Here is a 57,289-nt window from a genome sequence, read left to right on the forward strand (position 1 = left end):
GGGCGTCGCCCACCTGCTAGACGAGAACGACATACCTACCGGTTCCCTCCCGAAGCAACCACGCGCTCTCGACAGATGAATGTGAGAGGGGTCACCCTGTCATTCATCCACGCGGGGAGGCATGGATGGGCAGGAGCCGCAGAACAATTCCGGAGGAGCTTCTGCTGCTCGCCTTGGACCCGGCCACGGGTACCACGGCGCAGCCGCAGTCGCTCGACCTCGGCCTGGCCGGGGCCCAGCTAGTAGAGCTGGCTCTGGCAGGACGGATAGCCCCAGACGGGGATCGTATCGCCGTGGTGATGCCACGGCCGACAGGAGATCCGACTTTGGACTCCGCGCTCGAACTGCTGCGGCGACGCGGCAGTCCGGTCCGCGCCGTCCACTGGATCGGCGGGCCCAGGCTGGGGCTCCGCCAGACGTATCTCACGCATCTGGAGCGGTGCGGCATGGTCCATGCCGTCGCGGGCCAGATGTGCGGGGTGCTGCCGACGACGCGCTACCAAGCGACGGAGACGGCCATAAGCCGGGAAATCAGGGCCCGGCTGGACAGCGCGATCCGCACCGGCGTACCGCCGGACCCGCGGACCGCGGCGCTCGCCGCGCTGGCCCACGCGGTCGGCCTCGGCAAGCACCTCTACCCCGGCAACGAGGGGCGTTCGTCGCGCTCCCGGCTCCGGGACCTCATCAGGCACGACCCGATGGGCGGGCTCGTGGCGCACGCCGTCATGGATGTGCAGAACGGGGTCGCCGCCCAGCCGCGGCGCGCGCCGGCCACGAACGGCGCGGGCGGCGGCGCACCCGGCGCCTCCGGACGCCAGCCGGCCGCCCGAGCCACGGCGGAACCCGCCGGAGTCGGCCTCCAGACGGCGCACCGCGGGGCCATGGCCCGCGTCGGGGCCCGCTGACGTCCGACGGGGCCGCACCAGCCGTACCGGCACCCCCAGGCGGTACTGGCGGCCTCAGCAGTACGCGCAGCACCCAGCAGCACCAGTAGGGCTCAGCAGCACCCGTAGCACCGAGCAGGGCTCAGCAGCACCCAGCAGTACCGGCAGACCGACAGCACCGAGCAGTATCCGTTCCACCGACCGCACCGCAGTCCCCGTGACCCGGTTCGGGAGCCGCATCCAGTGCGCGGGGTGGTGGGCCGGCCGCCCCGGACGACGGCCGACCCGCCACCCCGCGCGCGTATGCGCGGGCGTGTACGCGCGGGTACCGCACCCGCACTCCGTGTGGCCATTTTCCAGCGCGGCGGCGGCGAGTGGTGGCAGGCTGCCGAGCAGGAGATGACAGCAGCAGGAGACATCAGCAGTACGGAGCCGGAGGTGCGTCCCCGTGGCGTCCAGTGTCAATCCCACCGTCCGCCGACGCCGGTTGGGCCAGGAGCTGCGCAGGCTCCGCGAGGAGAAGGGCATGACGGCGGAGGAGGTCGCCGACCGCCTGCTGGTCTCCCAGTCGAAGATCAGCCGCCTGGAGAACGGGCGCCGCAGCATCAGCCAGCGCGATGTGCGCGACCTGTGCGGGGTCTACGAGGTCCAGGATCAGCACCTGGTCGAGTCGCTGATGCAAATGGCCAAGGAGTCCCGGCAACAGGGCTGGTGGCACGCGTTCGGCACCCTCTCCCCCACCTACAGCGTCTACATCGGGCTGGAGGCGGACGCGGTCTCGGTGCGCAACTACGAGTCGCTCATCGTGCCCGGCCTGCTCCAGACCCCGCAGTACGCGGAGTCGGTGATCCGCGGCATGTGGCCCGAGGCGTCGATGGACGACGTGGAGAACCGGGTCGGCGTGCGGCTGCGCCGCCAGGACCGGCTGCACGCCCCGGAGCGGCCGCTGCGCTTCTGGGCCGTTCTCGACGAGTCGGCCCTGCGGCGGGTCGTCGGCGACCGGCAGACGATGCGCGAGCAGTTGGAGCGGCTGATCGAGCTGAGCCACATGCCGCATGTGACGCTCCAGATCCTCCCGTACTCCGTCGGCTCGCACCCCGGCATGACGGGCACGTTCTCCGTCCTCGAATTCGACGATCCCTCGGACTCGACCACCGTCTATATCGAGGGCGTGACCAGCGATCTCTATCTGGAGAAGCATTCGGACGTGCAGAAGTACGGGGTGATGTACGAGCACCTGCGGGCGCAGGCGCTGAACGCGGACGAGACCAGGAAGTTCATCCAGGACGTGATCAAGGAGTACGCACTCTGAGAGGGCCCGCGAGGAGCCCCTCAAGCGGCCCCGCAAGCGGCCTCGCGAAGGGCTCGGCGGGCGAAGGGGCCGTAAGGTACACCCTTGTCTCGGAGACATGGAAGACCCAGCTGACATATGCCATCCGGTCGGGTGAACTCCTCTGCACTCCTGCGATGTTGCGGCGTAGCGTCATCTGCACGTCGAGAAGCGACAGCTTCTCATCGAACTGCAATTTCGCGGAGTGAACATGAAGCAGTCGCACAGCGCCCAGCCCATGTGGCGGAAGTCCTCCTACTCCGGCGTGAACGGAAACTGCGTGGAGGTGGCGACCCCCCTGCCCCGGTCCATCGACGTCCGCGACTCGAAGGACCCGCAGGGCCCCGTCCTCACCTTCACCTCCGAGGCGTGGTCCGCCTTCCTCGGCACCGTGGGCGAAGGAACGTACACCTTCTGATCGCCGCTTCCGCCTTCCAGCAGCACCGCGGCACAACGATTCCGCGATAACGCATAACAGCGATCCGCAGAGCAGTAACCCGCGTTACCGCAATACGCATAACTACGCATAACACCGATCCGCAACACCGCATAGAGCCCTCTCGACTGGTCCGCCGTCCCGGCCGAGGGGGCTCGGCCATGCGCGCGGCCGGATGCGCGTACGTACGCACGGCCGCGTTCACGTAGGTACGGGCTACCGGATGTACGGGCTATCGGAGCTGGTCCACGTACCGGTCCGTGCCGGGAACGGTCGGTATGAAGGGCGCGACCAGTTCCACCCGCGCCCCGAGCCCGGCCGCCGCCGTCTCCGCGCCCAGCGAGTCGAAGTGCCCGGCCCAGCAGTCGCGCGGGTCGCGCTCCAGGAACCACAGCACGGTCAGCCGGGTGTCGACGCCCTCGACCTGCTTCACGTACGACATCCGGTCGCCGGGCAGCGGAGTCGGCCGGAAGACGGTCGCCATCGCGGCCGGGGAACCGGCGAGCCGCTTCGGCAGCTGGTCGTCGACCAGCCGGCGCAGGAGCCCGGCCCGCTGCCCGGCCTCGGCCGTGTCGATGACTTCCAGGACGAGCCCGGCGTAGGGGTGGTCGAGCGCGTGGAAGTCCCGCGGCCCGTCCGCGCCGTCCCGGTAGACGGTCGCCTCGTGGTCCTGGAAGGCGGTGAAGACGTGCGTACGGTCCTGGTGCACGCGGCCGTCGCGGTTCAGCCGCTTGTTGATGCCGACGGTCCACCGCATGTGGTCGTCGTAGCGGCCCTCGGTGATCCAGTAGGTGGAGAGGTAGCAGCCGGCGGTGACGGGGCGGGCGACGGCCGATTCGCGCGGGTAGCGCAGGAGCTGGAGATCGCGGGTGGCGACCCAGCGGCGGCCCGCGTAGATCCAGGGCATGGCCATCGCCCCGGCGATGTAGTGGTCGTCCTCGTACCAGCGGTTGTAGGCGTGTTCGTGGCCCGGATGGGGCTCGACCATGGTGATCAGCGCGTGCCCGGGGCGTACGCCGTACGGGCCGGTGGAGGCGAGCCGCCCGTAGAGCTCGCCGTGCGTGCCGTCTGCGCGCGTCTCGTCTGCGCTGGTGTCGTGTGCGCTGGTGTCGTCTGCCATGACACAGCTATAACTGATACTCCGTCAGATGAGGATGGGCGCCGCAGGAATCGGAACGGACGCCCTCTGCCATTCCCGCCCCGCAGCCTCTAACCTGACTACCCGTCACATCACGCGTCGCGCACTGTCGCGATCCGGCGAGTCGGGAGGCACAGCCATGCCACTGAGCGGGAAGTCCGTGCTGATCTGCGGCGTCGGCGCCGGACTCGGACACCAGGTGGCGGCGGCCTGCCTGCGCGACGGCGCGACCGTCACGCTCGGCGCGCGCACGGAGTCCCAACTGGCCAAATGCGCCGACGAGCTGGACCCGGGCAGCCTGCGCAGCGCGTGGCGGGCGACGGACGTCGCGGACGAGGAGCAGTGCGCGGCGCTCGCGGCGCTCGCCGTGGAACGATTCGGCACGATCGACGCCGTCGTCCATGTCGCGGCCCTGGACAGCCACTTCGGCGGGCTGGAGGACGCCGACTTCGACGCCTGGCGGCGCGTGCTCGATGTGAACCTGCTCGGCGCGCTGCGCATGACCCGCGCCTGCCTGCCCGCGCTGAAGGAGCGCGGCGGCTCGGTCGTGCTGATCGGCACCCAGTCCTCGGTCGCGGCCCCCACCGAGGTGCGGCAGGCCGCCTACGCCGCCTCGAAGGGCGCGCTCGTCTCGGCCATGTACTCGCTCGCGCGCGAGCTTGGGCCGCACCGGATACGGGTGAACACCGTGCAGCCCGGCTGGATGTGGGGCCCGCCGGTACGGGCGTACGTACAGCACACGGCGCGCACGGAAGGCGTACCGGAGTCCGAGGTGCTGCGCCGGCTGGCAGGCCGCATGGCGCTGCCGGAGCTGGCGACGGACGGGGACGTGGCGGAGGCCGCCGCGTTCCTGGCCTCCGACCGGGCGCGAGCGATCACCGGCCAGTCGCTGCTGGTCAACGCAGGCGAACTGATGCGCTGACGACTGCGCGCCGACAACTACGCGCCGAGGACTTCACGCTCACGACTGCGCTCTACTGATCGGCAGCCCCTTCCCGCGTGCCGCGCCCCGTGCGGGACGGCGGCGACGGCGGTAACGCCGCTGTGCGGCCGGCCGGTTGACGGATACCCACTGACGAAGTGCCCGCCCATCGTGTGGCCGGGGTCACGTTCGGGACAACGCCCCAGAGGGTCAAGAAGAGGCAAAATCGTTCTGCTTTCTGATTGCCGTTCATATCCCTGACCGTGAACACCCTTGACCGGCCGCCGGGACAAGCGGTTCAATCCCGGAAGTCCCCGCTCCCGCAGCGGGACACCGCCTGTACGGACGTACTGACGAAGCGCGCTCCCGTTCACAAGGCGGACCCCTGGAGGGGGCATGAACAGTTTCGACTGGGCCGTACTCATCGGCTACTTCGGCGTGATGGTCGCGATCGGCGTCTGGTCCCACAAGCGCGTGGGCGACGTGGGCGACTTCTTCACCGCCGGCGGCAAGATGCCCTGGTGGCTGTCCGGCATCTCGCACCACATGTCCGGCTACAGCGCCGTGATGTTCACCGGCTACGCGGGCATCTCCTATACGTACGGCATCACGTCCTTCGTCACCTGGTCGCTCCCGATCGCCGTCGGCATCGCCATCGGAGCCAACCTCTTCGCGCCCCGCCTCAACCGGCTGCGCTCCCGGCTGCACGTCGCCTCGCCGCTCGAATACCTCAAGAACCGCTACAACCTGCCGACGCAGCAGGCGCTGGCCTGGTCGGGCGTGCTGCTGAAGATCGTGGACGTGGGCGCCAAGTGGGCCGCCATCGCGACCCTGCTGTCCGTCTTCACCGGGGCCTCCCTCAATCAGGGAATTCTCATCACCGGCGTCATCACGGCCGTCTACTGCACGGTCGGCGGCCTGTGGGCGGACGCGCTCACCGAACTGGGGCAGTTCATCATCCAGTTGCTGGCCGGGGTGGCGATGCTCGTCACCGTGCTGTCGAAGATCGGCGGGGTCAGCGGGCTGTGGAACGTATGGGACAAGCTCCCCGCGGGCCACACGCACCCGACCGCCGGCCCGTACACGGTGACGTTCCTGCTCGCGTACCTCTTCATCAAGACCTTCGAGTACAACGGCGGCATGTGGAACCAGGCGCAGCGCTACATGGCCACCTCCAGCGCCCACGCGGCCAGGCGCTCCGCGTGGCTGTCGGCGGCGCTGTGGCTCGTGTGGCCGGTGGTCCTCTTCTTCCCGATGTGGGTGGCGCCGCTCCTGGTCCACGCCAAGAAGCCGGACGCCTCGGACTCCTACGCGCTGCTCACCGAACAGCTGCTGCCGCACGGCCTGCTGGGCCTGGTCGTCGTCGGCTTCTTCTCGCACACGATGGCCATGTGCTCCTCCGACGCCAACGCCATCGCCGCCGTCTTCACCCGCGACATCGCGCCCGTACTCTCCCGCAAGGCGCGCCAGTGGTCCTCGCGGGCCGGGCTGATCGCGGCGCGCGTGACGACGGTGTCCTTCCTGGCCCTGTCCATGGCCATCGCCACCCAGGTCAACTCGCCCGCCTTCAAGGACATCATCACCATCGTCATCAAGTGGGTCGCCGGGCTCATGGGCCCCATCGCCATCCCCTTCATGCTGGGCCTCCTGCGCCCGTTCCGTAAGTCCGGCCCCACGGCAGCCCTGGTGAGCTGGGCCGTCGGCCTCTTCGGCTTCTGGCTCACGAACTACGGCATCGCCGGGCTCTCGCTCCAGGTCCAGATCGTGACGCCGGTGGCGACGTCGCTGGTCCTCTTCATCCTCGTCGGCTTCATCAGGCCGGAGGCCACGCCCGAGCGCGACGCCGTCATCGCGAAGATCAACACCGATGACGACGGGGCCGGGGCCGGGGCCGCCGTGGCGGCGGCCGGTACGCCCGAAGAGGGACACGTGGACCGTACGGTGACGAGTGCTTCGGAGTAGGGCGGGGCGTGTGGGCGTACGGGCGCGTACGGACGTGTGAGGGTACGGGCGCGGGGACATACGGGCGTGAACGCTTCGGAGTGGGGCGGCGCCCGTCAGCCCGTCAGCCCGTCAGCTTCCGCGAAATGATGTCCCGCAGGCGGGCGAGGTCCCGCTCGCCGATGCCGGGGGGCCTCAGGACCGCGTTCCAGCCGTCGACGAAGTCGGCCTTGTAGGTGTGTCCATGGCCGTCGGGCACCGCTGTGGCGAACGGGAGGTCGGCGGTGACCTGCCAGAACGTCACGAACGGGACCCAGAACATGGATCTGAGCACGTCGTGGCCGGGAGCTTCGCCGATCCAGTCCGGCTCGTCGTACAGGAGACGCGGGCCCCACCAGACGATGGGGTCGGAGGCGTGCAGGAGGTACAGCACTCGCGTGCCGCGCCACGGTGCGTGCGACGGCGGGATGTTCACCGCGGGGGCGGTGGCGAACCGTACGGTGCGCCCGTTCTTGTGGACGGGCTGGACCTCGGGGCTGCCGGGCTCGCGGTGATCGCTGAACCGCCGGAACAGGGTGTTGAAGTTGGGAGGGCCCGCGAAGAGCGCGCCCGCCGTGCGGTTGCGCAGGTCGTATTCGCCGCTGAAGGCGGCTTCCCCGCCGAACGACCCCAGGCTCTCACCGGCCACGTACAACCGTGGGCGCTCGCCTGCGGGCAGCTTCGACCAGGCGTCGAAGACGGCGTCGAAGAGTTCGCGGCCCGCTTCTCCGGCCTTGGACCGGTCGACGAGATACGACATCCACGAAGGCAGGTAGGAGTACTGGAGCGAGACGGTCGCCGCGGCGCCGCCGGTGAGGTGCTCGAAGGTGTCCACCGCGGCGGGATCGACCCAGCCGCTGCCGGTCGTGGTCACGACGAGGAGGTTGCGGCGCTTGAATCCGCCGGCGCGGCGCAGATCGGCGACCGCGCGAGCGGCCCGGGACTCCGTGTCGTCCGCCGTCTGGAGCCCCGCGTACGCGCGGACGGGCTCCGCGGCCCGGCGCCCGGTGAACCGGCTGATCTCGGCGGCCGAGGGCCCGCCGGCCACGAAGGTCCGCCCCTCCCTGCCCAGCGAGTCCCACGGCACGGACGAGCCCGGGCTGCCCGAGCGCAGGGCGGTCGTAGGCCGGCGCACTCCTTCCGCCGTCTGCGTGTCGCGCAGCGAGAACGCCTGGTTCGCCGCTGCCACCAGGCCGTCGACGAGCACACCGCTGAAGACCAGATAGGCCGCGGCCACCACGAGTACCCCGCCGACCGCCTTCGCCGCCTGCTCACCGGTCCAGCGGCGGAGCAGGCGGACCAGCCGGCGGTACAGCCGCCGGACCCCCCGGGCGGCCGGCAGGATGACGCAGAAGAGCGCGAACGCGATCAGGGGCGAGAGGACCGTCTGGAGGAGGCTGTAGTCCGTCACGCCCACCAGCCGACGGATCTGGTGCTGCCAGTACTGCCCGAACCCGAACGCGGTGCCGAACAGGACGAGCCCGGCGACGAGGAAGAGCCGCCAGGCCCGCCGCCGCGCGGTACGCCGTCCGCGATCGGCGAAGGCTCGCCAGACCCATGCCGCGGTGACGCCGAGCCCGTAACCGATCGCCGCGAGGATCCCGGAGATCACCCCCTGAAGGATTCCGCCGCGCGGGAGAAGCGACGGGGTGAAGGACAGGCATGCGAAAAGCAGCGCCCCCCAGGCGCCGGGCAGGGTGACGCGGACCGCTGCCGGCGCACCGCCGCCGTCGGCTCGCGTGGCACCGCTACGGGAGTCAGGTGACGTAGCGTCAGGTGGTCCCGGCGGCTGGTGGTTCATGGCCCCTCCGGCCGGATCATTCGCGATTCACCCGAATTGTCACCTGCTGGTCCCGCCGCTCCCGGCTCGCCACTCCAGCCCGCGACGCGCCCTTCGGCGGAGTGCGGCACCGCGAAGCCGTCGGCGGCCGGCCGTACAGCCGCCCGCCCCCGGGCGCAGCTCAGCGGCACGCGGCGTCGGACCACGGCGGCGGCCGTTACGCGGCGGCGGTCGTCACGCAACGGCGGTGGCCGCTACGCGACGGTGGTGGCCGCTACGCAACGGTGGTCGTCACACGGCGGTGGTCGCTACGCACCGGCGGTCGTCACGTACCGGTGGTCGCGTGTCGGCCGGAGCCGTGACGCGAGTGCGCCAGGGACCGCAGCGTGAAGGCGTGGATCACTTCGATGAGGCCGACCGCGATCAGCCAGATGCCGGTGAACACCGCCAGGGTGACGATCGAGGTCATGGGCCAGGAGATGACGATGATGCCGCCGAGCGCGGCCAGCAGCCCCAGGAACACGCCCCAGCCGCTATGGATCTCGATGGAGGTCACCACGGTGGCGATGCCGTACATCAGCAACCCGATTCCGATCCACAGACTCAGCAGCAGCACCGACGTGTGCAGCGCGTTCCGGAAGCAGAGCAGGCCCAGCGTGATCGACAGCGCGCCGACGAGGATGAGCAGGACGCGCATGCCGCCGCTGACGAACGTGCCGAACGCGGCCACGATCTCCATCACGCCGCTGATCAGCAGGTAGATGCCGAACAACACGCCCAGCACCAGCAGCGTCCGGCCCGGCCACACCAACGTGATCACGCCGATCGCGATCGCGGCGAGCCCCAGCAGCAACAGCGCCTGCCACGCGGCCTTGCCCAGCCGCTCCAGGGGATTGCTCACGCCACCCCCGCGGGGGTGACCCGTATCACTCATTTCGGACATATGTGTTGTATGCCCGATCGTGTGCGGATGCCGTCGCCCCCGGTCCGCTACTACCCGAATGGCCGAACGGCCCCGGCGTGGCAGCGGTGCCATTGGTGCGCTCCCACGCGTCAAAAGCCGGTGCCTCAGGGGCCGACCGTCTACGAGCACGGTCCGGCACATGCTCCGCCGCCATCCGCACGGCCTCAAGCAGGGAAATCAGCCGTGGCGCGGGGTTCGGGCAACCGATAATGCCGGGATGCCCCTGCCCCTGCCCCCGCCCCGCCCCAGAATCCGTGTCGCCGCGTACGTGATCCGGCACCGCGCCGTCCCCGAACTCCTGGTCTTCGACCACATCGGCATACCGGAGGCGGGCACCCAGGTGCCCGCCGGAGGGGTCGGCCCCGGCGAGGCGGCGGAGGCAGCCGTCCTCCGCGAAGTCGCCGAGGAGACCGGGCTGCTGACCACCGCCGTCGTCCGGCAGCTCGCCGTCGAGGACAAGCCGCACCCCGAAACGGGAGCGCCGCGCCGGACCTCCTTCTTCCACCTGCGGGCCCCGGCGGACACCGCCGACGCGTGGACCCACCGGGTCGGCGGCGACGGAGGCGACGCCGGCCTCGCCTTCGCCTGCCGGTTCCTCCCGCTCCCGCTCGTACGGCCGCTGGCCGACGAGCAGGACGCGTGGCTGGGGCGCGCCGATCCGCGCTGGACCACTACCGGAACCGGCAGCGGCCGGTAGTCGGCAGCCGGCAGCCGGAAGACATTCGTTTTACGAGCGCGGGTACCGCTCCAGCCACGCCTGCGTCGAACCCGCCGGGCCGTGCAGCGCGGCCCCCTGCGTCATCTCCATCGCGAAGTCGTCCGCCAGTTCCAGCACCGTGGCCCGGCCCTCCAGTTCCGCGAGCCAGCCCGGCGGCAGCGCCGTCTCGCCGTGCATCGCGCCCAGGAGATTGCCGCAGATGGAGCCCGTGGAGTCGGAGTCGCCGCCGTGGTTGACGGCGAGCAGCAGCCCATGGCGTACGTCCTCGGCGACCAGCGCGCAGTAGAGGCCCATCGACAGCGCCTCCTCGGCCGTCCACCCCTCGCCCAGCGCCTCGACGCGCTCCGGCGAGGGCAGCCCCTGCCGTACGGCCCCGAGCGCCTGCTGGAGCGCGTCCGTCGTCTCCTCGTGGCCGGGGCGCGCGGCGAGCAGCGCCAGCGCGCGCTGCACCGAGCCGTCCAGCGACTCGCCGCGCGCCAGGCCGTGCATGATGACGGCGAAAGCGCCCGCCGCCAGATAGCCGGTGGGGTGACCGTGCGTCTGCGCGCCGCATTCGACGGCGAGCTGGAAGACCAGCTCCTGCTCCCAGCCGACCAGCAGCCCGAACGGGGCGGACCGCATCACGGCCCCGCACCCCTTGGAGTCCGGATTCTTCGGCTTCTCCACCGTCCCCATCGTCTCGTCGCCGAGCCCCGACAGGCAGGCGCGGCCGGGGGCGCGCTGCGCGTACAGCCACTCCTCGCGGGCGAGCCACCCGGCGTCCGGCTTGCGCTCGTCGGGCCCCCAGTCGCGCTGGGTGGCCGCCCACCGCAGGTAGGCACGGTGCACATCGGTCGGCGGGTGCCAGGCGCCCGTGTCGCGCCGCACCTGCGCCCGGATCAGCCCGTCCACCGTGAACAGCGTCATCTGAGTGTCGTCGGTGACGGCCCCGCGCCGCCCGTACGCCGGTACGTAGTCGGTGACGCCCTCCGCTCCGTGCCGCGCGCGGATGTCGGCCAGGGAGTCGAACTCGATGCCCGCGCCGAGCGCGTCCCCGATGGCGCCGCCGAGCAGCGCGCCGCGCACCCGGCTGCGGAAGTCCTGCTGCTCGACGCGGCCCCATATGGCAGTAGCTGCGTTCGCGCTCACGCCTTCGCCTCCTTGCGTCGGCTCGTTCTGCCGGATCGTTCTCTCGGCTGGTTCTGGCGGCTGGTTCTGGCGGCTGTCCCCGTCCCGGCCGTCGCGCATATCGGCCGTGGTCAGCCGTACGACGTACGCCCGGCACTTGTCAGGTACCGGACCGACTCAGCACTTTAATCGACCGCCACCGGTCACTTCCGGCCGATCCGCGGTACGGGCGACAGCGCATCCGGACGATCAGCGGGCCGCCGGGTGGGCATGCTCTGGGTATGTCCGACTCGTTCGAGAGTGACCGCACCACCATGGCCGTCATCGCCTGCGCCCTCGCGGACGACAGCGACGGCGCGGTGGAGCTCCTCAAGCCGCTGGACGCCCGCGACGTCTCCCGGATCGCGGTCCGACTCGCGGCGATGGCCGCCGACGCCCTCATCTCGGCCACCCAGGAGAACGGCGGCGACCGCGCGGAGGCCCTGGCGCGCTGGCAGCAGTGCATCCTCCAGCACGAGATGGAGCACGAAGGGGGATGACCGGACCGCCGGGCCGCCACGCCGCCGGGCCGCGCTACTGGTCGCGGGCCCGGCGTTCGCGCAGGGCATCGCGGATGCCGGACGCGCGCTGACGCACGTAGGCGTCGGCCCGTGCCAGGGCGTCCTGATCGAAGGCGTCCGGGTCAACGACCGCTCGGTCGAGGAGGAGCGAGTCGGGGAGGGTGTCCACCAAGTGCTGCGCCATCTTGATCGAGGCTGCTTTGGGGGGCTTGGCGGGCTTGGCGGGTTGAGCGAGCTTCGCGGTTTTGTGGGGAGCCGCTGCCGTGCCCGGTGCCGCCATACCACTCAAGGCAGCCGCGCCGCCCGGGGCCGTCCCGTACCGCACCGGGCCGGGAGTGCCCTCCACTCCCCCGTAGCAGCCGTCGCACACGCCGCCTCTGAGCGCGGCCGCGCGGCCGGGGGCCCGGCAGACGACACACTCAAGGACCAACGGCGTGCGCTTGGGGGACCACCGTGCGGGTGGCATCTTCATCTCGATCCGCTTCTCGACGAACCGCTTGGGCGCGCCCACTTCGGGAGGCAGCCCCGAGATCATCTGGGTCGTGAAGTACGGGCCGGACAGATCGCGTTTGAGCCATTCCTCCACCAGCGGCTGGAGCGCCCGGCATTCGGCGGCGGAGAGCGCCAGCCGGCGGTCCGCCTCGCCGAGCCGCGCCAGCAGCCGGTACGCGCGCTCCGCCCGTGGCACGGGCTCCGTGGCCACCTCGGCGACGGGCTCGTTCTCCGCCTCGGGCACGAACGCGGGCCGGGCCTCCGGCTCCTGCCACTCGTCCATGTCCTGCCCGCGCTGAAAGGCGGCCCACCACGCGTCGCTGCGCGGCACCCGTGAGAAATACGTGCGGGTGACGTGCTTTCCGCCGTCCAGGCACTCCGTGAACCGCCTCAGATGCCCCTCCAGCGCCAGTCGCCGCAGCACCGTGCCGAGGGCGCACTGCCCGTATTCGAGCTGCGCGGCCAGCGCCTTGATGGAGATGCAGGTGCCGTCGGGCAGCCGGTCGATATACGAGGCGATGGCCGCCTCCCGCCTGGGCAGATGCGCGAAATCGGCTGCCTTGCGGGGGCCTTGGCCGGAAATGGTGCGCTTGCCGTAACCGACTGCCGCCATCCGGGGGCGGAGGTCTGTCTCGGAGTCGTGGGCGCTAAAGTCTGCTGGAGCCATCAGGATCGCGTTCTCGATCTCTCGTGGTTAGACCCCCGTCGTGCGCGCCAACGCCTTCGGGGGTCGCTTCTTGAGTGCTTGAGCGGCACCGTACACGCTCCCAGCCCTCCGTGGCGACTCGATCACCAAAAGTCATCTCCCCTGGTCCGCTGCCCTCTCAGGGTTGGTGAGGAGGGTTATGTTTCCCCGACCGTTCCATTGGGATCGCTCGGATCCCGGGTACCGGATCCTGTGCCTTGAGCTCCGGTCGCGAGCAGGGGCGACGGCGGCGCGGAGACTCGTCACCTGTTCCGGGGCGGCGTCCCCGGAACAGGTGACGGGGGTCAGGGGGCCGTCGGGCGGACCGTGTTCATGATCTTGGCGATCTGGTCCTTGGTCAGGGCGTCGGGAACGCCCTGGTCCGCGTAGATCACCCAGCCGTGCATGGTGCCGTCCGGCATCTTCTGGGCGATGCTGTGGACGATGGCGGTGGCCGGTACGCACTTGCTGGCACGGTTGGCGATGGTCACCTCGGCGGTGGCGGTGTAGCCGTCGATGCCGTTGTGCTTCCACGGCTTGGCGGGGCCGACCTTCACCTTCGGCTTGTTGGCGGGGCCGCCGTACGCGGCGAAGCCCCAGTTCCCGGCCCAGTTGCGGGCGTTCTCGGGGAGCGCTCCCGCCTTGCCGCCGCCGGTGGTGCCGACGGTGGCGAGCTGGCCCTTGCCCGCCTCGCCGAACGCCTTGGGGTTCGCGGTCGAGGCGCAGCCGCCCTCGCGGTAGTTGGACGTGCCGGTCATCACGACGATCGGCTTGCCCTGGTCGTCGTTGTAGGCGAGGGCCTGATCCGGCGAGAAGGTCTGCCACTTCTCGGCCTTGCCGGGCACGTCGTAACGGAAGTGGTGCTCGTCGCGGGCCTGCGTCTGCCAGCCCGTCACCATCGGCTTGTCGGCGGCCGACCCGGCGGGGTCGCCCGACGGCGCGCCCGACGGGCCCTTCCCGCCGCCGGCCGGGGCCTGGGAGGCAGAGGCGGAGGCGGACGACTTCGGCTTGTCCTTGGCCTCGTCCGACTTCTTGTCGTCGCCGTCGCCGCTGGTCAGCAGGTACACCCCGCCGCCGATGACCGCCAGCGCCACCACCGCGCCGACCGCCGCGAGCAGCCCCTTCTTGCCATTACGGCCGGGCGGCTGCGATCCGGGACCCGGAACACCGGGACCGGCGGGACCCGGAACACCGGGGCCGGCCATGCCGGGGCCGGGCGCCTGGCCCGGCGGACCGTACGCCGGAGCCCCCGGCCCCCACACCGGCGGCGGACCGAAACCCTGCGGCTGCTGCGGCTGCTGCGAGGGCTGGGGCTGCTGCACCTGCTGAGTCGGCTGCTGCTGCGGGGGCTGGGGCGGCTGCGCGGGGTGTTGCGGAGGTGGCGGTGGTTGCTGAGGGGCCTGCTGCGGTCGCTGAGGCTGATCGGGCTGTTGGGGATTTTGCGGCCAAGACATCCGCACACCTTATGCACCCGTCGGTTTCCAGCCAGTTTGTGCTCGGCAACGGAACCGTAACCGCCGCTAGTCCCCCAGCACCGGCAGCAGCTCCGGGAGGTGCCCGTCCGAGGCGAGCGCCGCCGTCTGGCGCTCCTCCGGCACCTCGCCGTACGTCGTCGTACGGACCCGGGACGGCCGGCCCGCCGCGTCCGCGATGGCGACGAGGTCCTGGATCGAGCGGTACGAGCCGTAGGAGGAACCGGCCATTCTGGAGATGGTCTCCTCCATCAGCGTGCCGCCGAGGTCGTTCGCGCCGGAGCGGAGCATCTCGGCCGCGCCCTCCGTGCCGAGCTTGACCCAGCTGGTCTGGATGTTGGTGATGTGCGGGTGCAGCAGGACGCGGGCCATGGCCGTGACCGCTCGGTTGTCGCGAGTGGTGGGACCGGGGCGGGCGATGCCCGCGAGGTAGACGGGGGCGTTGGTGTGGATGAAGGGCAGGGTGACGAACTCGGTGAAACCGCCCGTCTCCTGCTGGATCCGCGCCAGCGTCCGGAAGTGCCCCAGCCAGTGGCGCGGCTGGTCCACGTGCCCGTACATCATCGTGGAGGACGAGCGGATGCCCAGCTCGTGCGCCGTCTTGACGACCTCGATCCAGGTGGCGGCGGGCAGCTTGCCCTTGGTCAGGACCCAGCGGACCTCGTCGTCGAGGATCTCGGCGGCGGTGCCGGGGATCGTGTCGAGCCCGGCCTCCTTGGCGGCGGTCAGCCACTCGCGGATCGACAGGCCCGTACGGGACGCGCCGTTGACGATCTCCATCGGGGAGAAGGCGTGCACGTGCATGCCCGGCACGCGCTCCTTCACGGCGCGCGCGATGTCGAAGTAGGCGGTGCCCGGCAGGTCCGGGTGGATGCCGCCCTGCATGCAGACCTCGGTCGCGCCGACCTCCCACGCCTGTTCGGCGCGGTCGGCGACCTGCGAGAGGGAGAGGGTGTACGCGTCGGCGTCGGTGCGGCGCTGGGCGAAGGCGCAGAACCGGCAGCCGGTGTAGCAGACGTTGGTGAAGTTGATGTTGCGGGTGACGATGTACGTGACCTCGTCGCCGACGGTCGCGCGCCGCAGGTCGTCGGCGACGCGGCAGAGCGCGTCCAGCGCCGGGCCGTCGGCGTGCAGCAGCGCCAGCGCCTCGTCGTCGGTGAGCCGGGTCGGGTCGTCGGCGGCGACCGAGAGCGCGGAGCGGACGTCGGCGTCGATGCGGGAGGGGATCATGCCGGGGGCCGCCGCCTCGCGCAGCGCCTCCCAGTCGCCGTACACGTCGTCGAAGTCGTCGCGCCGGTCGGCGGTGCGGCCCTCGGTGTCGATGGTGTGGTGCAGGTCCGTACGGCCGGAGGCGCCCAGCGAGAAGCCTTCGTCGGGCTCCTGCCAGGGGTGGCCCTCCACCACCGCGTCCGGGCGGGCGAGGCCGGTCTCGGGGTCGGCCAGCGCCCGTACGTGCGGGAGCAGCCGCGGGTCCAGCCAGGGCTCGCCGCGCTGGATGAACTCGGGGTAGACCGCGAGCCGTTCGCGCAGTTCGAAGCCGACGGCGGCGGAACGCTCGGCCAGCTCGTCGATCTGGGGCCAGGGGCGCTCGGGGTTGACGTGGTCGGGGGTGAGCGGCGAGACGCCGCCCCAGTCGTCGATGCCGGCCTCGATGAGCTGGGCGTATTCGGAGTCCACCAGATTCGGCGGGGCCTGGAGGCAGGCGGCGGGGCCCATGATGTGCCGGGCGACCGCGACGGTGGCGACCAGGTCCGCCAGCTCGGCGTCCGGCATGCCGCGCATCGCGGTGTCCGGCTTGGCGCGGAAGTTCTGGATGATGAGTTCCTGGATGCCGTGGTAGGCGCGGGCCGTCTTGCGCAGCGCGAAGAGGGATTCGGCGCGCTCCTCGTACGTCTCGCCGATGCCGATCAGGAGGCCGCTGGTGAACGGCACGTTGGAGCGGCCGGCGTCCTCCAGGACGCGCAGCCGGACGGCGGGCTCCTTGTCGGGCGAGCCGTAATGCGGGCCGCCGGGCTCGGACCACAGGCGGGTGGCGGTCGTCTCCAGCATCATGCCCATGGAGGGGGCGACGGGCTTGAGCCGCTGGAGGTCGGTCCAGGACATGACGCCGGGGTTGAGGTGCGGGAGGAGCCCGGTCTCCTCCAGGATGCGGATCGCCATGGCGCGTACGTACGCGATGGTGTCGTCGTACCCCTCGGCCTCCAGCCACTCCCGCGCCTCGGGCCAGCGATCCTCGGGCTTGTCGCCGAGGGTGATGAGCGCTTCCTTGCAGCCCAGTTCGGCCCCGCGGCGGGCGATGTCGAGGACCTCGTCGGGGGACATGAACATCCCGTGTCCGGCGCGGCGCAGCTTGCCGGGGACGGTGACGAAGGTGCAGTAGTGGCATTTGTCGCGGCAGAGCCGGGTGAGCGGGATGAAGACGCTGCGCGAGTACGTGATGACGCCGGGGCGGCCCGCGGCCTGGAGGCCGGCGTCGCGCACCCGGCCCGCCGAGGCGGTGAGGTCCTTGAGGTCGTCGCCGCGCGCTTGCAGCAGCACGGCGGCCTCGGAGACGTCCAAGGCCACCCCGTCGCGGGCCCGTTTGAGCGCGCGACGCATGGCGTTGGCGGTCGGTGCGGCCTGGTCGGGTACCTGCGCGCTCGAAGTCATCTTTTGAGGATACGAGCGGGCACTGACAGTGAGACGGCGACGGGCGCGCTGTTTGTGTGGAGCTGATCACGTCAGGCGGAGGTGCCCTCCAGGTGTACCGGAGGGCACGATTCCGTACGGACGCGGAGCAGACGCGGGCGCGGAGCAGACGCGGGCGCGGACCGGCCGAGCCCGCGGCACGCCCGCGCCACGCGCGTCGCGGATACAGCGTCACAAATACTGCGCGTACTCGTCCAACGTCCGCAGCACCTCGGCCTCCCCCGCCGCGGGCAGCTCCAGCACGACCTCGGACACCCCCAGATCCCGGTAGCGCGCGAGCTTGCCCTCCGACGGCAGCACCCCGCACGGGACGACCTCCGGCCCCTCCCCCTCGCGCCCCGCGTCCTGCCACGCCTGCCGCAGCACCGGCAGCGACTGCGCCAGACCGCCGCCGCCGATGGGCATCCAGCCGTCCGCGTACTCCGCGATATGCGCGAAGAGCTTCGGCCCGGCCATGCCGCCGATCAGCGTGCGCGGCCCGGTCAGCGGCCCGGCTCCGGCGCGCTCGCGCGGCGGCGTCACCGGCTTGGGGTACGCGAGGCTGGCCCGTACGGACGCGAACTCGCCCTCGTAGGACTCCGGTTCCTCGGCCCACAGCGCCCGCATCAGCGCCATCCGGTCCCGCACCAGCTCCCGGCGGGTGGACCACTGCACCCCGTGGTCGGCGGCCTCCTCCACGTTCCAGCCGTACCCGATGCCGAGCGTGAAACGTCCGCCGGAGAGGAAGTCGAGGGTGGCCGCCCGCTTGGCCAGGTCGACGGGGTCGTGCTGGGCGACCAGCGTGATCCCGGAGCCCACGGCGAGGCGCTCGGTGACCGCGGCGGCCTGGCCGAGCGCGACGAACTGGTCGAGGGAGCGCCCGTATTCGCGCGAAAGCGGCTCCCCCATGGGGGCCGGGGTGTCGCGGCTGACGGGTATATGGGTGTGCTCGGGGAGATACAGGCCGGAGAATCCGCGCTGCTCCAGCTCGCGCGCGAGCCGTACCGGACTGATCGTCTCGTCGGTCAGGAAAATCGTGGTGGCGATCCGCACTGAAACACCTCCGTCACAGGGGGAACGGCGGCCATGGGACGGCAGCCGTGAAAGGGGGCGGCCCTGGGCGCCGCGTTCACGGTATGCCCAAGGGGCGCCGCAAGGAACGTAGGGAAGACCGGTCCCGGACGCGCCGCCGCCACGCCGTCCTCCACCTGGCCGACACGGTCGGCACAGTCGACACATCTGGCGCGGCCCACCCGGCCGAGACGGGGAGACGGCGAGACGGCGAGACGGCCGAGGCCGCACCGCAACACCACACAGCCGACACGGCGACACGGCGAGACGGCGAGACGGCCGATGCCGGAGATATGCCCCCGGCCCACCCGAGCCACGCGGCCCCCGCCGGACGGCAACTCGCCGTCCCGGAGCCGTTCCCCCGCGCGCCACCCGGGCGTACAACGGTGTCCTCGCGACACTTCCGACCCAGCCCGGCCCGGATCGGCGAGGCCGGGCTGGCACCGTCCGACGCAGGGGGTCCGTATGCAACGGCGCGACGTTCTCAAGATGGCGGCTATCGCGGGCGCTACCGGCGCAATTACGCTCGATCCCGTGAAGTTCGCCCAAGCCGCCGACCGCGCCCCCGGCGCCGACGAGGTCCGCCGCGTGTCCGGTCATCTGCCGACCGGCGCCCCTGATTTCGTCTACCTGCCCGTGGAAGTGCCGTCCGGCGTCCGCGAGCTCGCCGTGTCCTATACGTACGACAAACCCGCCGTGCCGCCCGGCAGCCAGGGCAACGCCTGCGACATCGGGATCTTCGACGAGCGCGGCACGGGGCTCGGCGGGCGCGGCTTCCGCGGCTGGTCGGGCGGTGCGCGCACGGAGTTCGCGATCAGCGCGGCGGAGGCGACGCCGGGCTACCTCCCCGGCCCGGTGCGGGCGGGGACCTGGCACGTGGCCCTCGGCCCGTACACCGTCGCGCCGCAGGGCATGGAGTACAGCGTGACGATCACGCTCCGGTACGGGCCGGCAGGCGACACCCCGGAACAGGTTTATCCGCCGCAGCGCGCTAAAGGGCGCGGCCGTACGTGGTACCGGGGCGACAACCACCTGCACAGCGTCTACTCGGACGGCAAGCGCACCCCCGCCGAGATCGCCGCGGCGGCCCGCGCGGCGGGGCTGGACTGGATCACGACGACCGAGCACAACACCACGTCCGCGCACGGCGCGTGGCAGGGCCTGTGGGGCGACGACCTGCTGATCCTCACCGGCGAGGAGATCACCACGCGCAACGGCCACGTGGTGGCGCTGGGCACCGACCCCGGCGTCTTCATCGACTGGCGCTACCGCGCCCGCGACCACGCGTTCGGCCGCTTCGCCCGGAGGATCCGGCAGGCGGGCGGCCTGGTCGTGCCCGCGCATCCGCACGCGACCTGCATCGGCTGCGGCTGGAAGTTCGGCTTCGACGACGCCGACGCGGTGGAGGTCTGGAACGGCCCGTACACCCCGGACGACGAGGTCTCCATCGCCGAGTGGGACAACACCCTGGTGGCGTCGGTGCGGCACCGCCGGCCGTGGCTGCCGGCCATGGGCAACAGCGACGCCCACCGCGAACCCGACGCCGTCGGCCTCCCGCAGACGGTGGTCCTCGCCGACGACCTCTCCCGTGCGGCCATCCAGGAGGGCATCAGGGCGGGCCGCAGCTGGATCGGCGAGTCGTCGAAAGTGGACCTGAAGTTCACGGCGTCGGGCGGCCGGGGCGCGTACGCGGGCATCGGCGGGCGCCTGGAGGTCGACCACGACGCCGAGATCACGGTGCGCCTGGAGGTGACGGGCGCGCCCGGCTGCACCGCGGCCTTCGTCACGGACCAGGGACAGCTCTTCGCGGCCCCGCTGCCCGGCTCCGGGTCGGGCACGGTGGAGTGGGCGACCACGGCCTCGTACGCGGCGTACGTACGGGCGGAGGTGCGCCACGCGCCGGCGGACGGCGGCGCGTCCGGGCTGCCGGGCGCGATGGCGGCCATGACGAACCCGATCTTCCTCGGCCGGGAGGAGTGAGCGCCGAGGAGGGGGCGCCGCTCGGGGCGGGACAACCGGCATCGGATGAGGGTCTCGGGCTCGTAGTCCTCACGTCCAAACCGGAGCCTCTGCCCAACGTGCCCGTAGCGCCCGCGCGACCCGCCGGGCCGCTGCGCGGGCGCGGCCTGCTGCCCCCGGTGCTGGTCGGCCTGCTCGTACTGGCCGTCTGTCTGTGGGGCATCGGCCGACGGCCGCTGGACCACGACGAGTATGCGACGTGGTGGGCGGCGACGCTCCCGCACGCCGACCTGTCGCGGCTGCTGCACCACACCGACGCCCTGCTGGCCCCGTACTACGTCTTCATGCACGGCTGGACCGCCCTGGCCGGCGACTCCGCCACCGCGCTGCGGCTCCCCTCGGCCCTCGCCATGGGGGCGGTGAGCGGCCTGACCGCGCTGCTGGGACGGCGGCTGTTCGACGACGCCCGTACGGGGGTGGCCGCGGGCGTCCTGACGGCGCTGGCGCCGAATGCGGCGCAGTACGGGCAGGAGGCGCGCCCGTACGCGTTCGCGGCGCTGTTCGCGGTGGCCGCGACGCTGGCGCTGCTCCGCGCGCTGGACCGGCCGGGGGCCGTCCGGTGGCTGCTGTACGGGGTCGCCCTGGCGCTGGCCGTCCTCTCCCACCCGCTGGCGGCCGCGGTGCTCCCGGCGCACCTGGCGTGGGCGCGGGCGGGCCGCCGGACAGCGGCGTGGGCGGTGTCGGCGTGCTGCGGGCTGCTGCCCGTACTGCCGCTGGCGGCGCTGGGCGTGCGGGGCGGCCAGACCGGACAGGTCGGCTGGAACCTCACGGGCTGGCGGTCCGTGGTGACGATGCCGTACCTGCTCTTCGGCTCCCCGGCGGTGGCGGCGTTCGGCCTGCTCTGCGCGCTGGCAGCTCTGGTGGCCGCCCGCGACCGCGTCGGCCCGCTCGCGCTGTGGGCGCTGCTGCCACTGCCCGTCACGGCCGCGACCACGGGCGAACTCCACCTCTTCCAGGAGCGCTACCTCCTCTTCACCCTCCCGGCCTGGGCGCTGCTGGCGGCGTGCGGCGCGGTGCGGGTGCTCGGCCCGTACGTCACCCGACGCCGCGCGGCGGCCGTGACGGCGGCGGCGCTGGTGCCGGTACTGGCGGCGTGTTCGGCACTCGACCACACCCGCCACGTCACCCGCCGCCACCCCGGCGAACCGGACTTCCGCCGCGCCGCCGCCATGGTCGAGGACCGGGCCCGGCCGGGCGACGGCCTGGCCTACAGCGGCAACGGCACGGAACCGCGAGCCCTCGCCTACGAACTCCGCCGCCTTCCCGCCCGCACCCGCCCCACGGACGTCTTCACGGGCCACTCCGCCCGCCGCCTGGGCCGCTACGCCCCCGACGACTGCCAGGACCCGGAACCCTGCGCCCACGGCTTCCGCCGCATCTGGGTCGTCTCCACGGACCGCAGCGGCGACGGCACCGACAGCATGCCCTCCCGAACCGAAGACCTCCTATGGGACCGCTACCGCCCGGCACGGGTGGAATGGTTCGCGAACGTACGGGTGGTGCTGCTGGTACGGGCGTCCAGGCGGGCGTAGGGGGCGGCTGACGATCTGGACGGGGTGGGGGTGCGGCGGGTCCGGGAGCAGATCAGGCGTTGACGGCTGACCGAATGGGCAGGCCGGCGAGTTCTTGAGCCTTGCGCGCCAGCAGGTAGGCGGCATGTCCGTGGCGTTCAGTGGTGTGCACGAGTTGGAAACCCTGCACGTCCCGGTAGTAGCGGACCAACCCCACATGGCCGCAGCCGCGCCGTACCCATTCCTTGCCCGTGCGGGCCGCGTATCCGAGCGCCCACCAGGCGATCAGCGCGCCGGGGCGTTCGGCCCGGCGGGCAGGGTCGGTGAAAGTGGTGGCGAGGAACAAGGCGGGCTCGGCCCGTTCCGCGTCGGTCCAGCCCCACTGGGGGGTCTCCTCGTACAGGCTGGTGCAGCCGACCAGATGTCCGTCAGGGTCGGTCATGGCCCAGACCGGAGTGTGGTCGTCAGCGGCTCGGGCAGCGATCTGGTCGGCGCGATCCGGCAGTTCCTCACCGCCCTCCATACCGCGCCGCACCATCCAGACGGCACGGTCTCGAATCAGGGCGGCATAGGCGGGAACGTCGGCTTGGGTAGCCGGTCGCATGACGTACACGGTGTCTCTCCAGGGCGGGTCACGAGTGGGCGTTGCGAACTGCGAGGTCGGCGGCGATGACGTCGGCGAGCCGGTCGTCCATCTCCAGGATGGTGCCGCCGCGGATGCGGCGTACGGCTGCGGCGAAGGTATCGGGATCGATCAGTTCCGCGTCGATAAGCGGCGAGCCGTCCCTGAGGATGCGGTCGGCGTGTGCCGGGATGTGTTCGCGCAGAGCCTTGTGCATGACGTGAGTGAAGTTCTCGGGCTGCCGGGGGTGCACCACGTCGTCGGAGAAGCCGAGGTGGGCGAGGCGTCTACGGTGCAGAGCCTTGTTCGAACGCCACGCGCGGGGCAGCCACTCGCCGAAGCGGATCGTCGCGGGATCCGCGAAGGGGTGAACGGGCCACATCCCCGACTTCAGCAGCAGCGGCGCGGCGGAGGCCAGGGCCAGCAGCGTCATTTCGTTGACGACCGTCGGCGGAGCCGTATCGGCTTCGGCGTCATGGAGAACTTCGCGAGCGACCCGACCGAGCCAGGGCGTTGTCCGGTGGGCGGGGCCGACGGGCAGATGCGGCGCCTCGCTCGGGGTGAGCGCCAGCATCTCGTCACCTCCGATGCCGGTGATCACTGTCCGGACGCCATGTGCTTCAAGCGCGTTCACCAGGGCAGTGGTCGCCTCGTGGTACGGCTCCTCGTACGGATTGACGAAATCGCCCAGTGCCCGGCGGCCAGCGGGGTGCAGAGGACCGAGGGCATCTGCACAGGTGGTCACGTCCGCACGGAAGTCGGCACGCTGAATCAGTTCCCCTCGGCGTCGGCGTTGCTGTACGCCGCCGAGTCCGGGCAACAGCATGGCGGAGGACACGATGCGGCCGGGGTGGCGGAGGGAGACATGAGTGCCGGTGACAGCGGAGTCCATACCGCCGGACACATGCGCGGTAGTGGCATCCGGGTCGAAGACATGCCGGCCCAGAACACCGTCCAGCAGTTCCTCGTAAGCGGCCAGGACATCGGCGTCATCGCACAGCGTTCGGGCGGTGGAATGGCACGCGGCATCGGGCATCCGGAAGGAGAGGGAGCCGCCCTCGAAGACGGCGGTCGCCCGCTCGGTGAGCCGGTACAAACCGGTGAAACTGGTGCGGTGGGTGTAGCGGAACCACAGGGCCAGCAGGCGGGTCACTTCCACCACATCGAATGCCACAGTCGGCAGGCTGCGGGCGCAGTCGGCCATGTCCCACGAACCGCAGAGGGAACTGTGGTTGATCGTGAGATAGACGGGGGCAACGCCGTGGGTCCCGGCGCTGAGGGTCACCCGTCCGGTCCTGGCGGTCTCCACGACGATGAAGTCGAGCGGCCATCGGCGAGCTTCTTCCAGGAGGCGTTCATATTCGCCCGTCGGCAGTTCGGCCACCGGGCGGCGGCCGAGCCCCTCGCGGCCCGGCAGGAGTTCCCGGACCGTGACGAATGCGTCCCCCGAGGCCTTGTCTGCCACTGTGAGAGCGTCCAGAGCGGGGTGTGCGACCGGTTCGATCCATGACCGGCCGGACTCCAAGCGGGCTCCGTTCCACGCCCACGTTCCAGCCAGACTCGTCGGGTCGATGTACAGCTTCAGCAAGGCAACTCCCGGGGTAGCGGGTCAGCCCGGTCCGGGACGCGGGCGGCGTCCCCGACCGGGCTGCTGTGGTTCAGACGCGGATGGAGTCGTACTCATGGTTGGTGTCGCTGGACCCCGGGTCCTTCTTGTAGGCGAATCGCTCCGCCAGTTCGGGCACGTGGTACTGCGGTTCATCCGTGAAGATGCGATTACCTACATGGGTCGCCAGTGCGGACTGCTGTTCCAGCTGTGCCATTGATCTCTCCCGCTCCATTGGGTTCCGTATGACGGCAGTGCTTCCCATGGCCCGGAGGGAGCGAAGCAGCAGGACGCATCTCTTCGTCTCCTCCTCATCGATGGCGATGGGGTCCGGTCCGTGTCGATCCGGTCGTCCCCGACCGCTCCTCGTGCGACGGGGCCGGGCTTGAGGACCAGTGAAGGGCTGTGCGCGAGCAGGAGCCACGGCAGAACTGCCGCACTTCTGCGGCACCTTCGCGGGATCCGCTACCGTGAGCTGCCGTCATGCCACAACTGGGAGGGCTGGCCATGGGAGCCAGACGGGACCGGCTAGCACACCGCAGGAAGGTCTGCGGTTACAGCCAGGAACAGCTGGCTGACGTGCTCAATGTCGATCGCACCTCTATCGGCCGGTGGGAACGCGGTGAGGCGAGCCCACGGCCGTTCCTGTGGCCCAAGCTGGCGCGCCTGCTCAGGGTGACGCCTCAAGAGCTGGACAGGCTGTTGCAGCCGGATTCAACCGAACCCGCAGCGGGAGCCGAGACAAAGAGCGGTGGCCTTGACGACGTGATCCGACGCGGCTTTCTCCAACTGTTGACCGTAACGGCGGCAGCCAACGTATTCCCCGCCCACGCAGATGCCACTGACCACAGTCACGGGTACCGGCCGATGAACGAGCACCTGTGGAAGGTGTATTCACTGGCCTCCTCGAAACGGTTCGTGTACCCCCTCGTATGCGACCAGACCGCCGAGCTGGCCACCGCCATACGCGGCGCGAGCACGGAAACGGCGCGCAAACAGCTGAGCCAAGAAGCCGGAGACTTGTTCCAGCTCGCCGGAGAAATCCTTTTCGACGGCAGCCGCTACACCGAAGCGGCCCACTGCTACACCCTCGCGGCAAGCGCCGCGAAAGAGGCGGGAAACCCGGACCTCTGGGCCTGCGCACTGACGCGACACGCGTATATCGGCCTGTACGGCGACCAGAAATACAGGGAGACGATACCCCTGCTGGAGCTGGCCCGCGCTGTCGCCGAACGCGGTGACACCGCCTTGTCCACACGGCACTGGGTAGCAGCCGTACAGGCCGAGGCCTACGCCGGAATAGGGGAATTGGACGCCTGCAATCGTGCTCTGGACCAGGCCGAGAAAGTGCACAGCCTCAGCGGAGCTGTGCACAACGGCGGATGGCTGCGCTTCGACGGGTCCCGCCTCGCCGAGGAACGCGGCACATGCTTGGTGCGGCTGGGTCGGTTCGACCTGGCGGAGGGGGCCTTGAACGAGGCATTGAGGACGACGCCGTCCAGGAGACGCCGGGGAAGCGTACTCACTGACCTCGCCTTCCTGGGAGCCCAGCGACGCGACGTGGACCAGATCATCAGCTACGCCGGAGACGCCCTTGATCTCGCCCGGCAAAGCGCATCAGGCTATGCCGCGCGTCGGCTGCACAGCCTGCAGCCGAGGCTTGTCCCGTTCCTGTCCGACCGACGGGTGAGTGATCTCAACGACCGTATTGCGGCGCTGGCTTATGCCGACTGACTCACCGACTCACCGACTCACTGAGAGGAAAGCATCTTGAGCAACGACAATGGGCGCGTATTCCGGGAGGCTTGGATCGCAGGGGTCGCCAAGCACTACCCCGGCGATCCCAAGCCCGGTTATGTCGCGCCCTGGGACGACACTCCGGACTGGGAGCGAGCGGCGGCTGCGGCCGTGTACGAGCAGGTTCGTCAGTTCATCGAGATCAGCGGCGGCACGACGCGGAAACTCACCCGGGAGCAGCGCGGTCGTTTCATCGCGACGTGCTGGATCGCGCAAATCCACCGGCACTTTGAGGACCCCAAGCCCGGATACGTCGCGGATTACGCGGACCTGCCCGAGTGGCAGCGCGAAACGGACGCCGACATCTTCGACGCCATCGAGGACCAGGCGGGGCGCCCGTAGCCCACTCGGCCGGTCGGGGCGCCCGCAACGCTGTCACACCCTCGTGTCCACCGTCTCCGTGTCGCGTCCCGAGCGCAGGACGGTCCCCGGTACGGCGCCCGTCACCACGTCGTCGCGTATGGTCTCCACGCCGTTGACGCGGACGCTCACGACGCCCAGAGCGCGCGAGTCCAGTCGGGGGCTGTCCCCCGGCAGGTCGTGGACGAGGGTGGCCGGGCCGGCGTCGATGCGGTCGGGGTCGAAGAGGACGAGGTCGGCGTGGTAGCCCTCTTCGATGCGGCCGCGGGAGCGGAGGCCGAAGAGGCGGGCCGGTTCGTCGGTGAGCATCTGTACGGCGCGCTCCAGGGACACGAGTTTGCGGCCGCGCAGGCAGTCGCCGATGAAACGGGTGGTGTAGGGGGCGCCGCACATGCGGTCCAGGTGGGCGCCGGCGTCCGAGCCGCCGAGCATGACGTCCTCGTGCTCCCAGGTGCTGCGGCGCAGCTCCCAGCTGTCGGGGTCGTTGTCGGTGGGCATCGGCCACAGGACGGTGCGCAGGTCGTCGGCGGCGCAGATCTCCACCAGGCACTCGAAGGGTTCCTGCGAGCGTTCGGCGGCGATGTCGCGCACCACGCGCCCGCTCAGCCCCTCGTTGGCCGCCGAGTAGGTGTCGCCGATCACGTACCGGCCGAAGTTCGCCAGCCGCCGGAAGACGCCCGCCTCCTTGCTGTCGGCGCGGCGCAGCATCTCGGCCCGTACGTCCGGGTCGCGGAGTTTCGCGATGCGCTCGGGCACCGGGAGGCCGAGGACGTCGCCCCAGCCGGGGATGAGGTTGAGGGCGCAGAAGGTGCCCAGGGACATGTTCATCGGGGTCAGGATCGGCATCGTCAGCGCGACGATCCGGCCGCCCGCCCGGCGGGCCCGCTCGCTCGGCACGAGCTGGCGCGGCACTCGTTCGGGGACAGCGGCGTCGATCGTCAGCACGTTCCAGTTGAGGGGGCGGCCCGCCGCGGCCGTCATGTCCACGAGGAGATCGATCTCGTCGTCCGCGAACTGGTCCAGGCACCCCGCCACGATCGCCTCGATCTGCGTCCCCTCGTGCTCGCCGACCGCCCGGGAGAGCGCCAGGAGCTCGGCGGGGAGGGCATGCCGGGAGGCGACCGGTTTGCCGTCGCCGTCGGAGTGGGTCGACGACTGCGTCGTCGACAGGCCCCACGCGCCCGCGTCCATCGCCTCGTGGAAGAGTTCGAGCATCCGCGCGAGCTGCTTCTCGTCCGGCTGCCCGCCCACGGCGTCCGGCCCCATGACGTACCGGCGCAGCGCGCAGTGCCCGACCATGAACCCCGCGTTGACGGCGATCCGCCCGTCCAGTGCGTCCAGATACTCCCCGAAGCCGGACCACGTCCAGGGCGCGCCCTCCTCCAGCGCCGCCAGGGACATGCCCTCGACCCTGCTCATCATGCGCCGCGTGTAGTCGGCGTCACCGGGCCGGGCCGGGTTGAGCGGGGCGAGGGTGAAGCCGCAGTTGCCGCCGGCGACGGTCGTCACGCCGTGGTTGAGGGACGGGGTGGCGTAGGGGTCCCAGAAGAGCTGGGCGTCGTAGTGGGTGTGCGGGTCGACGAATCCGGGCGCCAGGACCAGGCCCGCCGCGTCCTCGCTCGTACGGGCCTCCTCGGCGACGGTCCCCGGCTCGGCGACGACCGCGATCCGGCCGTCACGGATGCCGAGGTCCGCCACGCGTGCGGGGGCGCCCGTCCCGTCCACGACGGTCGCTGAGCGGATGAGGTGGTCGAGCATGCGTCAGGTCCCTTTCTCGGCTTCTCGGCTTCTCGGCTTCTCGGCTCGTGACTCTCGGATCTCGGCCCTTGGCCTTGGATCGCGGCTCTGGACTCTGGGCCCGTGGCTCTCGGCTCGTGGCCTTGAATCACGGCTCTTGGATCGCGGTACTCGGCTCTCGAACGACGGCAGGGCTGCCGGGACGGCGGTCCGGGAGACGCCGTCCCGGCGTCCATGGGCAGTGGTTCTGGCAGATCGGGAAATCGGCGGCTCAGGCCCCCGACGACTGGCGGAACCGCGTCGTCCGGTGCACCGGGTCCGTATCGATCTTCGGGATCACGTGTTCGCCTATCAGGCGGATCGTGTTCATCGTGTCCTCGTACGGGACCCCGATCGGCAGCCCGAACGACAGCTGGTCCGCCCCCGCCTGCTCCCACCGCTTGCACTGCCGGAACACCTCGTCCGGGTCCCCGCAGATCATCAGCTCCTCGGCGATCAGCAGCTCGATGATCTCGGTGCTGTACTCCGGGAGCAGCTCCGGCCACTCCGGAATCCCCTCGGGGCGGGGGAACGTGTCGTGGTAGCGGAACAGCAGCGACTGGAGGTAGTTCAGCCCGCCGTTGACGGCGATCTCGACGGCCTTCTCATGGGTCTCGGCGCAGATCGCCGTGGAGGTGACCATCACGTTGTCGTTGACGAAATCGCCGATGGCCTCGGCTTCCTTGATGGCCGTCTTGTAGGAGTCGACGACCCACTCCATGTCCGCGACCTTCTGCACGCTGAACCCCAGGACGCCCAGCCCCTTCTTGGCCGCCATGGCGTACGAGGAGGGGGACCCGGCCGCGTACCACATGGCGGGGTGCGACTTCCCGTACGGCTTCGGCAGGATCTTGCGCGGCGGCAGCTGCCAGAACTTCCCCTGGAACCCCTGGTATTCGTCCTGGAGCCACATCTTGGGGAATTCGGCGATCGTCTCTTCCCAGATCTCCTTGGTGTAGTTCATATCGGTGACGCCCGGTATGAAGCCGAGTATCTCGTGGCTGCCGGCCCCGCGCCCGCTGCCGAACTCGAAGCGCCCGCCCGAGAGATGGTCGAGCATGGCCACCTTCTCGGCGACCTTGGCCGGGTGGTTGACCTGGGGCAGCGGGTTGAAGATGCCCGAGCCCAGGTGGATGCGGTCCGTCGCGTGCGCGAGGTATCCCAGATAGACGTCATTGGCGGAGAGGTGCGAGTACTCCTCCAGGAAGTGGTGCTCGGAGGCCCAGGCGTACTTGAACCCGGACTTGTCCGCCTGGATGACGTACTCGGTCTCCTCCATCAGCGCGTGGTGCTCGGCCTCGGGATCGGCCTGCGCCCGGCGGGCCGGCACATATCCCTGCACAAAGAGCCCGAATTCCAAGGTTCTCTCCTCCAGGGGCGCGCGGGTCGCCCCGCTACTCTTCTGACGCTCCGTCAGGTTTCGGATTACGGTCGACTGTGGCACCGGGCAGGATAGCCGTCAATACCTGACGGGCCATCAGATACCTGTCGGCCAGGCGCCTGTGGACGGCTCAGAACACCGACACGCCCGCCAGCCAGCCGCCGTCGATCACGAACGGCTGCCCGGTGATGTACGAGGAGTCCTCCGACGTGAGGAACAGCGCCAGCCTCGCCACCTCCTCCGGCCGCCCGATCCGCCCCATCGGCACCACCTTGCGGTACAGCTCCGCCACGGCCGCCGCCATCGCCTCCGAATCCGCCGCCCCCGGATCGAGCTGCGCCGGATTGGTCATGGGGGTGTCCACGGCCCCCGGGCAGACGGCGTTGACCCGGATACCCTTGTCCGCCAGCTCCATGGCGGCCACGCGGGTCATCCCGACGATCGCGGCCTTCGTCGCCGCGTACGAGGTCAGCAGCGCCATGCCCGTCACCGCCGTGTACGAGGCCGTGTTGACGATCGTCCCGCCGCCCGCGGCCTCCAGTTCGCGCGCCACCGACCGCATCCCCAGAAATGCACCTATCTGGTTGACCTGCACCACCTGGAGGTACTCCTCCAGCGGTGTGTTCACCAGCTCGTTGAAGCGCAGGATGCCCGCGTTGTTGACGAGCCCGTCCAGCTTCCCGAACGCCGCCTTCGTCTCGGCGACGGCCGACGCCCACTCCGCCTCGTCGCGCACGTCCAGGTGGACGTACCGGGCCGCCTCCTCGCCGAGATCCTTGGCCACGGCCTCGCCCGCCTCGTCGAGTACGTCCGCGAGCACCACCTTCGCGCCCTCGGCGGCGAACAGCCGTGCCTCCTGTTCCCCTTGCCCGCGCGCGGCGCCCGTGATGAGCACCACGCGCCCGTCCAACTTGCCCATATCCGCCTCCATGGCGTTGCGGTGGCCCAGCCGTCCACCGCGGAGGCCGGGCGGAATCCATCTCCTCCGACAGCCCCTACGACAACCCGCCTGGCCGCCATTCCGGCGGCCCTTCCGGCGGTCCTTCCGGCAGGCAGTCTCACCGGCAGACGCCGGCAGACACCGGCAGTCGGGGGCGCGGTCGCATCACCGGGGCGCGCCCCCGGCGGCGTGATGGAAGAGCATTGAGCAGTGAAGGAGCCTCAAAAACTCAAGCGGCGTCCAGCCCCGGCGCCACCTCCGCCGCGAACGCCTCCATCTGATCGAGGAGTTCGGCTCGGTTCCGGCACCGGAAGCGCACCTGGATCTGGTGCACGCCCATGGCCCCGTACGCGCGCAGCGACTCGGCGACGGCCTCGCCCTTGCCGCGCAGCGTCCGCCGGCCGACGTCCCAGGAGGGGTCGCCCACGTACAGCGCCTCGGTGATCGCGCCGATCGCCGCCGGTTCGGCGACCCCGGCCGCCTCCCGCAGCTCCCGCAGCGTGGCGATCTTCGCCGGGAGCTGGTCGCGCCGGTCGCCCTGCGGGAGCCAGCCGTCGCCCCGTACGGCCGCGCGCCGCACCGCGGCGGGCGAGGAGCCGCCCACCCAGATCGGCGGCCGGGGCTCCCTGACAGGGCGCGGCGCCTGCCCCAGCCCGCTGAACGCGAACCGCTCCCCGCCGAACTCCGGGAACTCCTCCAGCCCGAGCGCCGCCTTCAGCGCGTCGACGGTCTCGTCGAGTACGGCCCCCCGCGCGCCGAACTCCACGCCCAGCGCCTCGAACTCCTCCTGTACGTGCCCGGCGCCCACCCCGAGCACCAGCCGCCCTCCGGAAAGCCGGTCCAAGGTCGCGTACTGCTTGGCGGTGATCAGCGGGTGGCGCAGCCCGGCCACCGCGACGTGGCTCAGCAGCAGGACGCGCTCGGTGGCCGCCGCGAGGTAGGAGAGGGTGGCCACCGGGTCGTACCAGACGGTGCCCATCGCGTCGGCGAGCCGCCGGGGGATCGCGACGTGGTCGCACGAGGCGATGTACGCGAACCCGAGCCGGTCCGCCGCGCGCGCGACCGCCACCAGGTCCTCGGGGCCGGCGTCGGCCTCCCAGGGCTCCGCGAAGACCGAACTCTGCGACTGGACGGGGAGCTGCATCCCGTACGCGAGCCGCCCCTCCGGAAGAACCCACAGCCCGTTACCCACTCCGCCTCCTCAAAACACTTCTTCACGTGTTCAGTTGGACTGCCTCTTCTACTGCGCCGCCTTCAGCCGCGCCGCCTTCAGTTAGCTGCGCTGCCGTCGTCAGGCCCGCCGCCGTCTTCAGGCGCGCCGCTTTCAGCCGCGCTCCAGAACCGCCGACCCCTACCGCCGGGCCTCCGCCCACCGCCCGTCGGGGGCCAGCCCGAGCAGTTCGATGGCGTTGCCGCGTACGATCCGCTCGACCACGTCCGGCGCGAGGTGCCCCATCTGCTCCTCGCCGACCTCGCGGGAGCGGGGCCAGGTCGAGTCGGAGTGCGGGTAGTCGGTCTCGTACAGGACGTTCCCGACGCCGATCGCGTCCAGGTTCTTCAGGCCGAAGGCGTCGTCGAAGAAGCAGCCGTGGACGTGGTCGGCGAAGAGTTCCGACGGCGGCCTGAGCACCTTGTCGGCGACGCCGCCCCAGCCGCGGTTCTCCTCCCACACCACGTCGGCGCGCTCCAGGATGTACGGGATCCAGCCGACTTGGCCCTCCGCGTACATGATCTTGAGGTTCGGGAAGCGGTCGAACTTTCCCGACATCAGCCAGTCGACCATCGAGAAGCAGCAGTTGGCAAAGGTGATCGTCGAGCCGACCGCCGGGGGCGCGTCCGCGGAGGTCGACGGCATCCGGCTGGAGGAGCCGATGTGCATCGCGACGACTGTCCCGGTCTCGTCACAGGCCCGCAGGAATGGGTCCCACTCGTCCGTGTGAATGGAGGGCAGCCCAAGATGTGGCGGGATTTCGCTGAAGCACACGGCGCGCACGCCGCGCGCGGCGTTGCGCCGCACCTCCGCCGCCGCCAACTCGGCGTCCCACAGCGGGACCAGCGTCAGCGGGATCAGCCGTCCGTCGGCCGCCGGGCCGCACCAGTCCTCGACCATCCAGTCGTTGTACGCGCGCACGCCCAGCAGCCCGAGTTCCCGGTCCTTCGCCTCGGTGAAGGTCTGACCGCAGAACCGCGGGAAGGTGGGGAAACAGAGCGCCGACTGGACGTGGTTGACGTCCATGTCGGCCAGCCGCTCGGGGACGGAGTACGAGCCGGGACGCATCTGTTCGTAGGTGATGCCTTCGAGTTTGATGTCGTCCCTGTCATATCCGACGGCGGTATCCAGCCGAGTCAGCGGACGGTGCAGATCCTCGTACACCCACCAGTCGGCGATGGGCCCGTCGTCCCCGGGGGCGCCCATGATGGGGGCGAACTTGCCGCCGACGAAGGTCATTTCCTTGAGCGGAGCCCGAACGATTCGGGGCCCTATGTCGTGGTATTTCCTCGGGAGTCGGTCCCGCCAGACGCTGGGGGGCTCAACCGTATGGTCATCCACCGAGATTATCTTCGGGAAGCTCTCCATGGCTGTCACGGTAGCGCTGATCTGACGATCCGTCAGCTATCGGGATGCGGCCAACTCTGGCAGGCATTGTGCAGACGCCCGGTCACCCCCTGCCGCGAAGGGCAAGGACAAGGCAAACTGACCGGTGCGACCAAGCGGCACAGGCAGGGGGTCACCATGGCCGGCGACACAGGGCACCGGCAGCCGCTGCGCTTCACCGTGCTCGGGCCCGTACGGGCCTGGCGCGGCGCAGAGCAGCTCAACACCGGATCACCGCAGCAGCGCGCGCTGCTCGCCGCCCTACTGCTGCGCGGCGGACGCACCGCCACCGCGGCCGAACTCGTCGACGCCCTATGGGGCGACGAACCCCCGCACGCGGCGCTCGCCGCCCTGCGCACGTACGCCTCCCGGCTGCGCAAGGTCTTCGGGCCCGACGCCGACGCGCTCATCAGCGAATCCGGCGGCTACGCCATGCGGGTCGGCGTGGGCGGCCTCGACATCGACCGCGCCGAGCAGCTCGCGGCCGAGGCGGACAAGGCCCGCCAGTCCGGCGACCGCAAGAGCGCCCGTACGCTCATCAACGACGCCCTCGCCGTCTGGGGCGGCGAGCCGCTCGCCGGCGTCCCCGGCCCGTACGCGGACACCCAGCGCACCCGGCTGGAGGAGTGGCGGCTCTCCCTCGTCGAGACGCGCCTCGACCTCGACCTCGAAGCGGGCCGGCACGCCGACACCGTCTCCGAACTCACCGCCCTGACCGCCGCCCACCCGCTGCGCGAGCGGCTGCGCGAGCTGCTGATGCTCGCCCTGTACCGCAGCGGCCGGCAGGCCGAGGCGCTCGCCGTGTACGCGGACACCCGCCGGCTGCTCGCCGACGAGCTCGGCGTGGACCCCTGCGCCGACCTCGCCGAGCTCCAGCAGCGCATCCTCCAGGCCGACGCCGACCTCGCCGCGCCCGTCAACCGCGACGAGGACCTGCCCGCGACCGGCGGCCACGCCTTCGTCCGCCCCGCCCAGCTGCCCGCCACGGTCTCCGACTTCACCGGCCGGGCCGCCTTCGTGGGTGAGCTGAGCGACCAGCTCGCCACGGCCGAGGGCCGGATCATGGCCGTGTCGGCCGTCGCGGGCATCGGCGGCGTCGGCAAGACGACGCTCGCCGTGCACGTCGCCCACGCCGCCCGCCACCACTTCCCCGACGGCCAGCTCTACGTCGACCTCCAGGGCGCCGGCCCCTCCGCCTGCGACCCGGAAGGGATCCTCGGCTCCTTCCTGCGGGCCCTGGGCATCCCCGACACCGCCATCCCCAAGGGGGTCGAGGAGCGCTCCGCGCTCTACCGCTCGACGCTGGACGGCCGCCGCGTGCTCGCCCTGCTCGACAACGCCCGCGACGCGGCGCAGGTCCGCCCGCTGCTGCCCGGCATGGAGGGCTGCGCGGCCCTCGTCACCAGCCGCTCCCGGATGGTGGACCTGGCCGGCGCCCACCTCGTGGACCTCGACGTGATGAGCCCGGAGGAGGCGCTCGTCCTCTTCACCCGGATCGTGGGCGAGGAGCGGGTCGGCGCGGAGCGGGACGCGGCCATGGACGTCGTCGCCGCGTGCGGCTTCCTCCCCCTCGCCATCCGCATCGCGGCCTCCCGGCTCGCCGCGCGCCGCACCTGGACCGTCTCCGTACTGGCCCGCAAGCTCGCCGACGAGCGCCGCCGACTGGACGAGCTGCGCGCCGGCGACCTCGCCGTCAAGGCCACGTTCGAGCTCGGCTACGGCCAGCTGGAGCGCTCCCAGGCGCGCGCCTTCCGCCTCCTGGGGCTGGCGGACGGGCCGGACATCTCGCTGGCGGCGGCCGCGGCCGTGCTCGACCTGGACACCGAGACCACCGAGGAGCTCCTGGAGTCCCTCGTCGACACCTCGCTCCTGGAGTCCGCCGCGCCGGGCCGCTACCGCTACCACGACCTGGTGCGGCTCTACGCGCGTGCATGCGCGGAGCGGGACGAGCAGCCGCCGTCGGAGCGGGTGGCCGCGATGTCGCGGCTGCTGGACTTCTACCTCGCCACCGCGGCCGGGGTGTACGCGATCGAGCGCCCCGGCGACCGGCTCGTCGACCACCTGGCCCCCGCCGAGCGCCGGGGCCTGGCCTTCCCGCACCGCGACGCCGCCCTGGACTGGCTGTTCACCGAGGCCAACTGCCTGCTGGCGTGCGCGCAGCAGTCCGCCGCGGGCGGCATGCTGGGGCGCGGCGCGGACCTCCTGATGGCCGCCGTCGACCTCGCCGAGTCCGGCGCCAACTCGCGCCAGTACGAGATGGCCGCCTCGGCGATCAGCGAGGCCGCGCACGCGGCGCGGGACGCGCGCGCCGAGGGCCGCGCGCGTACGTTCCTGGCCCACGTCCGCAGCCTCGTCGGCAAGTTCGCCGAATCCGACGAGGAGGCCCAGCGCGCGATGCTGCTCGGGCTCTCCGTCGAGGACCCGGTGCCCACCTGCCGGGTGCCCAACCAGCGCGGCATCATCGCGCTCTACCAGCAGCGGTACGAGGACGCGGAGGCATACCTCCAGCAGGCGATCGAGGCGTTCCGCGCCGACGGCAACCGGCCCGGCGAGGCCAGCGCGCTGTGCAACCTCTCGCGCGTACGGCTGGCGATGAACCGCACCGGCAGCGCGATCGAGCTGGCGCAGCACGGCATCGACATCTACAACAGCCTCGGCCTCACGCTCCGGCTCGCCAACGCCAAGTACGCGCTGGGGCTGGCGCTGACCCGCGCCGGCCACTTCGCGGACGCCTTCAGCCAGTTGACGGCGGCCCTCGCCATCTTCCACGAGAGCCGGCAGCCGCTGTGGGAGGGCATGGCGCACTACCGGCTGGCGGAGGCACACCTCGCCGCGCGCCGCCCGGCGCAGGCCGCGGGCCACGCGGAGCAGGCGCTCGGGCTGCGGGGTATCGGCGGCGACTGGCGCCGTGCCATCGTGCTGACGGTGCTGGGGAGGGCGCTGTCGGGGATCGGCCAGACCGACCGGGCCCGCGCGTGCTGGCAGGAGGCGCTCTCGATCCACGAACATCTGAAGACGGTGGAGGCGGACGAGGTGCGGGAGCTGCTGTCGCCTGTGGCGGCGGCCTGAGGGGTCCGGCGGTGTCGTCGTGCGGTGGGGCGTCGTGCGGCGGGTCGTCGTCCGGTGCGCGTCCTGTGGGCGGGCCCGCGTGTCGTGCTGTGCGTCGTTCCGTACGTCGTGCCCGTACGTCGTGCCGTACGTCGTGCCGTACGTCGTGCCGTACGTCGTGCCGTACGTCGTCCGGTGCTGAGGGGGCTGAGGGGCTGAGGTCCTCCGGCGGCCCCGTTCCGCCCGCGGACTCGTTCCGCCGGTGCCCTCGTTCCACCGGCGCGTAGTTCACCAAACGCATCGTTCATCATTCGTTTATCGCCGACCGGCACTCTCTCTTATGTCGATCCGTCGCGTCGGGGGGCAGGCGGGTCGAGATCAGGGCCTCGCCCTTGGGCGAGTGCTCCTGAGACACCCGCCCGGCGGCCCACGGGGGAGATCGCCGGGCGGGTTCCTTCAACCCCACCGCCCATAGTTCAAGGGAGTTGATTCAGATGAGCGACCAGAAGCCACCCACCGGCCCGGTCACTCCGCAGGACGAGCACGCGGGCAGCACACGCCCGATCATCGCGGTCAAGGACGAGCACGCGGGGGCGCCCCGTCCGATCATCACGCCGCAGGACGAACACGCGGGCAGCACACGCCCGTTCCTGGCCAACCGGGACGAGCACGCGGGGGCGCCTCGTCCGATCACCGCTCCGCAGGACGAGCACGCGGGCAGTACGCGCCCGGTCGTCGCGGTCAAGGACGAGCACGCGGGGGCGCCTCGTCCGATCATCACGCCGCAGGACGAGCACGCGGGCTCTGCGGACCCGAAGTAACCCAAGTAACTGAAGCAACCGAAGTAACCGAAGTAACCGAGCTAACCGAAGTAACTGAAGTAACTGAAGTATCCGAAGCCATGGCGGATTCGGGGGAATGACGTAGGGACCGGCCTCGACGGCACGGAGGGGGAGTCGTCGAGGCTGGTCTTTACGCATATCGGGGGCACATAGGTTCGATCGCGCCAAAGTTCCACAAGGTTCGGGCCACTTGGCCTGAGACGGCCGATCGTTGTTAATAGATTCATTCGGCGAATGGCACTCCCGCCAGTTGGAGGAGTTGGAATGACCCGCACGAAGAAGGCCCTCGCATCTGTTCTCTTCGCCGCCACGGCCGCGCTCAGCCTGGTCACGGCACTGGACGAGCACGCGACCCGGCCGGCGCCCACGGACACGCACGCCTCGCTCGCGATACCGGCGGACGAGCACGCCACCGGCACCGACGCCTAGCGGGTCACGCCTCACCGGGAATCAATCCCGGCCCGGCCTCGGACGGCCGCCCGCAGCGTCGCTCGCGGGCGGCCGTCCGAGACGGTGGCCGTCGGGCCGTCGTCCGAGACGGTGGCCGTCGGGCCGTCGTCCGAGACGGTGGCCGTCGGGCCGGTGGTCGCCGGGCCGGTGCCACGGCCGGCAGACGGGGCTACTGCCGCGCTCCCGTGCGGAGCAGCGTCTTGAGGATCTTGCCGCTCGCGTTGCGCGGCAGCTCCGGTACGAACTCCACCTCCCGCGGCACCTTGTAGTTCGCCATCTCCCGGCGTGACCAGGCGATCAGATCGTCGGCGGTCAGCGTCGCGCCCGCGCGCCGCACCGCGAACGCCTTGCCCGCCTCGCCGAGCCGCGCGTCCGGTATGCCGACGACCGCGGCGTCGGCGACGTCCGGGTGGCGGGTGAGGATCTGCTCTATCTCGGCGGGATAGGCGTTGAAGCCGCCGACGATGAACATGTCCTTGATCCGGTCCGTGATGCGCAGATTGCCGTCGGCGTCCAGCACGCCGACGTCGCCGGTGTGCAGCCAGCCGTCGCCGTCGACCGCCTCGGCGGACGCCCGCGGGTCCTCGAAGTACCCGGACATCACCTGATAGCCGCGGACGAGTATCTCGCCCGGCTCGCCCGGCGGCAGCACCTCCCCCGAGGCGCCGACGACCACGACCTCGGTGTCGGGGATGGCGCGGCCCGACGTGCCCGAGATGACCTCCGCCGGATCGCCGCGGCGGCACATCGTGACCATGCCCGTGGCCTCGCTCATGCCGTACGCGGTCAGCACCGTCCCGATCCGCAGCTCCCCGCGCAGCCGCTCCACGAGCCGCAGCGGCACGACGGCCGCGCCCGTGACGACCAGCCGCAGCGGCGCCAGGTCGTGCTGCCCGCGGTTCGGGTGGTCGAGGAGCGACTGGTGCAGCGTGGGCGGGCCGGGCAGCACCGTGACCCGCTCGGCCGCGATGTTGGCCAGCACGGTGTCCACGTTGAAGACCGGCTGCGGAATCATCGTCGCGCCCCGCATCAAGCAGGCGATGATGCCCGCCTTGTAGCCGAAGGTGTGGAAGAAGGGGTTCACGATCAGATAGCGGTCCCCTTCCTCCAGCCCGGCCAGCTCGCCCCAGACGCCGAAGGCGCGCAGGGTCTGGGCGTGGGTGATGACGGCTCCCTTGGGCGTTCCGGTGGTGCCCGAGGTGAAGATGATGTCGGAGGGATCGGAAGGCCGGATTCCGGCCACCCGTGCCCGTACGGTCTGGGGGTCCACCGTCTCCCCCGCCGCCAGGAACTCCTTCCAGGTGCGGAAGTCCGAGGGCGCGTCCTCGGCCAGGACGACGACCTCGCGCAGATGCGGAAGCCCGGCGAGCGGGCCGCCGCCCGTCGCCCGATCCCCGGAGCCCCGGCCGGCCCCGTCCGCCTCCCCCGCGCTCCGTATCGCCTCGCGCTCCCCGCCCCATATCGGTTCGCGTCCCGGCTCGCGTTGCGTTTCGCGTTCCCCGCTCCGTCCCGGCTCTCGTCCCGGCTCGCGTTGCGTTTCGCGTTCCGCGGCGGGCGCAGGGTCGCCGCCTGCCGCCCGTCGCAGCGAGGCCACGTACGAGGTGCCGAGGAAGGTGCCCGTGACGAAGAGCAGCCGGGCACGGGTGCGCCGCAGGACGTCCGCGGCTTCGGCGCCCTTGAAACGGGTGTTGACGGGCACGAGCACCGCGCCCGCCGAGACCGCGCCCAGGGCGCTGACGATCCAGTCGAGCGTGTTGGGGGCCCAGACGGCGACCCGGTCGCCGGGCTCGACGCCGGAGGCGACGCAGGCCGCGGCGGCGCGCTCGACCCTGCGGCCGAGCTGCGCGTACGAGACGCGGGTGCGGCCGTCGGCGACCGCCTCTCGCGTGGCGTACCGCTCGGCCGCCACCCGGACCAGGTTGGGAATCGAGCCGAACTCCACGTCACCGCGCATCGTATGACCTCCCGCACCGCTAGCTGACTACCCGTCAGATTAGCGGTAGCCTTCCCCCCTGTCAGCAGCGACGCAGGCATGAACATGCCTGCGCGCACGGCCATGCATACCCGTGCGGCCACGCCGAGTACGCGCACGTCGCATATGAGCACGACCACAGTCACGAGCAAGGACACGAATAGGGACACGGGCAGGGACACGAGCAGGGACACGGGCACGGACAGGAGTGCCGGCGCGAGCGCGAGCACCGGCACGGGCACGGGCAGCAGCGCGGACACGACCGCGGACCGGCCGCGGAAGGACCCGACCACGGAGGTGGCGATGGCGGCAACGCTCAAGGACGCTACAGCGATAGTCGGAATAGGCCAGACCCCCTTCGCCAAACAACTACCGGAATCCGAACGGACCTTGGCGTGCCGAGCCATCGTCGCCGCCCTCGACGACGCGGGCATCCCCCCGTCCCAGGTCGACGCCTTCGCCTCGTACACGATGGAGGAGACCGACGAGGTCGAGGTCGCCAAGGCCATCGGCGCGGGCGACGTGACCTTCTTCTCCAAGGTCGGCTACGGCGGCGGCGGTTCCTGCGCCACCCTCGCCCACCTCGCCTCCGCCATCGCCACCGGACAGGCGTCCGTCGGCGTCGCCTGGCGCTCCCGCAAGCGCGGCTCCGGACCCCGCCCCTGGTCCAACACCGCCGTCCAGCTCCCCACCCCCGGGCAGTGGACCCGACCGTTCGGACTCCTGCGCCCCGCCGACGAGATCGGGATGCTGGCCCGCCGCTATATGCACGAGTACGGCGCCACCCGCGACCACCTCTTCAACGTCGCCCTCGCCTGCCGCAACCGGGCCAACCAGAACCCGGCCGCGATGATGTACGAACGCCCCCTGACCCGCGATATGTACATGACCTCGCGCTGGATCAGCGACCCCCTCTGCCTCTTCGACAACTGCCTGGAGACGGACGGCGCGCTGGCCTGCGTCCTCGTCTCCGCCGAGCGGGCCCGCGACTGCCGCACCAAGCCCGTGTACGTCCACTCCGTCGCCCAGGGCCTCCCCGCCCAGCACCACGGCATGGTCAACTACTGGAACGACGACCCCCTCACCGGCCCCGCCTGGACCGCCGCCCGGCACCTGTGGAAGACCGCCGACTTCGGCCCCCAGGACGTGCACGTCGCCCAGATCTACGACGCCTTCACCCCCCTCATCCCCCTGTCCCTGGAGGGCTACGGCTTCTGCGGGCGCGGCGAAGGAGCGGCCTTCACCGAAGGCGGCGCCCTGGAGAGCGGCGGCCGGCTGCCCATCAACACCGGCGGCGGCGGACTCAGCGAGGCGTACGTCCACGGCTTCAACCTGATCAACGAAGGCGTCAAACAGCTCCGCGGCACCTCCACCGCACAGGTGCCCGACGCGGAGACCTGCCTGGTCACCGCGGGCGAAGGAGTCCCCACTTCGGCGCTGCTGCTGAGGAGTTGAGTTCTCATGCCCCCCATCATGAAGGCCACCACTGACAACGGCCTGCTGCTGCCCGTCGTCGACGAGGACGGCGCGCCCTTCTGGGAGTACGCGGCCCGCGGCGAACTGCGCGTCCAGACCTGCGCCGCCTGCGACGAACCGCGGTTCCCGCCCCGCCCCTGCTGCCCGCACTGCCAGTCCTTCGACAGCGACTGGGCCAGAATGTCCGGCCGCGGCCGCATCTGGTCGTACGTCTTCCCGCACCCTCCGCTGCTGCCCGCCTACGCCGAACAGGCCCCATACAACGCGATCGTCGTCGAGCTGGCGGACGCCCCGCACATCCGCCTCGCGGGAAACCTGGTCGCCGCCCCCGACGCCGCGCTGAACTCCGTGGACCCCGCGAGGCTCCGCATCGGCGCTCCCGTCAAGGCGGTCTTCACCGAACTGGCCGAGGGCGTCACCGTCCCGCGCTGGATGCTGGAGCGCCCGTGAACGCCGACGCCTGGGACAGGGCCGAGAATGATGGAGCCGGGGACCGGGCCGTACACGGGGGCGAGCGCCCGACCGTACGCGTCGAGAAGGGCCCGGACGGCGTCGCGCTCGTCACCCTCGACCGCCCCCAGCGCCACAACGCGATCGACCTGGCGACGGCCGCCGAACTGACCGCCCTCTGGCGCGGTCTGCGCTCCGACGACTCCGTGCGGGCCGTCGTCCTCACCGGCGCCGGCGACCGCGCCTTCTGCACCGGAATCGACCGCTCCGTCGACGTCCCGCAGCCCGCCTCCCCCTTCTCCATGGACGATCCGCTCATCGCCATCGGCCCCAAGGCCGCCGACCTGTGGAAACCGGTCGTCGCCGCCGTCGGCGGAATGGCCTGCGGCGGGGCGTTCTACCTCCTGGGCGAGGCCGAGTTCGTCATCGCCTCCGAGAACGCCACCTTCTTCGACCCGCACACCACATACGGCATGGTCAGCGCCTACGAATCCATCTACATGGCACAGCGCATGCCCGCCGGCGAGGCCGCGCGGATGGCCCTGATGGGCACCGCCGAACGCCTCTCTGCGCGGCGCGCGTACGAGACGGGGCTGGTGTCCGAGGTGGTGGCGCCCGGCGAGGCCGTCGAGGCCGCCCTGCGCGCCGCGGCCGTCATCGCCTCGTACCCGACAGAGGCCGTACAGGGGACCGTACGAGCCCTCTGGGCGACGCGGGAGGCGGCGCGGGCGCAGGCCCTCGCACTGGCGCCACCGCTGATCGCGCTCGGCAATCTGCCGCCGGACCGGCAGGCGGAGCTGTTCGCGGGACGGGCCCGTATGGACGGCTACCGCACGCGGTAGCCGTCCATACGGAGTGGTGTGCGGCGGGCGTCAGCCGACCGAACGCAGGCGGCAGGAGGCCAGGTCGCTCGACGCGGTGGCCGGGGACACCCGCACGGTCCCCGTGGCACCGCCGCCGAGCGTGATGCGAGCGCTGCCGAGCGAGACGGAAGCGCCCTGCGGGTCACGGAAGTCGACGGTGACGCTGTAAGTAGCCCGCGCGGTGCGGCGGTTCGTCACCCGGACGGTCGCGGCCTCGTGCCGCGCGTCGTCCGAGATGCACTGGACGATCTTCGCCTCCGGCCGCGCGGCGCGGCCGGGGGACGCGCTGTGCGTACTGCCGAGGCCGCGGCTTCCGGCGGACGAGCCGTACGAGCTGGAGGACCCCGAGGACCCCGAGGAGCCGTAAGCGGCGCCCGAGCCCGACCCGGAGTCCGTTCCGGAGCTGTGGCGCGCGTGGGAGCTGCTGCACCCGCCGCCACCGCCGTGGCGGCTGGAACTGCCGTGATAGCCGCGGCTCCCGTGGCTCCCGTGACTGCCGTGCCCACCCCGGCTGAAGCCGGTGAGCGATACCAGAACGAGCGCGACGACGGCCGTGAGCCGCAGATGGCGGCGTGCCATGTTTCTCCCTCCCCCTGTGGATACCCGTACCGCACACTGCCTTGGTTGACGGGCTCGCGTCACGTTAGCAGCGGCCGACGGCGGCGAGGAGCCACGCATGGCAAGCGGTCGGAACCGGGCGTAGCGTCGGAATCAGGGCGATCGGAAACGAGAGAGTGAGGCGAATGCCCGTGGTGCGCAACGCACTCGGTTCCGTCGTAGCCCTCATTGGAGCGGCGGCCGCCGTATGGAGCCCCTTCCGTGCCTGGTACGACGGCCGTCACGGGCGTGACTACCGCGTCCAGGACCTCTTCGACGGCATCACCGGGACGCAGGCCGAGCTGATGGGCTCGATCTTCCTGCCGATGGTGTTCGTGGGAGTCGTGACCCTGGTGGGGCTGCTGCTGCGGTCCCGACTGCTCATCGCGCTCGCGGGTGTGGTGACGCTGGGGTTCACGGTGCTGTGGATGGTTCGGCAGGGTCAGCAGGCGGGCGACCTCACGGTCAACACCGACGGCAACGGGCTGAACATGGGCGTCGCGATCGCCCTCGGCGGCGGCGTGCTGCTGCTCCTCGCGGCCGCCCTCATGAGCGGCCGCCGCGGCACGCACCGCCGACGCCGCCGGGCCGCCGAACCGGAGCCGCGGCCGGAGCAGCAGGATCGGCAGGAGCCGACGCCGTACGCGTACGGACAGCCGGTGCCGGACGAGCAGCCGACCCGCTACGAGCAGCACCCGCCGCGGTACGAGCAGCCGCCCCAGCACGCGGAGCCGTACGGCCACACGGAACAGTACGAGCCCGCGGATCCGTACGAGCAGCCGCGCAAGGAAGCGGCGCCCAGCGAACCGCACGGCGCGTCACGCGACCGCGGAACGGACGCGACCCAGGAGTTCGAGCGGCCGCCCGCCGCCGAGGACACCTGGCCCGCACCGCCCCCGCGCGACGGCCGCTGACCGCGCGCGGAACGCCCGGCCCTTCCGGAGGACTACCGCCAGCCCGCGAGGACTACCGCCCGCCCGTGAGGACTACCGCCCGCCGCTCCGGGCCAGCCCCGTCCCCTTGCCCGCGTCGAGCGCGTACACGCACCGGTCCTTGCTACAGGCGTAGACGACGCCGCCCGCGACCACCGGCGACCCCGTGATCTCGCCGCCCGTCGCCAGTTTCCAGCGCAGCTGCCCGCCCCCGGCGTCCACCGTGTACAGGCAGTGGTCGGCGGAGCCGAAGTGCACCCGGCCGTCCGCGACGACCGGTGAGCCCACCACCTCGCCGCCGGCCGCGAACCGCCACTTCGGCGTGCCCGTCACCGCGTCGAGCGTGTAGAGCGCGCTGCCGCTCCCCAGGTGCACCGAGCCGCCCGCCACCAGCACCGGCTCGATCGACTGCCGCGCCTCGGTCGCGATGCGCCAGCGGTCGCGGCCGGTGGCCGCGTCGATGGCGTACACGGTGCCGAGGTAGTCGGCGATGTAGACGCCGCCGCCCGTGACCGCCGGACCGGGCGCGAAGGCGGGGGCGCTCAGGAAGACCGCCGGCGCCTCGAACCGCCAGCGCACGTCGCCCCGCGCCACATCGATCGCGAGGACGCGGGTGCCCGCGGCCACGTACACGGCCCCGTCGGGCGCCGGGAGCAGCCGCATCGGCACTCCGCCGCAGGACCCCGCGTCGCCGATCGGGTACGACCAGCGCTCCGCGCCCGTACGGGCCTCCAGGGCGCGCAGCCGGGCGTCCGCCCAGACGTACACGACGCCGTCGTGCGCGACGGGCCCGTACTCGGGCGTCTCGAAGTCGGTCTGGGCGCCGCTGATCTCCCAGAGCAGTTCGCCGTTGGCCGCCTCCCACGCCTGGACGCCGCCGCCGCGCGTGCCTGTGACGACGGTGCCGCGGTCGACCGCGAGGGAGTAGATCCAGCCGTCCGTCGCCAGCCGCCAGCGCTCCGAGCCGTCGGCTGCGTCGAGCGCGTAGAGCGTCGGGCCGTCCGAGGCGTGGATGCGGCCGCCCGCGACGGCCATGGCCCAGGCCACGTCCCGCGTCTTGAACTGCCGCCGCCCGCTCGCCACTTCGAGCGCGTGCACCTCGAAGGACGTGACGTAGAGGAGGTCCCCGGAGACGGCCGGGGTCCCCCAGACGTCGTTCGACATCCGGAACCGCCACGGCCGCCAGCGCCCCCGCGCGCCCGGCTCATGGTCGCCGCCCTCGGCCGCGGGCGGCCCCGTGGGAGATCCCGCGGGCGAACCCGTAGGCGATCCCGTAGGCGAGGCGGGGGCGTCACCCGCCGGGGTCGGCGAGGGCACGGCGAGCGACACGCCGCTCGGCGGGCGCACCCAGCCCGTCGCGGAGCCCGCGTCCATCGATGCGTGCGACTCGCGCGCGTCGGCGCGCGGGCCGGGCCCGATCGGCACCTGGGACCCGGACAGCCGTACGGGCCCGTCCGCCGCGTCCGGTACGGGCGCGGGGGCCGCCTGGGCGGCGGCGTGCCGGCCGCGCGGGTCATCCGAACCGGGCGGCCGACCGCCGTGCACGGGTGCGGGCGCGGGCCGGTGCCGGTCGGGGCCTCCGAGTTCGTCACCGCCCTGATAAGCGCTGTCCCAGTCGCCGACGCTGACGGGCCCGCCGCCCGCCCGGTGTCCGCTGTGGGGGTCCGCGCCGCGCCCGGAGGCGTGGGCCGGACCGGGTGCGTGGGAAGGGGGTGGCGCGTGGGAGGACGCCGGGGTGTGGGACGGCGCCGGTGCGTGGGGCGGGGGCGGCGCGTGGGAAGGGGTCGGGCCCGATCCATGGCCGGAGAGGAACCCCTGACCCGGCTCGGGCGGCGGCCCGCCGGTCGCCGAGGACTGGTACGCGGCCGGCGGCTCGTACGGCGGCATCGGCCCGGAGGCGGGCTGCGGCATGGAGGCGGGCGGCGGCGCGGAGGAAGGCCGCGCGAACGAGACCGCGGAGGCCGCGGGGGGCTGTGCCGGGCGCGGCGGCGTGGCTCGCGGCGGCGTGGCCGGCCTGTTGCCGCCCCCGCGCGCGCCCCGGCCCCCGGAGCCCGCGCCGGACCGGCCGCCCCGCCGCTCCTCGATCATCGTGACCGCGCTGTCCGGCAGCCAGGCCGACGCCGTGCCGCTGTCGTCGGCTTCGGAGGCGAAGAGGTGCGGTGCGAGCTGCGACTGGAGGTCGGCGGGGCTCGGCCGCTGGTCGGCGGACATCTGCATACAGGATTCGAGGAGCGGCCGGAGTTCGTCCGGCAGTCCGCCCAGGTCGGGGCCCTCGCGCAGCAGCATGAAGACGGTCTCGACCGGGTTCGCGCCGTGGAACGGCGCGTGTCCGGTGGCCGCGAAGACCAGGGTCGAGCCGAGCGAGAAGATGTCGCTGGCGCCCGTCACGCTGCGCGAGTCGCGCGCCTGCTCGGGCGACATGTAGGCCGGGGTCCCGACGGCGACGTTCGTCATGGTCAGCCGGGTGTTGGAGACTCCGCTCGCGATGCCGAAGTCGATGACGCGCGGGCCGTCCTCGACGACGAGCACGTTGGACGGCTTGAGGTCCCGGTGTACCAGTCCGGCGCCGTGGATGGACTGCAGGGCCTCCGCGATGCCGGCTGCCAGCCAGCGCACCGCCTGGGCCGGGAGGGGGCCGCACTCGTTGATTATTTCTTCGAGGGAGGGCGCGGGCACATACGCGGTGGCGAGCCACGGCACGGCGGCGCGCGGGTCGGCGTCGACGACGGCCGCGGTGTAGAAGCCGCTGACGGCGCGGGCGGCCTCCACCTCGCGCGTGAACCGGACGCGGAACAGCTGGTCCTCGGCCAGCTCGGTCCGCACCGTCTTGATCGCGACCCGCCGGCCCGAGGCCGAGCGGGCGAGATAGACCAGCCCCATGCCACCGGCGCCGAGCCGGCCGAGCACCTCGAACGGGCCGATCCGCCTCGGGTCGTGCTGCGTCAGCTGCTCCACCACTGGCCTGCCACCTCCCCGTGGGGCTCGAAGGGTTCCAGCCCCGTGCAGCGTCTCACCGCGAATTGTCCCGGGGTACGCATCCCGATTCTTCCTGGCCGAAGCCCCGGTTGCGAACCCGGGTGTGCTTCGCCGTGTCTCCACCACATCCGGAACGCCTCACCCCGTACGGAACGCCTGGGCGCGTACGGGCGGAACGTCGCATTCGTACGGTCCGGCGGCGCCTCTCCCCTGCCCGCCGCCCCGCGCGAAAGCGCCCGCCGGACCGCGCCGTCCGCGGCCCGACGGGCACGCCCGTCCGCTCGCCCGCTCGCTCGCCGAAGCTCAGCCTGCGCAGGCCCGCCGCTACGCCGTAGCCATAGCCGTAGCCATCGGCGAAGACGAAGCCGAGGGCCCAGGCAAGGACTCGGGGGAGGACTCGGGCCAGGACTCGGGCTAGGACGAAGACGACGACGAGTCGATGACCGCGAAGCTCGCGCCCTGGTCGTCGACGACGATCGCGAAGCGCCCGTGCGGCGTGTCCTCCGGCGCGCGGATGACGCGCCCGCCGAGCCTCGTCGTGGTCCGCACCGCCTCGTCGCAGTCGTCGACCATGAAATAGATGAGGAAGTGCGCCGGCAGCTCGGCCGGGTAGGTGTCGTCGATGACGGCCCGGCCGAGGGCGGCGTGCTCCCCGTCCGCGGGCCCGCCGGCGGGCGTCCAGACGACGAAGTCCGTGCCCGCGACGTCGCTGTAGTCCACCCTTCCGTAGCCGAAGACCGCTTCGTAGAAGGGGTCGACGGCCTTGGCATCGCGGGTCCAGCACTCGACCCACCCGTACGAGCCGGGCTCGTGCAGCAGCCCGAACCCCTCGTGCGCGCCGGGCTGCCACACGCCGAAGAACGCGCCGCCCGGATCGACCGCGAGGGTCATCGTGCCGAAGTCGCCGACGGCCATCGCGTCCTCGATGACCTGGCCGCCAGCGTCCCGGATCCCGGCCGCCGCGGCGGCCGCGTCGTCAGCGGCGAAGAAGATGCCCCAGGCGGTGGGCATCCGGCCGTCGGGCTTCGGCATGAGCCCGGCCACCGGCTTGTCGTCGCGCAAAGCCTGTGTGTAGCGGTTGAATTCGGGTCGGCTCGCACCGAAGGTCCAGCCGAACAGCTCACCGTAGAATCGCTTGCCCGCTTCGAGATCGGGGAGAGCCACATCGGCCCAGCAGGGCGCTCCGTCCGCAAACGCGGCCATGGGTCCGGTCCTCTCGTGCGAAGAGTGTCCTATGCCACACGTTATCGGGGGACCACAGTTCGCGCCCACCCCTGGAATCGAACATTTGGTCAATTTCTCAGTCGGTCACGGAGCGTTGTCCACGAAAGTTATCCCCAGCCTGTTGATAGGACGATTCACCGGTACGGACCAACCCGCCCCGGCCCCCGCGCACCTGCTGAAACGCCCCTGAGCTGCCCGTGTGCCGCAGTGCACCCCCCGGCCCCCATTTGCAGGCAGCCGAATCGCGATCCGATCACCCCTCGGTAAGCTGACGGCATGACAGGACAAGTACGCACCGTCGACGGCCGAGTGGCCGGGCGACGCGGCCAGGCGACGCGGCAGAAGCTGCTCGACTGCCTCAGCGAAATGCTCAGCACCGAGCCGTACCGCGACGTCAAGGTCATCGACGTCGCCCGTAAGGCGGGCACCTCGCCCGCCACCTTCTACCAGTACTTCCCCGACGTGGAGGGCGCCGTCCTCGAGATCGCCGAGGAGATGGCGACGGAGGGCGCGAGCCTCACCGACCTCGTCGCCGGCCGCTCGTGGGCCGGGAAGTCCGGCTGGCAGACCGCCGAGGAGCTCGTGGACGGCTTCCTCGGCTTCTGGCGCAAGCACGACGCGATCCTGCGCGTCGTCGACCTGGGGGCGGCCGAGGGCGACAAGCGGTTCTACAAGATCCGCATGAAGATCCTCAACGCCGTCACCAACTCCCTCACGGACTCGGTCAAGGAACTCCAGTCCAAGGGCAAGGTGGACAAGGACGTCAGCCCCGCGGCCATGGCGGGCTCCCTCGTCGCGATGCTCGCCGCGGTCGCCTCGCACCAGAAGGGCTTCCAGAGCTGGGGCGTCAAGCAGGCCGAGCTCAAGCCCAGCCTGGCGCTGCTCGTGCACCTGGGCATCACCGGCAAGAAGCCGACGAAGTAAGCGCCCGCGCGCCAGCGCCCGCGCGCAGACTTCGGAGCACCGCGCGATGCCGCGCGGCCGCTCCGCCAACGTCCTGTCACCGCAGCGGCGGATCTCTCGGGGTGGCCGAGAGATCCGCCGTTGCGGCATCCGGGACCACCGCCTACCCGCGCGCGGTCATGGGGCCGTCCGGTCCGGCAGGCGCCGCTCCAGCCGGAACAGCCTGATCTCGCGCTCCACGCGCTCCTGGTACTTCGCGTACGGCGGCCAGAACTCCAGCACCGCCGCCCACGCCGCCGCCCGCTCCGCCCCGTCGAGCAGCCGGGCCCGTACGGCGATGTCCTGCCCCTTCCAGCTGACCCGCGCGTCCGGATGCGCCAGCAGATTCGCGGTCCAGGCGGGGTGACCGGGCCGGCCGAAGTTGGAGCCGACGAGCAGCCACGTACCGTCGTCCCGCGGCATGCAGGCCAGCGGCGTACTCCGCGGCTGTCCGCTCCGGGCGCCCGTGGCCGTCAGGATGACGCCGGGCAGCATCTGCGCGCTGAGCAGCACTTTGCCGCGCGTCAGCCGGTGCACGACGCGGTCCACGGCCGGGATCACGAACGGGGCGAACTTCGCGAAGGTCCTGGTGGCGGACACCTTCTGCACGAGCCGCACCCCTGGTTGCGCCATCAGAAGGCCACAGCGGCTGCGGAACCGGCCGACGCGGAACCGGCCGAGGCGGAATCAGCCGACGCCGGAGCTGCCGACGCGGGACCTGTCGACGCGGGGCCTGTCGACGCCGGGGCCGCCAGGGTCGTCGGTGCGGCCTCGGCGTCCGGCGTGAACAGCCCGGCCAGGTCCGCGGCGCGCGCCCGCAGCCGGTGCACGGGCCCGAAGAGCAGCTCGTCACTGGCGGCGCGTTTGAAATAGAGGTGCGCGTCGTGCTCCCAGGTGAAGCCGATGCCGCCGTGCAGTTGCACGGCCTCTCCCGCGGCCGTGCGCAGCGCCTGGAGCGCCTGCGCGAGCGCGAGCCCGCCCGTGCCGGGCCCGGCGTCCGCCCGGCCCGCGGCCCACGCCGCGTAGTACGCCGCCGAACGGGCCGCCTGCACCTCCACATACAGGTCCGCCAGACGGTGTTTGACCGCCTGGAAGGAGCCGATCGGGCGGCCGAACTGCTCCCGCGCCTGTACGTATTCGAGCGTCCGCGCGAGCGCCCGGTCGGCCGCCCCGACGGCCTCCGCGGCGAGCACCGCGCCGACGCCGCCGCCCAGCCGCGCCAGCGCCCCCGGCACGTCGGCCTCGTCGCTGGATCCGAGCAGCTCGGCGGGGGTGTCACGGAGTTCGATACGGGCCTGGGGCCGCGTCTCGTCCAGCGTGGTGAGGCGCGTACGGACGAGCCCCGGCAGGCCCCCTTCCACGGATCCGCCCGCGCCCCCGGACCGTACGGCTCGCGCTCCCGCAACCGCACCCCCGGCCCGCACGACCCGCGCCCCCGCGACCGCGCCCCCGGCCCGCACGACCCGCGCCCCCGCGACCGCGCCTTCGGCCCGTACGGCGAAGAGGAGCGTGCGGCTGCGCGCGTATCCGCCGGCGTGCGCGGCCACGATCAGCAGCCCCGCGCTGTGCCCGTCGAGCACCTGCTCGGCCTGCCCGTACAGCCGCCAGCCGTCCTCGTGCGGGCGGGCCTGCACGCCGCCCGCCCGGCCGCCGCCGGCCCAGTCGCCGTCGTTCGGGCCGGTGAGCCCGAGCGCCGCGGACAGCGTGCCGCCCGGCACGGCGAGCGTGGCGGTCAGCTCGCCGCCGGCGAGGCGCGGCAGCAGTTCGGCGCGCTGGGCGTCCGTGCCGAGTTCGGCGAGGAGCGGCGCGGCGAGGGCGGCGGTGGCCAGCAGGGGCGAGGGCAGCAGCGCTCGCCCGGTCTCCTCGCAGGCCAGCGCCAGCTCGGTCGGGCCGCAGCCGACGCCGCCGTACTCCTGGGTGATCGCCAGCCCCGGCAGTCCCAGCTGTTCGGCGAGCTGCCGCCACAGCGTCTCGTCGTATCCGGTCTCCGTACGGACCGCGGCCTTGACCTCGTCCGGCCCGCACCGCTTGGCCAGCAGTTCGCGCAGCGTGCGGCGGATCTCGTCCTGCTCCTCGGTGAACGCGGCGTCCATCGGCGGACTCCTCCCGTTTCTGACGGGTCGTCATGGTAGGGAGGCGCAGCGCACTTTCCTAGAGCCGGGAGGTGATTCGGAGCGTCGCGCGGGGTGCCGCGGGGTGCCGCGGAGGACCGTATCTGATGTACCGTCAGATTTATGACATCAGGCACTCCAGGGGCCTCAGCAGTCACAACAGGCCGCCGCAAGGTGGCCGTCGTCGGCGTCGCGCTCGCCGACTGCGGCCGCGTCGACGAAGCCACCCCCTACGCCCTGCACGCCCAGGCCGCCCGCCGCGCCCTCGCGGACTCCGGGCTCGACCGGTCGGTCATCGACGGCCTGGCCTCGGCGGGGCTGGGCACGCTCGCCCCCGTGGAGGTCGCCGAATACCTGGGGCTGCGGCCCACCTGGACGGACTCCACCTCGGTCGGCGGCTCCACCTGGGAAGTCATGGCCGCGCACGCCGCCGACGCCATCGCGGCCGGCCACGCCAACGCCGTCCTCCTCGTCTACGGCTCCACCGCCCGCGCCGACATCAAGGCCAGGCGGCGGACCTCGAACCTCTCCTTCGGCGCACGCGGCCCGCTCCAGTTCGAGGTCCCGTACGGGCACACGCTCATCGCCAAGTACGCCATGGCCGCCCGCCGCCACATGCACGAATACGGCACGACGCTGGAGCAACTGGCCGACATCGCCGTCCAGGCGCGCGCCAACGCCGCGCACAACCCCGACGCGATGTACCGCTCCCCCATCACCGTCGACGACGTGCTCGGCGGCCCCATGATCGCCGATCCCTTCACCAAACTGCACTGCTGCATACGCTCCGACGGCGGCTGCGCCGTGCTGCTCGCCGCCGAGGAGTACGTCCCGGACACCGCGAAGGCCCCCATATGGGTGCTGGGTTCGGGCACCGCCGTCTCGCACACCTCCATGTCGCAGTGGGACGACTTCACCATCTCCCCGGCCGCCGCATCGGGCCGCGCCGCCTTCGAACGGGCGGGCGTCCGTCCGGGCGACGTCGACGTGGCCGAGCTGTACGACGCGTTCACCTATATGACGCTCGTAACGCTGGAAGACCTCGGTTTCTGCGGCAAGGGCGAGGGCGGAGCCTTCGCGGAGAAGGAGCGGCTCACCATCGGCGGCGAACTGCCCGTCAACACCGACGGCGGCGGGCTCTCCGCCTGCCACCCCGGCATGCGCGGACTGTTCCTGCTGGTCGAGGCGGTACGACAGCTACGCGGCGAGGCGGACGAGGGCCGTCAGGTCCACAAGGCCGGCGGCCGCCTCCCGGAGATCGCGGTGGCCTCCGGAACGGGCGGCTGGTTCTGCTCGTCGGGCACGGTGGTACTGGGACGAGGCTGAACCCGCACTCGGCAGCCCTCCCCTTCAGTCCCTCCTCCTCAGCCTCTCCCCCTCAGTCACCGCCGCCGATTCAAACCCCCCTGGCTCAACATTGCTTAGATGGTGCGCATGACCACCGAGCCGAACCAGAGGCAGCGGGACTCACGGACGGAATCGCAGGAGGGGCCACCGGCGAATTCGCAGGCGGAGTTCCGTGCCCTCCTGCGGTCGCTGCGCGTATGGCAGGGCGAACTGCCGCCCTTCGACCCCGCGGCGGCCCCCACCGCCCCCCTCCCCCTCTTCCAGCGCTGGCTGCGCGAGGCCGCCGAAGCGGGGGAGCCCGAGCCGCACACGATGACCCTCGCGACCGCGGACGCGACGGGCTCCCCGTCCGCACGCATCGTGATGCTGCACGACGCCGACGAACGCGGGTGGCACTTCGGCTCCCACCGTACGAGCCGCAAGGGCCGCGACCTGGCCGCGCGCCCCGAAGCGGCGCTGGGGTTCTACTGGGCCGCCCTGGGGCGGCAGGTGCGCGTCCGGGGCACGGTGACCGCCGCCGGCCCCGAGGAGAGCGCGGCAGACCTGCACCAACGCTCCACGGGCGCCCTGGCGGCCGCTCTCGTCGGCAGGCAGAGCGACGTCCTCGGGTCCTACCGCGAACTGGAAGAGGCTGCCGCCGCCGCATGGGAGCGCGCGCAGGGGGAACCGAATGCCCAAGTGGACAGTTGGACGCGCTACGTGCTGTCCCCCACCGACGTCGAGTTCTTCCAGGGCGACGCGCAACGCCGACACGTACGCCTCGTCTACCGCCGTACGACCGACGGCTGGACCACCGAACTCCTCTGGCCCTGACGACTGGCCCTGCCGACTGGCCCCGACGGCAACGACCGAAGGCCAGACGCACCCCGCGCCGTCCGACCCCCTCCAGAACTCGCCCCCACCCGGCCATCCGGGCCCGCCTCAAGTCCGAGAGGCCGAGCAGGCCGAGCAGGCCGGTCCTACGTGCCTGCCGAAGCCGTCAGACTCGCGGCCGTTCCAGCCTCACCGCCCTCACTGCCCTCACCGCCCTCACCGCCCTGACAGGCGGCATTCGCCGCCTCGCCGTCGCCCGGCTCCGAGAAACCGGACGGCGGCGGGTCGCTCGCGAGCCGCGCGTGGAGGTGGACGTCCCGGAAGGCGTCCTTGGACCCCGCCTCGAACATGGCTCCTCGCAAGGTGCCCTCGAACGCGTACCCGCAGCGGGCGGCGACCCGGCAGGACGGGACGTTCCCCAGCGCGTGCCCCAGTTCAAGCCGGTTGAGGCCGACGTCGCTGAAGGCCCAGCGAGTACACAGTTCCAGCGCGCGGGCGGCGACGCCCCGGCCGCGGGCCTCGGCGAGCACCCAGTACCCGACGCGGGCGTTCGAGAAGGTGCGGTCGATGAGGTTGAGGGCCACCTGCCCCACGACCTCATCGTTCTCGGTGATGGCAAAGGTCGCGGCGTCGCCGCGCTCCCAGCCCTCGAAGCGGCTGCGTATGAAATCGCGGGCCCCGGCTTCGTCCCGAACCGGTACGAGCGGCGTGTTCCAGCGCAGGAACTCGGGGTCGCTGAAGCCCCGCAGCGCTATGGGCGCGTCCGCGTACTCCCAGGTACGCAGCCGCAGGCCGTAGCCCCGCAGGTCGGCCGGGCGCAGCGGTTCCGCTGCCGTCGTGTTCGCCATCCTTCGCGCACTCCCCACCTCCGTCGCGCCCCGACGCCCGTTGCTCGGTCCTCGACGCCCCCGGACAAGCCCATCTGTACCGCATTCAACAGGGGCGGAAGACGGGCACTGCCACCGGGGGTTCGCCCGGGTCCGTACGGAAGTGGACACGCAGCGGCATCCCTATGCGCAGTTCTCCCTCCGGGCAGTCGACGATCTCGGTCATCATCCGGGGCCCTTCGGCCAGGTCCACGACGGCGGCGGTGTACGGAACGCGGTCGCCGAAGGGCGGCAGGTCGTTCAGGTGGACCACCGACCAGGTGTAGAGGACGGCCCGGCCGCTCGCCTCCTCCCAGCGGACGTCCTCACTCCAGCAGCCGGGGCAGAACTCGCGCGGGTAGTGGTGGACCAGCGAACAGGCCGCACAGCGCCGGATCAGGAGCCGTCCGTCGGCCGCCGCGTCCCAGTAGGGGCGGGTGAAGGCGTCGGTCTCGGGCAGGTCGAAGCGCGCCGCGCTCACAGGAACAACCCCATCACGTCGTCGAGGGACCAGGTCTGCCAGCTCATGGCGAGGAGGGCGACGAGCGATATGAGCGCCATCATCGCGTTCTGGCCCTGCTCAGCCCAGTCGTGGACCATGAGGACGAGGTAGAGCAGGTTGAGCAGGAGGCCGCCTATGAGCGCTATGGGGGTGAGGAGCCCGACCACGAGGCCCAGCCCCAGGGCGAGTTCGGCGTAGACGACGATGTACGCCATGGCCTTGGGCCGCGGGCTCACGACCTTCTCGAACCCGGCCGTCACCAAGCCCCAGCGGTGCTTGCCCGCTACGTCGGCGGCCCACGCGATGCCCGTACCACGCTCGAACCAGCCCTTCTTGTCCTTGTGCCGCCAGCTCTCCAGCCACCACAGCCCGAGCCCGATACGCAGCACCGCGAGCCATTCGGCCCCGCTGAGCCAGATCGTCTGCATCGCCCGCCCTTCTGCTCCCTGCCACTCTTCTGCTTCCTGCCGCCCCCGTACGCCCCGCCCTGCCGCTCCCCCTCCGCCCTTCCCGCGGCTCCCCGCCCATCCGGCGGTTCCCCGCACGTCCTGCCGGCCTCCGCACCCTTCAATTTTCTGACGGTACGTCAGTTCAACGGATGGGTAAGGGGTTACGCAAGGGGCTCGGCTCGGATCTCTTTCCCGTGCAGCCCCATTCCTGACGCAGCGTCAGTTCAGTAACCTGACTAGGCGTCAGCTAAGTTGGCCATCGAGCAGGAGTGGGCGAGAACGATGCTTGGATCGACTCACGGCACCCTCACCACCACCTCCCGTACGGCCCGCGTGCTGGCCTGCGGCGAGCAGGCGGCGACGCCCGCCGTCCACGGCAGGGCCGCACCGGCCGAGGACGTGGATGTCAGCGGCCGGGCCCTGCGCTCGGACGTACCCGACCTCGACCGCTTCTTCCGGCCCTCCTCCGTGGCCGTCGTCGGCGCGTCCGACGCCGAGGGGCGCCCCAACACCGGCATCACCCGTCAGCTCATCGCCTGGGCCGAGCGCGTCGGAGCCCGCCTCCACCCCGTGCACCCCACCCGCACCAGCGTCTTCGGCCTCCCCTGCTGTCCGAGCGTCGCCGACCTTCCCGAAAAGGTCGACCTGGCCGTTCTCCTCGTCGGCGACCCGACCCCCGTCATCGAGGAACTGGCGGACGCCAAGGTCCGCTTCGCCGTCGCCTTCGCCTCCGGCTTCGCCGAGACCGGTGAGGCGGGCGCGGCCGCACAGCAGCGGCTGGCGGCCGCCGTCGAACGCTCCGGGATCCGCCTCCTCGGCCCGAACACCAACCTCAACGCCTTCGAGAAGTTCCGCGACGATCTCGACGGCCCCGCCATCGCCCTCATCACCCAGTCAGGCCACCAGGGCCGCCCCGTCTTCACCCTCCAGGAACTCGGCATCCGGCTCTCCCACTGGGCCCCGACCGGCAACGAAGCGGACCTGGAGACAGCGGACTTCATCTCCTACTTCGCCACCTGCCCCGAGGTCGGCGCCATCGCCGCGTATGTGGAAGGGCTCAAGGACGGTCGCGGCTTCCTCCTCGCCGCCGACCGGGCCGCCCGCAACAAGGTGCCGGTGGTCACCGTCAAGGTCGGCCGCACCGAGACCGGCGCCCGGATGGCCGCCTCCCACACCGGCAAGCTCACCGGCGCGGACGAGGTGGTGGACGCCGCCATGCGGCAGTTCGGCGTGATCCGGGTCGACGGGCTCGACGAGCTCCAGGACACCGCGGCCCTGCTCGCCCGCGCCCGCCCGCCGCGCGCCGACGGCGTCGTGGTCTATTCGATCTCGGGCGGAACGGGCGCGCACTTCTCGGACCTGGCGACCGCCGCCGGGCTCGAACTCCCCACGCTCGGCGCGACGAAGCAGGCCGAGCTCCACCAGTGGATACCCGACTACCTCAGCGTCGCGAACCCGGTCGACAACGGCGGCCACCCCGTGGGCGACTGGCGCGGCCGCAAGATCATCGACGCGATCCTCGCCGACCCCTCCGTCGGCGTCCTCATCTGCCCGATCACCGGCCCCTTCCCGCCCATGAGCGACAAACTCGCCCAGGACCTGGTCGACGCGGCCGAACAGACCGACAAGCTGGTGTGCGTCGTGTGGGGGTCCCCCGTCGGCACCGAGGACGCCTACCGCACCACCCTGCTCGGCTCCTCCCGCGTCGCCACCTTCCGCACCTTCGCCAACTGCATCACCGCCGTCCGCGCCTACCTCGGCCACCACCGCTTCACCGCGAGCTACCGCTCCCCCTTCGAGGACGCCCCGCGCACCCTCTCCCCTTCCGCGCGCAAGGCGCAGGCACTGATGCGTCCGGGCGAGCAGCTCAGCGAGCATGCCGCGAAGCAGCTGCTGCGCGCGTACGGCATTCGCGTGCCACGCGAGCAGCTGGTGACCAGCGCGGCGGCGGCCGTGCGGGCGGCGGGCCTGGTCGGCTATCCCGTCGTCATGAAGGCGTCCGGACCGCAACTCGCCCACAAGAGCGAACTCGGCCTGGTCAAGGTCGGCCTGACCTCCGCCAGCCAGGTCCGGGACGCCTACCGCGAACTCACCGACATCGCCCGCTACGAAGGCGTGCCGCTCGACGGCGTACTCGTCTGCCAGATGATCGCGCGCGGCGTCGAAATGGTCGTCGGCGTCACCCCCGACAGCCTCTTCGGCCCCACCGTCACCGTCGGCCTCGGCGGCGTCCTGGTGGAGGTCCTGCGGGACGCGGCGGTGCGCGTACCGCCGTTCGGCGAGGACCAGGCCCGCGCGATGCTCGGCGAACTGCGCGGCCGCACCCTGCTCGACGGCGTCCGCGGCGCACCGCCGGCCGATGTGGACGCCCTCGTCGAAGTCGTCCTGCGCGTCCAGCGCATGGCCCTCGAACTGGGCGACACGCTCGCCGAACTCGACATCAACCCGCTGCTGGTGCTGGAACGCGGCCAAGGCGCCGTGGCGCTGGACGCGCTCGCCGTCTGCCACTGACCCGAAGATCCGGAGCCGCTCCCCCATGACTTCCTCCCCCGAAGAATCCGTTGAGTCATTGATACGGCACACCACTGACAACGGGGTCTCGTGGATCACCCTCA

The 57,289-nt window shown here is 71.7% G+C and carries 48 protein-coding genes (1 of these 48 running past the window's edge); 23 read left to right on the forward strand and 25 right to left on the reverse strand.

Going from position 1 to position 57,289, the window contains the following annotated elements; translation table 11 throughout:
- The first annotated feature begins 125 nt into the window (after positions 1-125).
- The 3 genes from AB0I49_RS05280 (at position 126) to AB0I49_RS05290 (ending at position 2,632) form a co-directional block, all read left to right on the forward strand.
- Complete coding sequence (locus tag AB0I49_RS05280; protein ID WP_363225488.1) at positions 126-905, forward strand: GPP34 family phosphoprotein; 780 nt, start codon at positions 126-128, stop codon at positions 903-905.
- 427 nt (positions 906-1,332) lie between these two features.
- Positions 1,333-2,196: a helix-turn-helix transcriptional regulator gene (locus AB0I49_RS05285; protein WP_363225489.1), complete on the forward strand. Its 864-nt coding sequence runs from the start codon at positions 1,333-1,335 to the stop codon at positions 2,194-2,196.
- A 229-nt stretch (positions 2,197-2,425) separates the two neighbouring features.
- Positions 2,426-2,632: a DUF397 domain-containing protein gene (locus tag AB0I49_RS05290; RefSeq protein ID WP_363225490.1), complete on the forward strand. Its 207-nt coding sequence runs from the start codon at positions 2,426-2,428 to the stop codon at positions 2,630-2,632.
- 250 nt (positions 2,633-2,882) lie between these two features.
- Here the strand turns inward: AB0I49_RS05290 and AB0I49_RS05295 are convergent, their stop codons facing one another.
- On the reverse strand, positions 2,883-3,770 hold the full coding sequence (locus AB0I49_RS05295; RefSeq protein WP_363225491.1) for a hypothetical protein: 888 nt from the start codon (positions 3,768-3,770) through the stop codon (positions 2,883-2,885).
- A gap of 157 nt (positions 3,771-3,927) precedes the next feature.
- Here AB0I49_RS05295 and AB0I49_RS05300 point away from each other — a divergent pair, with 157 nt between their 5' ends.
- Entirely contained in the window at positions 3,928-4,710 is a 783-nt protein-coding gene (locus AB0I49_RS05300; RefSeq protein ID WP_363225492.1) for an SDR family oxidoreductase, read from the forward strand.
- A 396-nt stretch (positions 4,711-5,106) separates the two neighbouring features.
- A complete protein-coding gene (locus AB0I49_RS05305; RefSeq protein ID WP_363225493.1) occupies positions 5,107-6,672 on the forward strand; it encodes a sodium:solute symporter family protein in 1,566 nt (521 codons plus the stop codon).
- A gap of 103 nt (positions 6,673-6,775) precedes the next feature.
- Here AB0I49_RS05305 and AB0I49_RS05310 read toward each other — a convergent pair whose 3' ends face one another.
- Together AB0I49_RS05310 and AB0I49_RS05315 are read right to left on the reverse strand one after the other, a co-directional pair.
- A complete protein-coding gene (locus AB0I49_RS05310) occupies positions 6,776-8,491 on the reverse strand; it encodes an alpha/beta hydrolase (RefSeq protein ID WP_363225494.1) in 1,716 nt (571 codons plus the stop codon).
- A gap of 304 nt (positions 8,492-8,795) precedes the next feature.
- The gene (locus AB0I49_RS05315; protein WP_363225495.1) at positions 8,796-9,371 is read right to left on the reverse strand and encodes a DUF308 domain-containing protein; all 576 of its coding nucleotides are present in this window, start codon (positions 9,369-9,371) and stop codon (positions 8,796-8,798) included.
- A gap of 280 nt (positions 9,372-9,651) precedes the next feature.
- On the opposite strand from AB0I49_RS05315, the gene AB0I49_RS05320 reads away from it, so the two are divergent.
- A complete protein-coding gene (locus AB0I49_RS05320; protein WP_363225496.1) occupies positions 9,652-10,131 on the forward strand; it encodes an NUDIX domain-containing protein in 480 nt (159 codons plus the stop codon).
- 30 nt (positions 10,132-10,161) lie between these two features.
- Here AB0I49_RS05320 and AB0I49_RS05325 read toward each other — a convergent pair whose 3' ends face one another.
- On the reverse strand, positions 10,162-11,280 hold the full coding sequence (locus AB0I49_RS05325; RefSeq protein ID WP_363225497.1) for an ADP-ribosylglycohydrolase family protein: 1,119 nt from the start codon (positions 11,278-11,280) through the stop codon (positions 10,162-10,164).
- A gap of 260 nt (positions 11,281-11,540) precedes the next feature.
- Here AB0I49_RS05325 and AB0I49_RS05330 point away from each other — a divergent pair, with 260 nt between their 5' ends.
- Positions 11,541-11,798: a hypothetical protein gene (locus AB0I49_RS05330; RefSeq protein WP_363225498.1), complete on the forward strand. Its 258-nt coding sequence runs from the start codon at positions 11,541-11,543 to the stop codon at positions 11,796-11,798.
- Positions 11,799-11,832: 34 nt separating this feature from the next.
- Here AB0I49_RS05330 and AB0I49_RS05335 read toward each other — a convergent pair whose 3' ends face one another.
- From AB0I49_RS05335 to AB0I49_RS05350, 4 genes are all read right to left on the reverse strand, one after another.
- Positions 11,833-12,978, reverse strand: a complete 1,146-nt coding sequence (locus AB0I49_RS05335; RefSeq protein ID WP_363225499.1) for a hypothetical protein — start codon at positions 12,976-12,978, stop codon at positions 11,833-11,835.
- Between the two features lie 323 nt (positions 12,979-13,301).
- Positions 13,302-14,318: a hypothetical protein gene (locus tag AB0I49_RS05340; protein WP_363225500.1), complete on the reverse strand. Its 1,017-nt coding sequence runs from the start codon at positions 14,316-14,318 to the stop codon at positions 13,302-13,304.
- A gap of 198 nt (positions 14,319-14,516) precedes the next feature.
- Complete coding sequence (locus tag AB0I49_RS05345) at positions 14,517-17,117, reverse strand: bifunctional FO biosynthesis protein CofGH (RefSeq protein WP_363225501.1); 2,601 nt, start codon at positions 17,115-17,117, stop codon at positions 14,517-14,519.
- A 210-nt stretch (positions 17,118-17,327) separates the two neighbouring features.
- Positions 17,328-18,188, reverse strand: coding sequence for a TIGR03619 family F420-dependent LLM class oxidoreductase (locus AB0I49_RS05350; RefSeq protein WP_363225502.1), 861 nt, complete (start codon positions 18,186-18,188; stop codon positions 17,328-17,330).
- A gap of 483 nt (positions 18,189-18,671) precedes the next feature.
- Here AB0I49_RS05350 and AB0I49_RS05355 point away from each other — a divergent pair, with 483 nt between their 5' ends.
- Together AB0I49_RS05355 and AB0I49_RS05360 are read left to right on the forward strand one after the other, a co-directional pair.
- Complete coding sequence (locus tag AB0I49_RS05355) at positions 18,672-20,186, forward strand: CehA/McbA family metallohydrolase (RefSeq protein ID WP_363225503.1); 1,515 nt, start codon at positions 18,672-18,674, stop codon at positions 20,184-20,186.
- A gap of 98 nt (positions 20,187-20,284) precedes the next feature.
- On the forward strand, positions 20,285-21,757 hold the full coding sequence (locus AB0I49_RS05360; RefSeq protein WP_363225504.1) for a glycosyltransferase family 39 protein: 1,473 nt from the start codon (positions 20,285-20,287) through the stop codon (positions 21,755-21,757).
- Positions 21,758-21,809: 52 nt separating this feature from the next.
- On the opposite strand, the gene AB0I49_RS05365 is transcribed toward AB0I49_RS05360, so the two are convergent.
- The 3 genes from AB0I49_RS05365 to AB0I49_RS05375 form a co-directional block, all read right to left on the reverse strand.
- Positions 21,810-22,340, reverse strand: a complete 531-nt coding sequence (locus tag AB0I49_RS05365) for a GNAT family N-acetyltransferase (RefSeq protein WP_363225505.1) — start codon at positions 22,338-22,340, stop codon at positions 21,810-21,812.
- A 28-nt stretch (positions 22,341-22,368) separates the two neighbouring features.
- The gene (locus AB0I49_RS05370; protein ID WP_363225506.1) at positions 22,369-23,823 is read right to left on the reverse strand and encodes an asparagine synthase; all 1,455 of its coding nucleotides are present in this window, start codon (positions 23,821-23,823) and stop codon (positions 22,369-22,371) included.
- Between the two features lie 193 nt (positions 23,824-24,016).
- Positions 24,017-24,181, reverse strand: coding sequence for a hypothetical protein (locus tag AB0I49_RS05375; RefSeq protein ID WP_363225507.1), 165 nt, complete (start codon positions 24,179-24,181; stop codon positions 24,017-24,019).
- Positions 24,182-24,447: 266 nt separating this feature from the next.
- On the opposite strand from AB0I49_RS05375, the gene AB0I49_RS05380 reads away from it, so the two are divergent.
- On the forward strand, positions 24,448-25,698 hold the full coding sequence (locus tag AB0I49_RS05380) for a helix-turn-helix transcriptional regulator (RefSeq protein WP_363225508.1): 1,251 nt from the start codon (positions 24,448-24,450) through the stop codon (positions 25,696-25,698).
- 36 nt (positions 25,699-25,734) lie between these two features.
- On the forward strand, positions 25,735-26,103 hold the full coding sequence (locus AB0I49_RS05385; protein WP_363225509.1) for a hypothetical protein: 369 nt from the start codon (positions 25,735-25,737) through the stop codon (positions 26,101-26,103).
- Positions 26,104-26,136: 33 nt separating this feature from the next.
- On the opposite strand, the gene AB0I49_RS05390 is transcribed toward AB0I49_RS05385, so the two are convergent.
- From AB0I49_RS05390 to AB0I49_RS05410, 5 genes are all read right to left on the reverse strand, one after another.
- A complete protein-coding gene (locus AB0I49_RS05390; RefSeq protein ID WP_363225510.1) occupies positions 26,137-27,879 on the reverse strand; it encodes a D-aminoacylase in 1,743 nt (580 codons plus the stop codon).
- 250 nt (positions 27,880-28,129) lie between these two features.
- Positions 28,130-29,257, reverse strand: a complete 1,128-nt coding sequence (locus AB0I49_RS05395; RefSeq protein ID WP_363225511.1) for an LLM class flavin-dependent oxidoreductase — start codon at positions 29,255-29,257, stop codon at positions 28,130-28,132.
- Between the two features lie 151 nt (positions 29,258-29,408).
- On the reverse strand, positions 29,409-30,197 hold the full coding sequence (locus tag AB0I49_RS05400; protein ID WP_363225512.1) for an SDR family NAD(P)-dependent oxidoreductase: 789 nt from the start codon (positions 30,195-30,197) through the stop codon (positions 29,409-29,411).
- A gap of 250 nt (positions 30,198-30,447) precedes the next feature.
- Positions 30,448-31,362, reverse strand: coding sequence for a TIGR03619 family F420-dependent LLM class oxidoreductase (locus AB0I49_RS05405; protein ID WP_363225746.1), 915 nt, complete (start codon positions 31,360-31,362; stop codon positions 30,448-30,450).
- A 207-nt stretch (positions 31,363-31,569) separates the two neighbouring features.
- Positions 31,570-32,796 (reverse strand): amidohydrolase family protein, encoded by a 1,227-nt coding sequence (locus AB0I49_RS05410; RefSeq protein WP_363225513.1) that lies wholly within the window; start codon positions 32,794-32,796, stop codon positions 31,570-31,572.
- 156 nt (positions 32,797-32,952) lie between these two features.
- Between AB0I49_RS05410 and AB0I49_RS05415 the strand changes: the two genes are divergently transcribed.
- The 3 genes from AB0I49_RS05415 (at position 32,953) to AB0I49_RS05425 (ending at position 37,133) form a co-directional block, all read left to right on the forward strand.
- Entirely contained in the window at positions 32,953-35,883 is a 2,931-nt protein-coding gene (locus tag AB0I49_RS05415; RefSeq protein WP_363225514.1) for a BTAD domain-containing putative transcriptional regulator, read from the forward strand.
- 473 nt (positions 35,884-36,356) lie between these two features.
- Positions 36,357-36,683, forward strand: coding sequence for a hypothetical protein (locus AB0I49_RS05420; protein WP_363225515.1), 327 nt, complete (start codon positions 36,357-36,359; stop codon positions 36,681-36,683).
- A 285-nt stretch (positions 36,684-36,968) separates the two neighbouring features.
- On the forward strand, positions 36,969-37,133 hold the full coding sequence (locus tag AB0I49_RS05425) for a hypothetical protein (protein WP_363225516.1): 165 nt from the start codon (positions 36,969-36,971) through the stop codon (positions 37,131-37,133).
- Positions 37,134-37,323: 190 nt separating this feature from the next.
- On the opposite strand, the gene AB0I49_RS05430 is transcribed toward AB0I49_RS05425, so the two are convergent.
- Entirely contained in the window at positions 37,324-39,108 is a 1,785-nt protein-coding gene (locus AB0I49_RS05430) for a fatty acid--CoA ligase family protein (RefSeq protein ID WP_363225517.1), read from the reverse strand.
- Between the two features lie 321 nt (positions 39,109-39,429).
- Here AB0I49_RS05430 and AB0I49_RS05435 point away from each other — a divergent pair, with 321 nt between their 5' ends.
- From AB0I49_RS05435 to AB0I49_RS05445, 3 genes are read left to right on the forward strand one after another with little or no spacing between them, the layout of a single operon-like run.
- Positions 39,430-40,581, forward strand: a complete 1,152-nt coding sequence (locus tag AB0I49_RS05435) for a lipid-transfer protein (RefSeq protein WP_363225747.1) — start codon at positions 39,430-39,432, stop codon at positions 40,579-40,581.
- A gap of 6 nt (positions 40,582-40,587) precedes the next feature.
- A complete protein-coding gene (locus AB0I49_RS05440) occupies positions 40,588-41,052 on the forward strand; it encodes an OB-fold domain-containing protein (RefSeq protein ID WP_363225518.1) in 465 nt (154 codons plus the stop codon).
- Complete coding sequence (locus AB0I49_RS05445) at positions 41,049-41,894, forward strand: enoyl-CoA hydratase/isomerase family protein (RefSeq protein ID WP_363225519.1); 846 nt, start codon at positions 41,049-41,051, stop codon at positions 41,892-41,894. The genes AB0I49_RS05440 and AB0I49_RS05445 overlap by 4 nt, the downstream gene beginning before the upstream one ends.
- A 30-nt stretch (positions 41,895-41,924) precedes the next feature.
- On the opposite strand, the gene AB0I49_RS05450 is transcribed toward AB0I49_RS05445, so the two are convergent.
- A complete protein-coding gene (locus AB0I49_RS05450; protein WP_363225520.1) occupies positions 41,925-42,494 on the reverse strand; it encodes a hypothetical protein in 570 nt (189 codons plus the stop codon).
- Between the two features lie 170 nt (positions 42,495-42,664).
- Here AB0I49_RS05450 and AB0I49_RS05455 point away from each other — a divergent pair, with 170 nt between their 5' ends.
- Positions 42,665-43,426 carry a hypothetical protein gene (locus AB0I49_RS05455; RefSeq protein ID WP_363225521.1) on the forward strand — a complete coding sequence of 254 codons (762 nt, stop codon included), beginning with the start codon at positions 42,665-42,667 and terminating at the stop codon, positions 43,424-43,426.
- Between the two features lie 72 nt (positions 43,427-43,498).
- On the opposite strand, the gene AB0I49_RS05460 is transcribed toward AB0I49_RS05455, so the two are convergent.
- Both AB0I49_RS05460 and AB0I49_RS05465 read right to left on the reverse strand, forming a co-directional pair.
- A complete protein-coding gene (locus AB0I49_RS05460) occupies positions 43,499-46,402 on the reverse strand; it encodes a PQQ-binding-like beta-propeller repeat protein (RefSeq protein ID WP_363225522.1) in 2,904 nt (967 codons plus the stop codon).
- Positions 46,403-46,834: 432 nt separating this feature from the next.
- Positions 46,835-47,623, reverse strand: a complete 789-nt coding sequence (locus tag AB0I49_RS05465) for a VOC family protein (protein ID WP_363225523.1) — start codon at positions 47,621-47,623, stop codon at positions 46,835-46,837.
- A 297-nt stretch (positions 47,624-47,920) separates the two neighbouring features.
- On the opposite strand from AB0I49_RS05465, the gene AB0I49_RS05470 reads away from it, so the two are divergent.
- Complete coding sequence (locus AB0I49_RS05470) at positions 47,921-48,568, forward strand: TetR family transcriptional regulator (protein WP_363131951.1); 648 nt, start codon at positions 47,921-47,923, stop codon at positions 48,566-48,568.
- Between the two features lie 156 nt (positions 48,569-48,724).
- On the opposite strand, the gene AB0I49_RS05475 is transcribed toward AB0I49_RS05470, so the two are convergent.
- Entirely contained in the window at positions 48,725-49,219 is a 495-nt protein-coding gene (locus AB0I49_RS05475) for a nitroreductase family deazaflavin-dependent oxidoreductase (RefSeq protein WP_363225524.1), read from the reverse strand.
- On the reverse strand, positions 49,219-50,679 hold the full coding sequence (locus tag AB0I49_RS05480) for an acyl-CoA dehydrogenase family protein (protein ID WP_363225525.1): 1,461 nt from the start codon (positions 50,677-50,679) through the stop codon (positions 49,219-49,221). Before AB0I49_RS05480 ends, AB0I49_RS05475 begins: the two co-directional genes overlap by 1 nt.
- 141 nt (positions 50,680-50,820) lie before the next feature.
- Between AB0I49_RS05480 and AB0I49_RS05485 the strand changes: the two genes are divergently transcribed.
- Both AB0I49_RS05485 and AB0I49_RS05490 read left to right on the forward strand, forming a co-directional pair.
- The gene (locus AB0I49_RS05485; protein ID WP_363225526.1) at positions 50,821-52,023 is read left to right on the forward strand and encodes an acetyl-CoA acetyltransferase; all 1,203 of its coding nucleotides are present in this window, start codon (positions 50,821-50,823) and stop codon (positions 52,021-52,023) included.
- A 108-nt stretch (positions 52,024-52,131) separates the two neighbouring features.
- Positions 52,132-52,857 (forward strand): pyridoxal 5'-phosphate synthase, encoded by a 726-nt coding sequence (locus tag AB0I49_RS05490; RefSeq protein ID WP_363225748.1) that lies wholly within the window; start codon positions 52,132-52,134, stop codon positions 52,855-52,857.
- Positions 52,858-53,003: 146 nt separating this feature from the next.
- On the opposite strand, the gene AB0I49_RS05495 is transcribed toward AB0I49_RS05490, so the two are convergent.
- The 3 genes from AB0I49_RS05495 to AB0I49_RS05505 form a co-directional block, all read right to left on the reverse strand.
- A complete protein-coding gene (locus AB0I49_RS05495; RefSeq protein ID WP_363225527.1) occupies positions 53,004-53,705 on the reverse strand; it encodes a GNAT family protein in 702 nt (233 codons plus the stop codon).
- Between the two features lie 85 nt (positions 53,706-53,790).
- Positions 53,791-54,204, reverse strand: a complete 414-nt coding sequence (locus tag AB0I49_RS05500) for a Zn-ribbon domain-containing OB-fold protein (RefSeq protein ID WP_363225528.1) — start codon at positions 54,202-54,204, stop codon at positions 53,791-53,793.
- Positions 54,201-54,653 carry a DoxX family protein gene (locus tag AB0I49_RS05505; protein ID WP_363225529.1) on the reverse strand — a complete coding sequence of 151 codons (453 nt, stop codon included), beginning with the start codon at positions 54,651-54,653 and terminating at the stop codon, positions 54,201-54,203. The genes AB0I49_RS05500 and AB0I49_RS05505 overlap by 4 nt, the downstream gene beginning before the upstream one ends.
- A gap of 303 nt (positions 54,654-54,956) precedes the next feature.
- Between AB0I49_RS05505 and AB0I49_RS05510 the strand changes: the two genes are divergently transcribed.
- Together AB0I49_RS05510 and AB0I49_RS05515 are read left to right on the forward strand one after the other, a co-directional pair.
- Positions 54,957-57,185, forward strand: coding sequence for an acetate--CoA ligase family protein (locus AB0I49_RS05510; protein ID WP_363225530.1), 2,229 nt, complete (start codon positions 54,957-54,959; stop codon positions 57,183-57,185).
- 25 nt (positions 57,186-57,210) lie between these two features.
- A protein-coding gene (locus AB0I49_RS05515) for an enoyl-CoA hydratase-related protein (RefSeq protein ID WP_363225531.1) crosses the window boundary here: on the forward strand, positions 57,211-57,289 show its 5' end (the start). The gene runs 740 nt beyond the window's last position; 79 of the gene's 819 nt are visible here — the first part of the coding sequence; its start codon is at positions 57,211-57,213; its stop codon lies off the right edge, out of view.

It is taken from the genome of Streptomyces sp. NPDC050617 (assembly GCF_040654795.1).
GTDB lineage: Bacteria > Actinomycetota > Actinomycetes > Streptomycetales > Streptomycetaceae > Streptomyces.

Bases quoted from the DNA above. Each gene is read 5' to 3' on its own strand.
- AB0I49_RS05405 (WP_363225746.1), bottom strand. From the start codon at position 31,362: ATGCAGCTCCCCGTCCAGTCGCAGAGTTCGGTCTTCGCGGAGCCCTGG.
- AB0I49_RS05425 (WP_363225516.1), top strand. From the start codon at position 36,969: ATGACCCGCACGAAGAAGGCCCTCGCATCTGTTCTCTTCGCCGCCACG.
- AB0I49_RS05390 (WP_363225510.1), bottom strand. From the start codon at position 27,879: ATGCTCGACCACCTCATCCGCTCAGCGACCGTCGTGGACGGGACGGGC.
- AB0I49_RS05295 (WP_363225491.1), bottom strand. From the start codon at position 3,770: ATGGCAGACGACACCAGCGCACACGACACCAGCGCAGACGAGACGCGC.
- AB0I49_RS05420 (WP_363225515.1), top strand. From the start codon at position 36,357: ATGAGCGACCAGAAGCCACCCACCGGCCCGGTCACTCCGCAGGACGAG.
- AB0I49_RS05410 (WP_363225513.1), bottom strand. From the start codon at position 32,796: ATGGAGAGCTTCCCGAAGATAATCTCGGTGGATGACCATACGGTTGAG.
- AB0I49_RS05440 (WP_363225518.1), top strand. From the start codon at position 40,588: ATGCCCCCCATCATGAAGGCCACCACTGACAACGGCCTGCTGCTGCCC.
- AB0I49_RS05510 (WP_363225530.1), top strand. From the start codon at position 54,957: ATGCTTGGATCGACTCACGGCACCCTCACCACCACCTCCCGTACGGCC.
- AB0I49_RS05320 (WP_363225496.1), top strand. From the start codon at position 9,652: ATGCCCCTGCCCCTGCCCCCGCCCCGCCCCAGAATCCGTGTCGCCGCG.
- AB0I49_RS05430 (WP_363225517.1), bottom strand. From the start codon at position 39,108: ATGCGCGGTGACGTGGAGTTCGGCTCGATTCCCAACCTGGTCCGGGTG.
- AB0I49_RS05475 (WP_363225524.1), bottom strand. From the start codon at position 49,219: ATGGCGCAACCAGGGGTGCGGCTCGTGCAGAAGGTGTCCGCCACCAGG.
- AB0I49_RS05310 (WP_363225494.1), bottom strand. From the start codon at position 8,491: ATGAACCACCAGCCGCCGGGACCACCTGACGCTACGTCACCTGACTCC.
- AB0I49_RS05290 (WP_363225490.1), top strand. From the start codon at position 2,426: ATGAAGCAGTCGCACAGCGCCCAGCCCATGTGGCGGAAGTCCTCCTAC.
- AB0I49_RS05450 (WP_363225520.1), bottom strand. From the start codon at position 42,494: ATGGCACGCCGCCATCTGCGGCTCACGGCCGTCGTCGCGCTCGTTCTG.
- AB0I49_RS05490 (WP_363225748.1), top strand. From the start codon at position 52,132: ATGACCACCGAGCCGAACCAGAGGCAGCGGGACTCACGGACGGAATCG.
- AB0I49_RS05400 (WP_363225512.1), bottom strand. From the start codon at position 30,197: ATGGGCAAGTTGGACGGGCGCGTGGTGCTCATCACGGGCGCCGCGCGC.
- AB0I49_RS05345 (WP_363225501.1), bottom strand. From the start codon at position 17,117: ATGACTTCGAGCGCGCAGGTACCCGACCAGGCCGCACCGACCGCCAAC.
- AB0I49_RS05305 (WP_363225493.1), top strand. From the start codon at position 5,107: ATGAACAGTTTCGACTGGGCCGTACTCATCGGCTACTTCGGCGTGATG.
- AB0I49_RS05465 (WP_363225523.1), bottom strand. From the start codon at position 47,623: ATGGCCGCGTTTGCGGACGGAGCGCCCTGCTGGGCCGATGTGGCTCTC.
- AB0I49_RS05480 (WP_363225525.1), bottom strand. From the start codon at position 50,679: ATGGACGCCGCGTTCACCGAGGAGCAGGACGAGATCCGCCGCACGCTG.
- AB0I49_RS05280 (WP_363225488.1), top strand. From the start codon at position 126: ATGGGCAGGAGCCGCAGAACAATTCCGGAGGAGCTTCTGCTGCTCGCC.
- AB0I49_RS05365 (WP_363225505.1), bottom strand. From the start codon at position 22,340: ATGCGACCGGCTACCCAAGCCGACGTTCCCGCCTATGCCGCCCTGATT.
- AB0I49_RS05335 (WP_363225499.1), bottom strand. From the start codon at position 12,978: ATGGCTCCAGCAGACTTTAGCGCCCACGACTCCGAGACAGACCTCCGC.
- AB0I49_RS05330 (WP_363225498.1), top strand. From the start codon at position 11,541: ATGTCCGACTCGTTCGAGAGTGACCGCACCACCATGGCCGTCATCGCC.
- AB0I49_RS05300 (WP_363225492.1), top strand. From the start codon at position 3,928: ATGCCACTGAGCGGGAAGTCCGTGCTGATCTGCGGCGTCGGCGCCGGA.
- AB0I49_RS05435 (WP_363225747.1), top strand. From the start codon at position 39,430: ATGGCGGCAACGCTCAAGGACGCTACAGCGATAGTCGGAATAGGCCAG.
- AB0I49_RS05355 (WP_363225503.1), top strand. From the start codon at position 18,672: ATGCAACGGCGCGACGTTCTCAAGATGGCGGCTATCGCGGGCGCTACC.
- AB0I49_RS05375 (WP_363225507.1), bottom strand. From the start codon at position 24,181: ATGGCACAGCTGGAACAGCAGTCCGCACTGGCGACCCATGTAGGTAAT.
- AB0I49_RS05380 (WP_363225508.1), top strand. From the start codon at position 24,448: ATGCCACAACTGGGAGGGCTGGCCATGGGAGCCAGACGGGACCGGCTA.
- AB0I49_RS05485 (WP_363225526.1), top strand. From the start codon at position 50,821: ATGACATCAGGCACTCCAGGGGCCTCAGCAGTCACAACAGGCCGCCGC.
- AB0I49_RS05505 (WP_363225529.1), bottom strand. From the start codon at position 54,653: ATGCAGACGATCTGGCTCAGCGGGGCCGAATGGCTCGCGGTGCTGCGT.
- AB0I49_RS05415 (WP_363225514.1), top strand. From the start codon at position 32,953: ATGGCCGGCGACACAGGGCACCGGCAGCCGCTGCGCTTCACCGTGCTC.
- AB0I49_RS05470 (WP_363131951.1), top strand. From the start codon at position 47,921: ATGACAGGACAAGTACGCACCGTCGACGGCCGAGTGGCCGGGCGACGC.
- AB0I49_RS05495 (WP_363225527.1), bottom strand. From the start codon at position 53,705: ATGGCGAACACGACGGCAGCGGAACCGCTGCGCCCGGCCGACCTGCGG.